Origin of the sequence: Bacillus sp. JUb11, assembly GCF_024807925.1 — a bacterium.
Taxonomy (GTDB): domain Bacteria; phylum Bacillota; class Bacilli; order Bacillales; family Bacillaceae; genus Bacillus; species Bacillus altitudinis.
In genome coordinates this window covers 56,616-101,107 of the sequence record NZ_JANUEZ010000010.1, presented here as the reverse complement: position 1 = coordinate 101,107, position 44,492 = coordinate 56,616, and the positions used below count along the sequence as shown (strand labels likewise).

47 protein-coding genes (1 of these 47 only partly in view) are annotated in these 44,492 nt (G+C 39.9%); 9 read left to right on the top strand and 38 right to left on the bottom strand.

What is annotated here, in order from left to right; translation table 11 throughout:
* Positions 1–120 precede the first annotated feature (120 nt).
* The 3 genes from M2369_RS17310 to ahpA all read right to left on the bottom strand — a co-directional run bounded on the left by M2369_RS17310 (position 121) and on the right by ahpA (position 2,462).
* On the bottom strand, positions 121–702 hold the full coding sequence (locus M2369_RS17310; RefSeq protein ID WP_110487267.1) for a Rok-like winged helix domain-containing protein: 582 nt from the start codon (positions 700–702) through the stop codon (positions 121–123).
* Between the two features lie 480 nt (positions 703–1,182).
* Positions 1,183–1,641: a TlpA disulfide reductase family protein gene (locus M2369_RS17305; protein ID WP_008345174.1), complete on the bottom strand. Its 459-nt coding sequence runs from the start codon at positions 1,639–1,641 to the stop codon at positions 1,183–1,185.
* 278 nt (positions 1,642–1,919) lie between these two features.
* A complete protein-coding gene (gene ahpA, locus M2369_RS17300; RefSeq protein ID WP_007498654.1) occupies positions 1,920–2,462 on the bottom strand; it encodes a biofilm-specific peroxidase AhpA in 543 nt (180 codons plus the stop codon).
* Positions 2,463–2,733: 271 nt separating this feature from the next.
* Here ahpA and M2369_RS17295 point away from each other — a divergent pair, with 271 nt between their 5' ends.
* Positions 2,734–3,543, top strand: coding sequence for a mechanosensitive ion channel family protein (locus tag M2369_RS17295; protein ID WP_259255232.1), 810 nt, complete (start codon positions 2,734–2,736; stop codon positions 3,541–3,543).
* Between the two features lie 22 nt (positions 3,544–3,565).
* On the opposite strand, the gene M2369_RS17290 is transcribed toward M2369_RS17295, so the two are convergent.
* The 15 genes from M2369_RS17290 to fadH all read right to left on the bottom strand — a co-directional run bounded on the left by M2369_RS17290 (position 3,566) and on the right by fadH (position 14,627).
* Positions 3,566–3,808: a YkuS family protein gene (locus M2369_RS17290; RefSeq protein ID WP_003211408.1), complete on the bottom strand. Its 243-nt coding sequence runs from the start codon at positions 3,806–3,808 to the stop codon at positions 3,566–3,568.
* 50 nt (positions 3,809–3,858) lie between these two features.
* Positions 3,859–5,037, bottom strand: coding sequence for an N-acetyldiaminopimelate deacetylase (locus M2369_RS17285; RefSeq protein WP_045034211.1), 1,179 nt, complete (start codon positions 5,035–5,037; stop codon positions 3,859–3,861).
* 34 nt (positions 5,038–5,071) lie between these two features.
* On the bottom strand, positions 5,072–5,782 hold the full coding sequence (gene dapD / locus M2369_RS17280; RefSeq protein ID WP_008347987.1) for a 2,3,4,5-tetrahydropyridine-2,6-dicarboxylate N-acetyltransferase: 711 nt from the start codon (positions 5,780–5,782) through the stop codon (positions 5,072–5,074).
* Between the two features lie 109 nt (positions 5,783–5,891).
* Positions 5,892–6,350 (bottom strand): flavodoxin, encoded by a 459-nt coding sequence (locus M2369_RS17275; RefSeq protein ID WP_008347989.1) that lies wholly within the window; start codon positions 6,348–6,350, stop codon positions 5,892–5,894.
* Between the two features lie 16 nt (positions 6,351–6,366).
* Positions 6,367–7,260: a WD40/YVTN/BNR-like repeat-containing protein gene (locus M2369_RS17270; RefSeq protein ID WP_058337404.1), complete on the bottom strand. Its 894-nt coding sequence runs from the start codon at positions 7,258–7,260 to the stop codon at positions 6,367–6,369.
* Positions 7,250–7,726, bottom strand: coding sequence for a flavodoxin (locus tag M2369_RS17265; protein ID WP_008347992.1), 477 nt, complete (start codon positions 7,724–7,726; stop codon positions 7,250–7,252). The genes M2369_RS17270 and M2369_RS17265 overlap by 11 nt, the downstream gene beginning before the upstream one ends.
* A 199-nt stretch (positions 7,727–7,925) precedes the next feature.
* Entirely contained in the window at positions 7,926–8,333 is a 408-nt protein-coding gene (locus M2369_RS17260) for a DUF4275 family protein (RefSeq protein ID WP_058337405.1), read from the bottom strand.
* Between the two features lie 95 nt (positions 8,334–8,428).
* A complete protein-coding gene (locus tag M2369_RS17255; protein ID WP_039168691.1) occupies positions 8,429–9,310 on the bottom strand; it encodes a transcriptional regulator CcpC in 882 nt (293 codons plus the stop codon).
* Positions 9,311–9,406: 96 nt separating this feature from the next.
* The gene (cbpB, locus tag M2369_RS17250; protein ID WP_007498671.1) at positions 9,407–9,850 is read right to left on the bottom strand and encodes a cyclic-di-AMP-binding protein CbpB; all 444 of its coding nucleotides are present in this window, start codon (positions 9,848–9,850) and stop codon (positions 9,407–9,409) included.
* Positions 9,851–9,996: 146 nt separating this feature from the next.
* A complete protein-coding gene (gene abbA / locus M2369_RS17245) occupies positions 9,997–10,188 on the bottom strand; it encodes an antirepressor AbbA (RefSeq protein WP_008347999.1) in 192 nt (63 codons plus the stop codon).
* A gap of 149 nt (positions 10,189–10,337) precedes the next feature.
* Complete coding sequence (locus M2369_RS17240) at positions 10,338–10,853, bottom strand: ribonuclease H-like YkuK family protein (protein ID WP_024719568.1); 516 nt, start codon at positions 10,851–10,853, stop codon at positions 10,338–10,340.
* Positions 10,854–10,992: 139 nt separating this feature from the next.
* Entirely contained in the window at positions 10,993–11,235 is a 243-nt protein-coding gene (locus tag M2369_RS17235) for a YkuJ family protein (RefSeq protein WP_003212254.1), read from the bottom strand.
* A 184-nt stretch (positions 11,236–11,419) separates the two neighbouring features.
* Positions 11,420–12,316 carry a manganese catalase family protein gene (locus M2369_RS17230; RefSeq protein WP_019743902.1) on the bottom strand — a complete coding sequence of 299 codons (897 nt, stop codon included), beginning with the start codon at positions 12,314–12,316 and terminating at the stop codon, positions 11,420–11,422.
* A 261-nt stretch (positions 12,317–12,577) separates the two neighbouring features.
* Positions 12,578–13,798 carry an EAL domain-containing protein gene (locus M2369_RS17225; RefSeq protein WP_024719569.1) on the bottom strand — a complete coding sequence of 407 codons (1,221 nt, stop codon included), beginning with the start codon at positions 13,796–13,798 and terminating at the stop codon, positions 12,578–12,580.
* Between the two features lie 64 nt (positions 13,799–13,862).
* Positions 13,863–14,627 (bottom strand): 2,4-dienoyl-CoA reductase, encoded by a 765-nt coding sequence (gene fadH, locus M2369_RS17220; protein ID WP_144678867.1) that lies wholly within the window; start codon positions 14,625–14,627, stop codon positions 13,863–13,865.
* A 139-nt stretch (positions 14,628–14,766) separates the two neighbouring features.
* On the opposite strand from fadH, the gene M2369_RS17215 reads away from it, so the two are divergent.
* The 3 genes from M2369_RS17215 (at position 14,767) to M2369_RS17205 (ending at position 17,629) form a co-directional block, all read left to right on the top strand.
* The gene (locus tag M2369_RS17215; protein ID WP_144678868.1) at positions 14,767–15,624 is read left to right on the top strand and encodes a metallophosphoesterase; all 858 of its coding nucleotides are present in this window, start codon (positions 14,767–14,769) and stop codon (positions 15,622–15,624) included.
* A 156-nt stretch (positions 15,625–15,780) separates the two neighbouring features.
* Positions 15,781–16,278: a L,D-transpeptidase family protein gene (locus M2369_RS17210; protein ID WP_259255212.1), complete on the top strand. Its 498-nt coding sequence runs from the start codon at positions 15,781–15,783 to the stop codon at positions 16,276–16,278.
* Between the two features lie 73 nt (positions 16,279–16,351).
* On the top strand, positions 16,352–17,629 hold the full coding sequence (locus M2369_RS17205; RefSeq protein WP_259255208.1) for an MFS transporter: 1,278 nt from the start codon (positions 16,352–16,354) through the stop codon (positions 17,627–17,629).
* A 64-nt stretch (positions 17,630–17,693) separates the two neighbouring features.
* Here M2369_RS17205 and M2369_RS17200 read toward each other — a convergent pair whose 3' ends face one another.
* The gene (locus tag M2369_RS17200) at positions 17,694–17,870 is read right to left on the bottom strand and encodes a hypothetical protein (protein WP_173407972.1); all 177 of its coding nucleotides are present in this window, start codon (positions 17,868–17,870) and stop codon (positions 17,694–17,696) included.
* 165 nt (positions 17,871–18,035) lie between these two features.
* On the opposite strand from M2369_RS17200, the gene M2369_RS17195 reads away from it, so the two are divergent.
* Positions 18,036–18,251 carry a hypothetical protein gene (locus tag M2369_RS17195; protein WP_058337408.1) on the top strand — a complete coding sequence of 72 codons (216 nt, stop codon included), beginning with the start codon at positions 18,036–18,038 and terminating at the stop codon, positions 18,249–18,251.
* A 165-nt stretch (positions 18,252–18,416) separates the two neighbouring features.
* On the opposite strand, the gene M2369_RS17190 is transcribed toward M2369_RS17195, so the two are convergent.
* Complete coding sequence (locus M2369_RS17190; protein WP_259255191.1) at positions 18,417–18,848, bottom strand: hypothetical protein; 432 nt, start codon at positions 18,846–18,848, stop codon at positions 18,417–18,419.
* A gap of 314 nt (positions 18,849–19,162) precedes the next feature.
* Here M2369_RS17190 and M2369_RS17185 point away from each other — a divergent pair, with 314 nt between their 5' ends.
* Positions 19,163–19,624 (top strand): YkyB family protein, encoded by a 462-nt coding sequence (locus tag M2369_RS17185; protein WP_007498684.1) that lies wholly within the window; start codon positions 19,163–19,165, stop codon positions 19,622–19,624.
* A gap of 34 nt (positions 19,625–19,658) precedes the next feature.
* On the opposite strand, the gene M2369_RS17180 is transcribed toward M2369_RS17185, so the two are convergent.
* The 3 genes from M2369_RS17180 to M2369_RS17170 form a co-directional block, all read right to left on the bottom strand.
* Positions 19,659–20,567, bottom strand: coding sequence for a chemotaxis protein (locus tag M2369_RS17180; protein ID WP_024719666.1), 909 nt, complete (start codon positions 20,565–20,567; stop codon positions 19,659–19,661).
* Positions 20,568–20,640: 73 nt separating this feature from the next.
* Positions 20,641–21,951 carry an MFS transporter gene (locus M2369_RS17175; protein WP_259255162.1) on the bottom strand — a complete coding sequence of 437 codons (1,311 nt, stop codon included), beginning with the start codon at positions 21,949–21,951 and terminating at the stop codon, positions 20,641–20,643.
* A gap of 124 nt (positions 21,952–22,075) precedes the next feature.
* Positions 22,076–22,615, bottom strand: a complete 540-nt coding sequence (locus M2369_RS17170) for an RDD family protein (protein WP_058337409.1) — start codon at positions 22,613–22,615, stop codon at positions 22,076–22,078.
* Positions 22,616–22,915: 300 nt separating this feature from the next.
* Between M2369_RS17170 and M2369_RS17165 the strand changes: the two genes are divergently transcribed.
* Positions 22,916–23,068 carry a hypothetical protein gene (locus M2369_RS17165; RefSeq protein WP_017367142.1) on the top strand — a complete coding sequence of 51 codons (153 nt, stop codon included), beginning with the start codon at positions 22,916–22,918 and terminating at the stop codon, positions 23,066–23,068.
* A gap of 64 nt (positions 23,069–23,132) precedes the next feature.
* Here the strand turns inward: M2369_RS17165 and M2369_RS17160 are convergent, their stop codons facing one another.
* Positions 23,133–24,017, bottom strand: a complete 885-nt coding sequence (locus M2369_RS17160; RefSeq protein ID WP_259255160.1) for a cation diffusion facilitator family transporter — start codon at positions 24,015–24,017, stop codon at positions 23,133–23,135.
* Between the two features lie 294 nt (positions 24,018–24,311).
* On the opposite strand from M2369_RS17160, the gene M2369_RS17155 reads away from it, so the two are divergent.
* A complete protein-coding gene (locus M2369_RS17155) occupies positions 24,312–25,484 on the top strand; it encodes an aminotransferase A (RefSeq protein WP_259255159.1) in 1,173 nt (390 codons plus the stop codon).
* 25 nt (positions 25,485–25,509) lie between these two features.
* Here M2369_RS17155 and M2369_RS17150 read toward each other — a convergent pair whose 3' ends face one another.
* Both M2369_RS17150 and M2369_RS17145 read right to left on the bottom strand, forming a co-directional pair.
* On the bottom strand, positions 25,510–27,336 hold the full coding sequence (locus tag M2369_RS17150; protein WP_041507383.1) for a PAS domain-containing sensor histidine kinase: 1,827 nt from the start codon (positions 27,334–27,336) through the stop codon (positions 25,510–25,512).
* Positions 27,337–27,492: 156 nt separating this feature from the next.
* The gene (locus tag M2369_RS17145; protein ID WP_259255158.1) at positions 27,493–29,616 is read right to left on the bottom strand and encodes a peptidoglycan D,D-transpeptidase FtsI family protein; all 2,124 of its coding nucleotides are present in this window, start codon (positions 29,614–29,616) and stop codon (positions 27,493–27,495) included.
* A gap of 336 nt (positions 29,617–29,952) precedes the next feature.
* On the opposite strand from M2369_RS17145, the gene M2369_RS17140 reads away from it, so the two are divergent.
* The gene (locus M2369_RS17140) at positions 29,953–30,750 is read left to right on the top strand and encodes a CAP domain-containing protein (protein WP_007498701.1); all 798 of its coding nucleotides are present in this window, start codon (positions 29,953–29,955) and stop codon (positions 30,748–30,750) included.
* A gap of 115 nt (positions 30,751–30,865) precedes the next feature.
* Here the strand turns inward: M2369_RS17140 and M2369_RS17135 are convergent, their stop codons facing one another.
* From M2369_RS17135 to M2369_RS17080, 12 genes are all read right to left on the bottom strand, one after another.
* On the bottom strand, positions 30,866–31,738 hold the full coding sequence (locus tag M2369_RS17135; RefSeq protein ID WP_259255155.1) for an NAD(P)-dependent oxidoreductase: 873 nt from the start codon (positions 31,736–31,738) through the stop codon (positions 30,866–30,868).
* A gap of 13 nt (positions 31,739–31,751) precedes the next feature.
* Positions 31,752–32,537, bottom strand: coding sequence for an SDR family oxidoreductase (locus M2369_RS17130; protein ID WP_065460261.1), 786 nt, complete (start codon positions 32,535–32,537; stop codon positions 31,752–31,754).
* A gap of 76 nt (positions 32,538–32,613) precedes the next feature.
* Complete coding sequence (locus M2369_RS19490; RefSeq protein ID WP_035392234.1) at positions 32,614–34,575, bottom strand: methyl-accepting chemotaxis protein; 1,962 nt, start codon at positions 34,573–34,575, stop codon at positions 32,614–32,616.
* A gap of 115 nt (positions 34,576–34,690) precedes the next feature.
* Complete coding sequence (gene splB, locus M2369_RS17120) at positions 34,691–35,719, bottom strand: spore photoproduct lyase (RefSeq protein WP_007498710.1); 1,029 nt, start codon at positions 35,717–35,719, stop codon at positions 34,691–34,693.
* Between the two features lie 80 nt (positions 35,720–35,799).
* Complete coding sequence (locus M2369_RS17115) at positions 35,800–36,042, bottom strand: transcriptional regulator SplA domain-containing protein (RefSeq protein ID WP_034646394.1); 243 nt, start codon at positions 36,040–36,042, stop codon at positions 35,800–35,802.
* Positions 36,043–36,140: 98 nt separating this feature from the next.
* Complete coding sequence (gene ptsP, locus M2369_RS17110; RefSeq protein ID WP_008348058.1) at positions 36,141–37,859, bottom strand: phosphoenolpyruvate--protein phosphotransferase; 1,719 nt, start codon at positions 37,857–37,859, stop codon at positions 36,141–36,143.
* Positions 37,859–38,125, bottom strand: coding sequence for a phosphocarrier protein HPr (locus M2369_RS17105; protein ID WP_003211078.1), 267 nt, complete (start codon positions 38,123–38,125; stop codon positions 37,859–37,861). The genes ptsP and M2369_RS17105 overlap by 1 nt, the downstream gene beginning before the upstream one ends.
* A 93-nt stretch (positions 38,126–38,218) precedes the next feature.
* Complete coding sequence (gene ptsG / locus M2369_RS17100; RefSeq protein WP_024719659.1) at positions 38,219–40,318, bottom strand: glucose-specific PTS transporter subunit IIBC; 2,100 nt, start codon at positions 40,316–40,318, stop codon at positions 38,219–38,221.
* A gap of 202 nt (positions 40,319–40,520) precedes the next feature.
* Positions 40,521–41,375: a glucose PTS transporter transcription antiterminator GlcT gene (glcT, locus tag M2369_RS17095; protein WP_017359435.1), complete on the bottom strand. Its 855-nt coding sequence runs from the start codon at positions 41,373–41,375 to the stop codon at positions 40,521–40,523.
* Positions 41,376–41,430: 55 nt separating this feature from the next.
* Positions 41,431–42,420 (bottom strand): LacI family DNA-binding transcriptional regulator, encoded by a 990-nt coding sequence (locus tag M2369_RS17090; protein WP_041507388.1) that lies wholly within the window; start codon positions 42,418–42,420, stop codon positions 41,431–41,433.
* Positions 42,421–42,712: 292 nt separating this feature from the next.
* Complete coding sequence (locus M2369_RS17085) at positions 42,713–43,807, bottom strand: M24 family metallopeptidase (protein ID WP_041507389.1); 1,095 nt, start codon at positions 43,805–43,807, stop codon at positions 42,713–42,715.
* Positions 43,808–43,911: 104 nt separating this feature from the next.
* Positions 43,912–44,492: the final stretch of a heavy metal translocating P-type ATPase gene (locus M2369_RS17080; protein ID WP_259255150.1), read on the bottom strand. It continues 1,339 nt past the right edge of the window; only the last 581 of its 1,920 coding nucleotides appear in the window; its start codon lies off the right edge, out of view; the stop codon is at positions 43,912–43,914.

The following is a 44,492-nucleotide window of genomic DNA, read 5'->3' as shown; positions in this document are numbered from 1 at the left end:
AAACGAAACTAAACAACCAATCACCGATAAACTATCGGCAATTGGCTGTATAAAGGTGTTTTGATCCCTGTCTCAAAAACGGGGGTCAGTCCCATTTACGCCCAGCAGTTTCTTTTTTATTTATTCGTCTTCTGTTTGAATGTCGCCTTCTAAAATATACTGTCCGCGATAAGGTTTCTTCACTTCTGGGTACATTTTAATTAAGCTTTGCATAAACGTTGTCATATTTGGAATTTCAAGACCGCTTTCTTTTTCAATCTCTTTTTGAAGTTCAGAGCTTTTAATCGCCGCATTATGACGCTTTAATGTTTTGATTGCAGCTTCACGAAGCTTAGCTGCCTTTGATCCAGGTCTAGCTGTGCCTCTTCTGCGTCTTGTAGATCCTTCAGGAATACCTACAGGTGCACCATTTAGCTGACCTGTTCCTAAAGTTGATGTAACGTTTGACTGCGTTTGCGCAGGCTGATTGTAGCTTCTCATTTCTTGTGCAGCCAGCTCAGCTAATACAGGCAGTGAATCTGTTTTTCTCTCTGTACGCACTTCTTTTTTTGTATCTGTGACGAGACCTGTACCTTGACGGTCTAATTCTCTTAGTTTTGCGTAAATCGCATCTCGTTCAATTTGATATTCACGGATGACCTTTACTTCTGCTTCATTTAATTGTTCCAATCGTAAACGTAACGCTTCCCTCTCATTAAACAATGGATTTCCCCCTCATCATATAAAAAATATTCTATAGTAAATATTAGATTAGAAAACTAATTTTATCAACTATTTTTTTATCATTTTACAGTTTGCTATCAGATAGGTATTTCCAACTAAAATTTTGCCAAAGAAGAAAAATCGGCACCCATTTCATTGCCACTATAGGCTTTTGACCACCTTTAAAATATTGTAAAAATTTTGAATAAATGCTTATACTACTTGATTTATATAGTTATTTACCAAACTGAAATTTCTTTTGTGCAAAAACGTTCTGAATAGTAAAAAGTTAAAATCTTTACATTTTCATTTCAAATTAAAAATGTAAATAGGTCATATTACCTTTTTGTTTCAGGAAATTTTTTTAATGAAATCCCTCATTTTCTCTTTTCTTAGGCATTCCACCTACAATCATATTCATCCAGTGCAATATATCTCCTATTTTTCCCCATGAAAAAACCCCCATGAATGGGGGAAAGCCTATTCTGCAGCCTTTTCAGACTCAGAAAGAACTCGATTGACACGTTTTTCAAGCATTTTCATACCGCTTCCGCCAGCTTGGAAGTGGCGTAAAGCACCTGTTTTATCGAATACATAGTAAGCTGGTACATATTCGTTCTCAAATGCTTCTGTTAATTTATGGTCGCTGTCTACAAAGATTGGCTGTGTGATTTCATGCTCATTTGCAACCTCTTTGATTTTTTCTAGATCTAGGTCATCCTCTGAACGTGGCATATGAACTGCGATCACGTTTAGTTGATCCTTGTATTCATCACGGAATTGGTTCACTTGCGGCATCGCCTCTTTACAAAGGTGACAGCTAACTGACCAGAAGTGGATCAATGTTGGTTTATCACCAATTAATTCTTCTCTTGTTACTTCTCCATTTAACCATTCTTTTGCACCAGTTAGTTCTGGCATTGGTTGACGTAATTTCATTTTGAAGCGCCTCCATCCATTGTATGTCTCGAAACAAAAAGGTCTAACATCAGTTAGACCCCAGCATGTAGACAAACCCTCGCATTCTTTGTCAGTCCTGCGTACTGGTGCTCACGAATGTCACATTCGCTTCGCGCCAGTACTCGTCCTTCCTAGGGGGCTGCAAAGGTTTTCTATCACGCTGAAAAGAAGACAAAGGGCTAAAATAAACAACATTTTAGCCCTTTGTCAACAATCTGAAGGTCTAACATCAGTTAGACTGTTTCTTCAACTATCAATTAAAGTGTTTTTTGACCAGGCTTCCAGTTCGCTGGGCAAAGTCCACCAGTTTGTAATGCTTGAAGAACACGTAGTGTCTCATCTACATCACGACCGATATTGTTGTGGAATACTGTTTGATATTGAAGTTCGCCTTCTGGGTTAATGATGAATAGACCACGAAGTGCAATTCCTTCTTCTTCAATTAAAACACCGTATTCTCTAGATACTGTGTGGTTTGTGTCAGCAGCTAGTGGGTATTTTAATTCTCCAAGACCATTGTCTTTACGATCTGTGTTGATCCAAGCAAGATGCGTATGGATTGTATCAGTAGATACACCGATGATTTCTGCATCTAAATCTTCAAACTCATCATAACGATCGCTCATTGCTGTAATTTCAGTTGGACAAACAAAAGTGAAATCCATTGGATAGAAGAAAAGAACTGTCCATTTGTCATTCTTGATGTTTTCCTCTAAACTCACTTTACCAAATTCCTTATTAGCAAGTACTGCTTCCATTTCAAAACGTGGAGCTTGTTTTCCTACAAAACGCTCTGCCATATGTAAATCCCTCCAAAAATAATATCTTTATACAGACTTCTTAGCTGTATATAAAATGAGAATCAATAGGTTAAATTCTCATTTAGTTAATAACTTCACAAATATAATTATAATACTTAAGCGATTTTTAGTCAATATTAATTAATAATAAATTTAATTAACGATTTGTCACAATCTCTCGCTCCAACTATTAAAAGTTTAACATGACTTGCATAAGGGAACAAATGATTAGCTTCTCATTTCGCACATACATAGAAAGGTTTTGAAGATCATGAAAGCACTTGAACAAGTAGATTGGGTTTCCATCATCATGAACAGCAGTATAATTTTGTTAAAATTAATCGCTATTTTTGTGATTTATTTTATCATCAGAGCGATTGGAAACAAGATGATTAAGCGTGCCTATTCAGCATTCTCTGAGAAGCACGATGTCTCTTTATCACGAGCTCAAACGCTGCAAAGTCTTACCTTAAATATTTTCGCCTACTTGCTGATTTTTATTCTAGTTGTGATGATCCTCGACTTATTTCATTATAACCCAACCGCCTTGCTGGCTGGTGCAGGTGTTGTAGGACTTGCCATTGGATTTGGCGCTCAAGGATTAGTGAGTGATATTGTGACAGGCTTCTTCATACTGCTGGAAAAACAATTTGATGTCGGCGAGTATATAACGGTTGCTGGTTTCGATGGGATCGTTGAACAAATTGGACTGAGAACAACACAGCTTAGAAGCTTTGATGGCACTCTTCATTTCATTCCAAACCGAAGTATACTTAATGTAAGCAATCATTCACGAGGGACGATGCAGGCACTCGTTGATATCGAATTATCCCCAGATGAAAATGTGGATCAGATGATCACCACTTTGCAAGCAGCCTGTGATGAAGTTCGTGAGAGCATGCCGCAAATCATCGAAGGTCCTCAAGTCGTTGGAGTGGAATCATTTGACTCCTCATCCCTCGTCCTTCGTATCATTGCAAAAACTGAAACGATGGAGCAGTGGCGTGTCGAACGAATTCTGCGCAAAAAAATGAAAGCAGCACTCGATCTAGCCAAAGAGCAAAAAGAACCAGGATCATAATATCCTGGTTCTTTTGTTTGTTTTATTGAACACGCTGTTCTACTTCTTGACAAATTTCATCAGCCGTCATACCTGACGCTGTAATGACAGATGCCTTTGTCGTTGTGTCTGAAATGCCAAGAACATTTGAATCTAGTCCTGTGACCACATAGCAGTCACACTGATCCATTTGCTGTTCATTTTGAATACGTACGACATCATACCCTTTTTGCTTCAAAAGCTCTTCTACATCGGATAAAGATGGTTCTACACCAATTCTTGTCATAATCAAGAACACCTCCTGTACATAAGGTGTACAGGAGGTCATTTGATTATTCATTCACCTGCTTGCTTTTTAAAATAAGCCGTCATGACGTTCACAGCTGTTTCAATCGCATTTTCGTCAGGAGTCAGCTTGGCATGGTGCAGTCCATATTCTGAATCTACCCCTAACCAAAACATGAACCCAGGGTATTTTTTCAGCATGTAGCCGAAATCTTCTCCTGTCATCGCTTCTCTGCATTCAATGACATTCGCAAGCCCTTCTTCGGCTACATATGACATAAATTCCTCTGTCAAATCCTTTGAATTGTCCACTTCGTAATAAGCTGAAGGGTATCGAACTGTCGCCTTGCATTCGTAGCCAATTTCAATTCCCTTTGCCAGTGCTTCAATTCGTTTTCTCACCTTTTCCATAGACTCTGGCGAGAGCGTGCGAATGGTTCCATCCAGCTTTGCGTGCTGCGCAATGATATTTTGAGCAGTGCCACCTGTAATCGTGCCAACTGTAATGACGGCACTATCAAGAGGGTCCACATTTCGTGAAATCACCGATTGCAGCTGCCCTACTAGTGCACTTGCAGCCACCACCATATCATTTGCTAAATGAGGGTATGCGGCATGCCCGCCTTTTCCTTCAAGATCGATCACAAGCTCACTCGTATTAGCAAATAATAGGCCCGGCTTTGTTGCAATCGTGCCGACTGGATATTCAGGTGCAATATGCAGCGCTGTAATAAAGTCTGGCGTCCACTTTTTTAGAACATCACTTGCAAGCATTGGTTCAGCTCCGCCTGGCCCTTCTTCTGCCGGTTGGAAAATAAATAGCAGATCTTCTTTGATTGGCTGATGCACGAAATGATCAATGATACCAAGAGCAATGGTCATATGAAGATCATGTCCACATGCATGCATGTGGCCTTCATGTACCGATTGAAATGGGTAGCCCGTTTCTTCAGGGATAGATAATCCGTCCATATCTGCACGATACGCAAAGACGCGCGTAGGATTTGTCCCTTTTACTTTCACAAAAAGTCCAGTCCGCCATGTTTCCATCTCGATTCGATCTGTTGGGTACGATTCGAGATGCTTGATGAGGTAAGCTTGTGTTTTAAATTCCTTAAAACCAAGCTCAGGAATTTGGTGCAAATCTCTTCGAATGGATATTAATTGCTCACGATTTAACAAGTGAACTCGCTTCCTTTCCTCTATACGAATAAGACGTGGATATATCATCCACGTCTATGTCTTCAGCTGCGAATTGTGTCAATTAAAGCTGACGCAGTTCTTGTTTGATTTCAGTTTTACCTTTTGTTTTTTCATCAATGTCTTTGATTTTCTTTGCAGGTGTACCTGCTACAACCGTGTAAGGCTCGACATCGTTCACAACGATCGCTCCAGCTGCTACAACTGCACCTTTTCCAATTGTCACACCTTCTAAAACAACAGCGTTTGCACCGATGACAACATCATCTTCTACTACAACTGGCTTAGCAGAAGGCGGCTCAATAACACCTGCAAGAACAGATCCCGCACCGATATGACAGTTCTTACCTACTGTCGCACGGCCGCCAAGAACAACGTTCATATCAATCATCGTACCTTCACCGATGACTGAACCGATATTAATAGAAGCACCCATCATGATGACTGCATTATCGCCAATTTCCACTTGATCACGAATGATTGCACCTGGCTCAATACGTGCTTTGATGTTTTTCAAATCCAACATAGGAATCGCAGAGTTACGACGGTCATTTTCCACGACAACATCTTCAATTTTGTCTTTGTTTGATGCTAGAGCTTCTTGAATTTCGCTCCACTCACCGAAGACAACACCAGTGTTACCTGTGATAAATGTTTTTGCATGTTCACCAAATTCAATACCTTCTAAGTCCCCTTTAATGTAGACTTTAACAGGTGTTGATTTTGTACTATTTTGAATAAATGAAATAATTTCATTAGCGTCCATTTGTTTCATGTATGTATGTCCTCCTCTTAATTTATACTTCATTACTGTACCAAAGGAGAGTTTTAATGACAAGTGAAAGAATTGTCTGCGCCTTGGCAAATAAAACAAGCGGGCCTCTTTATCCCGCTTCTTGCTGGTGAAGATGAACAAATTGTCTCCCAAAAGAAATCAATTCCTCTTCCTCGTTTCCTTCTGGATTCAGCTCTATTTTGATGGATGGTAGGACGATATCACCGCCCAGCTCCTTCACTTTTTCTTCAATTAAATCCACAGCTCCACAAAAATGTTCATAAGATGTATCTCCAGAACCGAATACAGCAAATGCTTTACCCGTCAAATCAAGCTCTTCCATTTCTTCATATAGATCAATAAAATCATCTGGAAGATCACCATCTCCCCAAGTATATGCACCTAACAGAATGTGCGAGTAATCATGAAGAAGTTCAGCATCAATATCCATCGCTTCATGCCGGTCCACGCTAGCACCAGCTTCCTTTAATCCTTTTTCGATTAAATCAGCCATTGCTTCTGTATTTCCTGACATTGTGGCATACACCAATAAAACTTTTTTCGTCACTTTTTCTTCCTCCTTATTAATGAATCAGTGCAGGTTCCTCATAAGGCCTGACAAACTTACTTTCATATAAACCCGCACAGAAAAAATTCTCCTTTTGATTGGCGACACGAAAACCGTGCCCTTTGATCGTATCAAACCATTTGAGCTCTTTTTGCTCTATATCAAGCTGATACACTTTAGAAAATCCATACTCATCCTGTGAAGTGGTCACGTACACAATGCCGTTATCCTCTGACACATCCAAAAATGATTCCTCTTGCGCAAAAGCTTGTGATTGAATATCATGCAGCATATTTGTATGTAAGTCTAAAATTTGAACAGACCCTCTTTTCCCTTTTTTAGAGCCCAACGCACAGACAAGGAGGTGTTCCCTGCAAAGCAGCATAGAAGCAGTCATTCGGTGCTCTTCTCTGTTTAGGAGAAAAATCTGTTCACTTTGCAAGTCATACACCCATATTCCTCCATGCACCTCATGAATCTGCGTTCCAATATAAAGATAATCACCGGCTACACATAATGAACGAATCACAGGGGGCTGATTCACATGAGCAAACGGCTTCATAATTTCCCAGGAAATTCCGAAATCGGTTGACACATAAATACTATGCTTTCCATGTGCGCATACAAACCCATCTTTGCGTCCTGTAATAGACCAAACAACTGCATTTGTTGGAAAAGATGATAGCGCCCATGTGTGGCCCTCATCTCCTGATCGTATGACAGTTCCATTTTCACCAACTCCGAACAAATACGGACCAATATAACTGATAGCGTGGATTTTATGCTTGAGCTTAAAAAGCTGCTGCCATCCGCCCTCCACACTGTAATGAAAAATACCTTCTCGTTTGACGGCAACAAAGTAGCCGCCACTTTTAGACGCAGCAACAGCTGTCGCACCTTTATGAAACATGATTTTCAACTCTTTTCTCAGACAATGATGCCCACGTTAAAAAGCTCGTTGCAAACTCCTCACAGCACGCCACATCTTCATCTGTATCTGGTGCAAGTTCCATTTTCAATGTTTCAGGAAATACGGATGCACCTGTCGATTTCAGCATGTCATGAAAGGTATGAACAGCCTCGCAAAACTTCGGATAACTGTAATCGCCTGATCCAAATACCGCCGCTTTGATGTGACTAAGTTCAAGAGCTGAGACCTCTTCATAAAAATCTTCAGCTTCATAAGGGAGATCACCGTCACCCCATGTGTAAGAGCCGATCATGACATAATCGTATGAAGAAAGATCTTCTGCACTTGTGTCGTCAAATTCCATCATCTCTGTCTCTATCCCTTTTCCTTCAAGCGTTTGTTTTAAGATCGCTGCCATGTCTTCCGTATTGCCAGACATACTCGCAAATGCAATTAGTGCTTTCATCTATTGGTCACCTCATCTAAATGATAATCATTTTCAATTATTATATGTACACTTTAAATGATAATGATTTTCATTGTCAAATGTTTTATGAAAAGGTGCTGTTCAAAATAAACATGACGTACATCAAAAAACCGCTCATTCCAATTGGAAGGCGGCTATAATTGATTATCACTCTATCTCTTTGTGATTTACTCTTTTTTTATTTCTGAATAAAATATGGACCGCAATCGGATTCGTGCGTCATCACAAATGTCCAATTTTCTTCCCAATCCATGACATACAGATCGCTATAGTCCATGTGTCCGTCTGTATATGGCAATTCCTTCACTGACAGTTCCTTGGCGTTTTCAAACAGATACGCTTCTTGAGTAAATTGATAAAAAATAGTACATGTATGCTTTGATTGCTGATGAAAGGCGTTTATCGCTGCCTCTTTTTCAAGGCATTCAACTTTTCCCCAGCTGCATAAGTGCCATAGGAAACCATCCATCCCAATCTCTTTTTGTTCTTCTAAAGAAAGATGACTTGCAAAACGTCCACGCCATCTCTCGCGTAAATAAGTTCCCCACTTCGGTATATCCATCTTCTTTTTTTGTTGATTTCTCATCATTTCTTCCAGCTTTCTGCTTTTTCAGTAGATAAATCTATTAGAAACCTAATCAAACCACTTATCCTAAAAAGCACCTCCTCTTCCAGAAGTACTTACACTGCCTCACTTTCAAGCATTTCTTTCACCACACCAACAAATGCTTGAACTTGTTTTAACTGAAAAGAGGCTTCATATCCTAACAGCCATGTGTCACGTCCGATTTGCTCTCCATTTGCGTCTACGAGCGGGGTTTTGTGTACACTTTTCTCATGATCATATAAGGTGACCGAAGGCAAAATGGCGTAGCCGATACCGTGATAGGCCATTTGTTTACATGTCTCAATCTGGTCCACAAGAATCGTCTGTTTTGGCGACACTTTAAACTTTTGATGCCACCAGTGCTGAATTTCTTGATAATAGGTGCTATCACTTTTAAATTGAATAAACGGGCGTTCTGTCTCAATTAACTCATCCACGTCCTTGATGACAGAATCGACTAAATATAAATGATCGGTCATTAAGTATTCCTTTGTGCCCTTCCAATCAGGATTCCCGCGAATGATGCCAATGTGGACATGGTCTTCATACAGACTTTTAAGCATCTCACTGCTCCAGCCTGTCACAAGAGATACTTTGGCATTTGGGTATTTCTCGACATACCGCTTCAGCACCTTTGGCAGCCAGTGCTGACCAATAATGGACGCAACTGCAAGCTTGAGTGTACCGTGAATTTCTCCTTCAAGCTCGTCAATTCTCTCTCGCACTCGATCCTGCTCAGTCGTGACCTCTTTGGCGAATTGAATAATCTGTTCGCCAGCTGAAGTGACTGTCAAGCCTTTTTGTGAACGAAAAAAGATTTTGGTTCCCCACTCTTTTTCAATCGTTTGCAGTCTTTGAGATAAGGCAGGCTGAGAGACAAAGAGCCGCTCTGAAGCCTTTCTCATATTCAATTCCTCACTAAGTACAACAAGCATATGTAACTCTTGAAGCTGCATGAACGCCCTCCTTCTCTTGATAAGTTTTTCTTATTTTATATAGTCATTATATAAATAATAGCTTATGAAGGCAAAAAAAATAAGCTGGGCTGCAGCTCATTTTTTTGCGGAATGAATGACTTCATTTAAGCGCTTTAATACAACACGCCGAGTGAAAATTCCTTCGAATACTTGCTCTTCATTTTCCACACAAACAAATCCATTATTCGTCACAGCGTGAACGCCTTTTAAAACAGGATCCGTCGTTTTCAGTCTTGGAATATCTGATAGCATGACCTCTTCTACCTTCAATTGGTCGAGCTTTTCAAATTCAATTCGTTCTAAGCCAAAGATTTTATCCATGATCATATTTGTTCCAATTAACCCATGAAGGTGATAAGAAGCATCCAGAACAGGTATGGCTGTATATCCTGTTTTTGTCAGGACCAATAGGGCGTGCTCAAGATTATTTCCAATTTGAACGTGTGCCACTTTATCTGCATCAATCATATGCTCAGCTACTGTTGACTCAAGTAATTGAGCCGGTTCTATCTCTATCATGTTTCTTCGACCCCTTTTCTCTCAATCATCAATCATACATTCCCCTTTAACATTAAGCATAAACTAAAACGAATTTTGTCGAAAGATTTTTTTCTGCATAAAAAAGATACTCAGCGTAGAGTATCTAATAGAATGTTCAATCGATATTAATTCTCAAACCTTACTCTGTCATACAATGTGATCAATTTCTTATACGTATTGTCGTCGACATTTTTTGTTCCACATTCTATATCATTGATCTCACTGCTTAGTAATTCGACAGCATATTCCTGATTCAGTAATACGTTTAATAATAGCTTTTTCTCTTCTTCATTAAAACGATTTTCGATGACGCTCATTCAACATCAGGCCCCCTGTTTCATATATGCTTTTATATTGATTAGCAGGCGTTTGAATGTCTGCTTCCTCTCTATACAGCTAGAATAAGGAACTAGAATCGAATCGTCAACCGCACGTTTCGACAACGTTTGGAGAAAAATGACGGAATTTATTTTGTGTATCGATTGGCGTAGCAAAATGCTGCGTATGAGTCGGGTTTTATTTTTGCTTCAATTCCCATGGCTGTGATCATTCCGGTCATTTCCTGGATCAGCTCTTTTGTACTTCCTTTTTTGCCAATATCTAGATGGACTTCAAAACGAAGGTCTGCCCCTTCCTCAGCAAACGGAAGAAGCAAATCCATCAGTTCTGTTAAAGGTCCCTCAAGGATGTCTGCACATACCTTTTGGCTAAACGCTGTCTCTAATGAAATTTTTTCTCTAAGACTTTGTACAGGCCGATTCAACACTTGCTGCGTGAGACAGCCCCAAGCTCCTTTGCCGATCCGGTGAAGATGAATTGCAGTCATAAATCTTGTGACATTCTGATTGACCTGAGAGTCCGTACCAATTGATAGTACATAAACAGATCTCGGGTCTTTCTGAATAAAGTCTTTCATTCTCATGACAACATCAGAAAACGCTAAATGCTCTTCAGAAAGATTAAAAAAAAAAGAATCACTCACAGAAAGGAACTCCTTTTCAATGGTCTCTTATCCGAATATTGCACTGAATGATCATCTTCTATTTGTTCATCACTTATGAAGTGTATGCTTCCGCAATCAACGAAGGAATTCTTAGAAAAAACATTTCATACGATTCAGCTTAGGATTGTAGAAGCTCAAAAATCTCAATCGAAATCATATCAATGTTGTCAAATGGGAAAGTGTTTGGCTTATCCCCTTGTTGAAAAACAGTCAATTCAAACGTTTGATTCTTTTCGAAATACTTAACACTACAGATTTTCTCACCGTTCACTTCGAAATAACGCTGTGCCGGCTCGTTTGCAGCTTCTGCTGTCTCTTGAAGACTTTGCAGCCTTGTAATGATACCCATTAATTGTGACATTCTAAAAAAAGACTCCTTTCAAAAAAACAACTCAAGATGAACCCGTATTGATTATACACAAGTCCTACAAAGCATCATACCATAAAGTGTTCTCAGATGATATTTTTCCTCTTGAATTCAAAAAAAGAAAAAGAATCTGTTTTTTTATTTTGAGTCTTTTTTCTTTTCTCATGCATCTTGTTTTTTATAAACCGGCCGATCTCATCAGGCGTTTCGCAATTTCGTCAAAATCTTCTTTTGAAATACCTGGAGCAAACTCTTCCGGCAAATCTCTATAATCTGGCACGGGTGCACCTTTTGGCGTGCCCTCAATAACTGTCAGCGGCTTTCCATCAATCGGATGGTTTCCTTTCCAAATTTGATTGATATCCTTATAATCCGTATCACTAAATGTATACAGTTTTGTATGAATATTCTGATCTTCAAACTTTCTTGCAGAGTCAAAGTATTTATTGTCGAGATTTGGAATTGGTAGCATCTTCCCAACATCTACCCCTGTCGCTACCTCAAGGGCTTTTGCATACGCCACAACATGTACGCCGCCTCTGACAAGTAAATAACCGATCATTTCTCTTGCCGTAGGGTGATCCGTCATTTCATATACGCGCATTTTATGCGTGCGAGCTCCGCACTCTAGGAAGAAGTTATGAAGAAGATCCAGAATCAGATTACCACTTGAGAACACATTCTCACCTGTCCATGGCTTTGCCATGGAGTCAAACGGATAGCCTGTTTGTGCCGTTTGGATAAAATGCTGCGTATTTCGTTTATCAACAGCCGCTTTCATTGGGGTCGTATCTGGATCGCCCCCATGGGTGGTTCCCGTAATCATGAGATTGACTGCAGTTGTCACAAGCTCTACATGACCGAATTCTTCAGCTGTAATACTTGATACAAGATCATAAAATGGTTTGAGCTTTCGTTTCCCTCTAAAGTTAAACGATTGAAACATGTAGTTATTTAATGTGGACATTTCACCAAATTTTCCGCCGAGTAATTCTTGCACAGCCGCTGCACCATTTGCATCTGGGTGATCTGGCATTGGTAAATCAATCAGCAGCCGCTTGTCACGTTTGATCATGACTTTTCCCTCCTACTGTCTAACTATCATCATTTAAGGTGTATGGATGAATTGGGATGTCCTATGCATGAAGGGAATGATTGGCGCACAAAAAAAACTTGACGGGGGTAGCGCCAAGTTTTTTGGATCTTGATCTGATAGAGGGGTTGGGGAACAGAGAGTAGCTTCTCTCTATAACTAAATGATAATGATTATCAGTTTCATTGTCAACCATTTTTTCTATCTTTTTTCTAATAAAAAAAACAGCCTTGACGGCTGCTTTTAAATTAATCCTTCCTGCTCATATAGATAAGCATACGGAAGATCTACAAACAAATACACGTCTCCCTCTAACGGATAAGAAAACGTACGTATTCGTTCTCCGGTTTCTAAATCACTGTAGATATCGCTGAAAAATCCTTTTCCGCTAATTCTCATTTGAAGAATATTTGCTAGAAAATAAGGGCGCCAGCTCCAGTTTTTCTCTATATACTCTGGCTGAAACAGCCATTCTTTCTCTTTCTTAAACACATTTCCAGTGATTTGAAACCCTTCTTCATTACACATATAAATGCGAAAGCTGCAATCGGTTAGTTCAAGTGCCAGTTTTTGTATAAGTTCATCATTTGTGCTGCATGATTTTTTTAACGTACTGACGGCTTGATGAATTCGCTTATAAAAGGTTTCAGAATGTTCATAGACAGCTTGGAGTTTCTTTTTCTCATGGGCAATGAATTGTTGAAATTCTTCTTTAAGCTGCTCTTTTCGTTTGTTACGGTCAATTAATTGTGCGGCAGGCTCGTGAAGGTAGAAGCCTTGAAAATATCTTCCGCCATTTCTCCATGCATATTGCAGCTGAAAATTCGCTTCAATGTCTTCATAGATTAAAGCCGCTCCTATTTTTCTTGCAAGAAGTGAAATGCTGTATAACACATATTCATAGGAAGGAGATGGAGACGAAGCTCTTAAAGCCTGAAGATCTATTTTTAATAGATCAGGTGAAAGCAGAGCAATCCGGTCAAGATTGCTGCTTTCTTTTCCTATATTAGATACGGCGATTTTGATCCCATATGTACGATAATACGTTAACGTATGGTAAAGCTGTTCAATGTCGCCGCTAAACGTATGTTCAGTAATTTCAATGACAAACCGGTTAAGCTGAATACCCCTTGCTTCATATTCTTTTAAAAGTTCTAAAAAACTTTCGCCATGATCAAGCATGAGGACATTCGCATCATGATTAATAAAGATGAGCAAATCTTCATCTGCGGTCGTGAAGAGATCAAGCGCTTGACTTAATACTTTGTGATCTACTTCCAATTTATATTCGTCAGGAATAGATGAATCCGTAAAGAAGGAGCCTAGACTAACTGTTCCCGACTCAAGCTTCATTCTTCCAAGAATCTCATAGCCTATCACTTTTTGTTCCTCCGCACTGAAGATCGCTTGATAGTGCGGGAAAACATCTTCAATATTCGTTAAAATATCCAATGGATCGACCATTTTCATCACCTGCTTCTCTCTTTGTGTGATTATACCATATCAAAAGCAGGTCTTACACGGTCATTCAAAATGGTGATTGGTTGAGCCATTGCCCCCCATCCATCGTGATACAATCTCCATTAATATAAGATGCATGCTCAGATAATAAGAAACTCGCAAGTTCTGCAATTTCTTCTGGTGTGCCAAGTCTACCGAGCGGAACACTATCTAATGTTCTTTGGGCAGCCTCTTCTGATTCCCACAGTTTATCTGCACCACCTGTTCTTTCAATGGGCCCCGGCGCAATGGCATTTACGCGAATCCGATATTGCTTTCCCCATTCGACTGCAAGCGTTCGGGTAAGTGATAGTACGCCTGCTTTTGCGGCTGCTGAATGCGCTACACCAACACCAGCCCCCCATGCATATGTGGCGACCATGTTGATCATACTTCCGCTTTTCTTTTGACGAATCCAATAGTTGCCCACTGCATGGCTGCAAAAAAAGGTGCCATTTAGCACAATATCAATGACCGCTTTCCAACCGTTAGGAGACAGTTTTTCTGCTGGAACTAAAAAGTTGCCTGCCGCGTTATTAATAAGTGCATCCACATCACCAAATGTATCTACCGCAAACTTCACCATTTGATCAGCATCTTCTGGATGTCGCACGTCCATTGGAAAATAAGCGATCGAACCACCTTGCTGTTTGATTTCATTTGCCGTTGTTTCAAGGGTCTCTTCTGTTCTTCCAGTAATCACAACATTCCAGCCCCCGAGTGCCAAATGAGTCGCCATCGCCTTTCCCATTCCGCTTGATCCTCCTGTGACAATCACTGTTTGCTTCGCCATTTGTTCTCCCCCTTTGTGCATTTTGAATGACTATTCATTCATTATCCATCTATCATATCATGATTTCCCCTCCATACACCATATGGGAGATTCATCAAAAATCATGCTATACTTAATTTTATTTTTAAAGGAGTCTTATATGAAGCAACTTTCCCGTAGGCAGTTTTTAAAAGGAGCAGCTGGTGCGAGTATTCTCGGACTTTTGGCGACCACATCCGGTTATGGCTATGCTCGGTACATTGAGCCGCGCATGATCGACACCGTATCACTCACCATTCATGATGCTCAGCTACCGGCTTCTTTTGACCAATTTAAAATTGCGCAATTTAGTGACGTTCATTTAAGTGATACATTTTCGGCAAAAGATTTAGAGACTGTTGTCCAAAAGATCAACGCTGCATCTCCAGATCTCATTGTGTTTACAGGTGACCTTGTTGATTTTGAAGCATCGATTGAAGAACATGAAAAAGCCAAAGCCTCTTTGTCTAAGCTTGATGCTCCGTTTGGAAAGTTTGCCATATGCGGAAATCATGACTACGGACCCTTTGGCATTGATGTATATGAAGAAACGATGAAAGCTTGCGGTTTTACATTATGTAAAAATGAAGTGTTTCACTTAGAAAAAGAAGGCGGACGCATACAGATCGCTACACTCGATGATCTCATGATGAGTATGCCTGATTACCATTTCATCAAACGAGAAGTCTCTTCTGATCTCTTTACGTTATTGCTTGTGCATGAGCCTGATGCCGCACTAGAACTTGAAACAACCCCTATTAACTTGCAGCTTTCTGGGCATACGCATGGCGGTCAAATACAGCTTCCTTTCTATGGACCGATTCTCACAGCACCTTTTGGGCGTATATATGTCGAAGGCTTATACGGTAGCTATCAGCACCGTATCTATGTCAACCGCGGGCTTGGGACAACTAGACTGCCGCTTCGGTTTTTAGCCAAACCTGAAATCACTTTTTTCACCTTAACATCTCACGTGTAAAGAGAAGCCAAATCACCTTTTCCTGCATATGTATAAACAAAGATCCTTCTCATAACAAATGTTAGGAGAAACCTTACTGGGCCTGATTCCGTCCATATAGTATATGTGAGGCGGGGATCATGGCTTCTTTTATTTGAGTAAAAGGAGTGTGCTTTCGTGCTGCGATACATGGTAAAAAGTGGAGAAACACTTGCTTCTATAGCACTTGATTTTCGAACAACGACAGATGATTTAAAGGCTGCAAATCCGTCACTTCAAGCCCGCGAGCCAGAACAAAATGAAGTCATCATCATCCCTGGATTACCGGATCCTAACACGATCCCTTACCGCATATCTGTGTCAATTTCAGCGAAACGTCTCGTGCTGTTTTCTGGATCACAGCTCTTGCGCTCATACCCGATTGCAACCGGCAGAATATTAAACATGACACCGACAGGTTCTTATTATATTGTCAACAGACAGCCAAACCCAGGAGGTCCCTTTGGCGCCTATTGGCTGAGCCTTTCAAAAGTTCATTACGGCATCCATGGAACGAATAACCCGTCTTCAATTGGTAAAGCTGTGTCTAGAGGGTGCATTCGCATGTATAATCAGAATGTCATCGAACTTGCTTCAATTGTTCCAAATGGAACACCTGTGACCATTAGCCAGTAGGAGAAATCAATTGTACGAATGGTTAAAATTTTATATGATAGAAAGTGGGATCTTCAGGTTAAGGAGCGTATTTATGGATATTTTTAAAAACAGAAATTTTGTTCGTCTCTTTTTTGCAGCACTTGCCTCGCAAATGGGGACAACAGTAGGCAATATGGCGTTTGCCTTTTATTTGCTCGATCATTTTAGTCATCAGCCCGCTTACGCCACTTTAGCAGAGCTAATGTATTCACTGCCTACGATCTTTGTCTTTTTTATGGTCGGTGTGGTCGCAGACCGTTTTGATCGTAAAAAAGTCGCAGAGAATTGTGATTGGATACGAGCTGGGCTGACGATCGTTTTATTTATCGTCATTTATTTTAATTCACTGCCGCTTATTTTCTTGATCTTGTTTATACGAAGTGCCATTACGAAGTTCTTCTATCCAGCTGAAGCCTCTCTCGTTCAGGCCATTTTAAATAAAGATCAATATGCAAAAGCTGCAGGTTTAAATCAGATGCTGTTTAGTTTGTTTATGGTATTTGGTGTTGGAATTGGTGCCATTATGTATAAAACGATTGGACTTCACGGTGCCATTACCATTGATTTGGTCAGTTTTATTATTTCCGGTATTCTCATTCGATCATGCAATATTCCAATTGAAGCACGTCAGCCAAATGGACAAGCAGGCTGGAAAGGCATGACCGTTAAAACATCTCTAAAAGATTTTAAAGAAGGTATTCTCTATATTTTAAAAAATAAATTATTGGCTTCTTTAATTTTTGGCTTTTTTGTTTTCGGTCTTGTGAATGGCGCATTTGCCGTTCTTCCGATGTTTACAATGAAATACGGTCTTTCACCGGACCATTTTGAACTGCATACATCCTTTTTTACGATCGCAATCGGTGCCGGACTTCTAGTTGGAAGCTTACTTGGCTCTATTCTTGCGAAAAAGGTAAAGATGCAATATCTCATGTCGATTCCAATTCTAGTTGCAGGTATTTTAATTTTTGTCCTTGGTTCTACCCATACATTATGGTTATTTTATGTCACATCATTTGTCATTGGTACATGTATTGGTCCAGTCAACATTGTCATTGGAGGCTGGCTCCCAAGAATTGTTCACCCTCGTCTGATGGGACGCGTATCAGGGTGGGTTGATCCGCTCACCATGTTTGCACAATCATTGACGCTAGGTTTAATTGCCGTGTTATTTCCAAAGCTCATCACCAATGTTTCTTACATTTATTACGGAATGGGTATTATTATTTTACTCGTCTTCCTTTTTTACTTCATTACACTGCCAAAGTTCAGCAGAGAAGCTGCTGACTTAGATGTACAGCGTGAATTAAAAGGTCAGGGAGTACAATAGATGAAGCAAAAAGGACTTTCTTCTATAGAAAGTCCTTTTTTCATGGCAGTAACATAAACGACGCTTATTTTTTCTGCTCATCGAAATGAATTGAAGCAAAATGAACGATTCTATCGACTGTATAAATGCTAATAAATAAGATGAGAAAAAGAAGAAAAGGATGAATCGGCTGATCATCTATCACGTACACAATGCCTCCAACGACAAAAGCGACCAATAAAGGCGTTAAAATATCTTTCAATCTAAACCGTCCTTTCTGTTCTCATTGACTTTACTCTTCTTATTTTATAACAAATTTTTCTTTTTATAAAATAAAAGGGATGTGTATAAATGCAACATTGTCAATAAAAATTCTTTACAATATTGGAAGTTTTATAGTAATATAGTCAGGTTGGAGGTGAGGGGTATGCTAAAAAGCTATTATTTTATTCATTCAAAAAATGAACAAGGACAATATGTTGTACATACAGAAGACTGCGCATTTTTAGGTGATGCAGCAAGCCGTACGTTGATTGGTCTGCACATGAACAGTGAAAGCGCCATGGATGAAGCCAAAAAAATGACGAGTGAAACTGATTTTAACGGCTGTTTTTACTGTGCTTATTCTAGCCATACGAAATAGTCCATGTTTTTAAGCCATATGTTCGACTTTGATTGTCTTGCATATGGTAGATCTGCAATCATCAAAAACTTATTTAATTTTGATCTGTACAATAAAAATCCCCTATTAAAAGGGGATTAAGTTATATCTATTTGCTATTAACTTTTAGACATGTTTATGAATTTTCTAACGTTTTTTTATATTAATTGTTTTAGAATTTACATACCCTAGATCTTTACCATTCTTACTAGATAAATCGACATGTACAACAGCTTCATATCCTCTATGTTTGTATTCTGGTAGATTTAAACTTAATTTTTTCAGCGGGGTTTTATATTTAAAACTCCCTCTTTCAAATTTTGCGGTATATGTATAGAGTCCGATTGGAGACAAATGAGCATCATATCTTAGTTCACCACATTTACCATTTTGTTCAATTGTAAAATCAACAGTTTTAGCTTTTTTAGAATAATTGGTAGCATCTGTCCATACTCTTACCTTACATGTAGATTTAGCAAAATACGGGGTTTGCCAATTGCTAGTAGCAGCTGATGCATCGATAGAAAAAAAGATTGATACACATAAAAATACAAACGAAATTACTAGTCTTAACTTCATAAAATCACCCTTTTTTAAAAATATATAGAAATTATACAATATTATTACATTTTACTCAACAATTCCTTCTGAATCACAATATACGAAAACGTTTCCAAAATTATTTTTTCAATTTTCATATTATAAATAATTTTTTGCGTATTTAATCCATTTTGTTTCTATAATAAACATCAAGTCATGTGCACAATTAAAAAAAAATGCCGATCAAGTCCAATACATATATCACTTTTAACAATAACTCTATTTGCAATTTACTAATAAAATCGTATAATTTATACTAAGCACAGGAAGACGAAAGACAAAGGAGAGAAAAAATGGACGATTATGCTCATACTAAAGACATAGAACCTACAGCAGAAAACATCGCAAAAGCCATTTATACTGTTAACCGCCATGCTAAAACCGCACCAAATCCCAAGTTTCTTTATCTTTTGAAAAAACGTGCGCTGCAAAAACTATTGCAAGAAGGTAAAGGAAGAAAAGTGGGCCTACATTTCTCTAACAATCCCAGATATAGTCAACAACAGTCCGACGTGCTGATTGAAATCGGAGATTATTATTTTCATCTGCCACCAACTAAAGAAGACTTCGAATTTTTGCCACACTTAGGAAATTTAAATCAATCATATCGCAATCCGAAAGCGAATATGTCATTAAATCGAGCGAAACAAATACTTCAAACGTATGTCGGTTTAAAAGAAAAACCTGCCGCCACAAAACAAAAATCACATTATACAAAACCCGTCTTCAAACGGCTCGGGGAAAGTTATTTTTAAACAGAAAAACCACTCAAAGCGAGTGGTTTTTTCTTTAGATAATAAAATGATCTACCTTTTCAATCAACTGATGAATTTCTGGTTTACTAATTTGATCATCTGCACCGATGGTTTCCCCTTTATGACGCAGATCGTCCGTAATTAATGAAGAGAAAATGAGAATTGGAATGGACTGTGTTAAAGGATTGTCCTTCAGCAGCTTTGTTAATCGATGTCCATCCATTTTTGGCATTTCTATATCTGTAATAATCATATCAATTTCTTCTGTCACACTAATGCCTTTACTGACAAGATCCATGACATGGTCATATGCTTGTTTCCCATCTTCAAAGGTTACAATGTTTTTATAGCCTGCCTCGGTTAATTCGTTTGTTAATAAGCGCATGAGAAGCGGAGAATCTTCAACAACATACAGCTTCTTCCCTGTTCTTCTCTCGTCTTTCTCACCGTCAAACATATGATATGTGTCTACGCCAGATGCGGATTCAATATCATAAATGATTTTTTCGTAATCTGGAAGGAAAATCATTTTCTCGTCAAGCTTGATGATCCCGGTTAAATGACGGTCCATTCCTTGATTCAGTGCAGTTGGTTTTTCAATCTCTTCCCAGCTGACGCGGTGAATTTGTGATACCGTTCCTGTATGGAACACAAATTTCCGTTGGTTGAATTCAGTCACAATGTATTTCTCTTGTTCTGACTGATCTGACTCGACATTAAAAAAGGAAAATAGATTGATGACTGGTAAAATCTCGCCTCGTAAACTAATCATCCCTTCTACATCTTGGTGAGAGTGCGGTATAACTGTCACCTCAACTGGCTGAATAATTTCTCTTACTTTCATGACGTTAATGCCGAATTGATTTGAACCAATTTCAAACTTCACAATTTCCAATTCATTAGTACCAGAGTCAAGTAAAATTTCTTGTTTGTTTAAAGCCACGGAAATCCCTCTATTCTTCAATATAAGATTGTACTTTTTATATCGGCAGCATGGGTAAAAAGTTGACGTTTCTTTACGCTTTCTCTCGTACGAATTGATGAATCACAAGCCCTATGGCTGCAAGGATGAGCAAAGATCCTAATGCAAGACGGCTTGCGAGATTCCCATGTGTTGCAAATAGCAGTGTGACGGAGCCATAAATGATGGGACCGACAATTGAAGACACTTTTCCCGAAAACGCAAAGAGACCAAAAAATTGTCCTCGTTTTTCTTTAGGCGTCAGCTCAATAATGAGGATTCGTGATGATCCCCAGCTTGCGCCAAGTGAAATTCCGAATAGACTGCCTGCTACCCAGAAGACCCATTCAGTTGTCGCTGTCACAGCTAGAATGAGCGCCACAATTAAAATGACATACACGACTGTAATCGAGCGCTTTGCCCCGATGTCCTTTGTGACATACCCGAATAGAAACGAGCCAATGATACTTGAAATCGTGGACACAAGATACAGCAAAATAAATTGACCTGCCGTAAAGCCAATGATAATTTTTGCATAAACCGCCATCATCGCAATCGCTGTCTGCAACGCATCATTCATAAAAAAGAAAGCGATCATAAAAATAAAGGCCGGTTTGTACTGCTTCATCTCTTTAAATGTACGAATAATCTCTTTATATCCGCTGAAAAAAGACGCCTTTTTCTCTTGCTGCGGCAGAGGGTGGGGGTCCTTTATAATAAAAAGAAAGGGAAGAAAAAAGAGAAAGAATAAAAGGGCTGTCGGAATAAATGCTTCATGAAACTGGTCATTTCCTACAAGTAAATAAACAGAAAGGCCGACAAGTGTACCTAAATAGCCGACAGCAATACCGAATCCAGAAATGAGGGGGATTTCATCCTTTGTCCCAAGATCGGGCAAAATGGTGTCATAAAAAACAAGACTAGAGTGATAGAAAAATTTGGCGATGACGAACAAAGTAACCACCACCAATAAGGAGACAGGAAGACCAAACCATTCGCTTGAGAAATCAATCCCAGCAAAGATCCCCATCATAAAGGTACAGGCAATACAAATCAGGGTAAACACCGTGATATACCGCTTCTTTTTCCCTGTACGATCAATCAGCACACCGTATAAAGGCGTAAAAATGACGAGGAAAAAGCTTGCAAGTGCGTTCGCATAAGAAATAAATGTACTGGCGATTTGATCCATCCTCGCACTGTCACCTATCGTCTCCTGCAAGTAAAATGGGAAGAAAATGGTGATCATATTCGATGAAAATATCGTATTTGCAAAATCATACAATGCCCAGGCCAAAACAGGTGCGGTGAAAAAGAGCCCGAAGCTTGCCCCTTCTTTTTGAACGGTCATTTTCCCTCTTTTCAATAGATTGACTCCCTTCTCTGCTTTATTTTCACTATCATTCTACTTTATGTGACGTTTCCCTCTTCCATACAAGCAATCTATACAAAAAGCACCCCTAACTATTTAGCAGAGGTGCTTCTTTTCATTATTTCTTTACGACAATGGTACTTGCAATCAAATCGTGAAGTGCTTGTTTTTTTTCTGTGAAAAACGCAATGATGTAGCCAATACATAAGATTGGAGACAAAAAGCCTTTTGCAAAAAAGCGGCCTGTCGCGCGCCCGAATGTTATTTTTCCACCCGTTACTTTTGTCACTTTGATTCCAAGAGCCATTTTACCAAGAGTTCCTTGCAGCTTTGATGATTCCATGATCGCATAATACAGCCAAGTCACCGCGATACCGACTAAAATCGTTGCGCCATAGAAAAAGATAAAGCCCATTATGACTGCCCATTCTTCATCCGTGATCACCGTAGAAGAATAGTAATAGCTATCATCATACATTAAAAATGCCGCCTCAGGGCTTGAGACAAAAAAGAGTGTTGCGAGAATAAATACAATGAATGAAAATGGTACACTAATAATGACACCGTCTAAAAGATGAGCAAGAAAACGATAACCTACTCCAGCTAGTTCAGGATGTTTTTCTTCTTGAATAGGTGCTTCTGACATGTTTGTTTCCATCCTATTTCTCCTTTATTATGTATGTTTTCTATAAATTTCTTATAATCATTCGTTATTATATCTTATGAATATCGCAAGATCAATGGAGCTTTTCATTTTTACATGAATTTTAGATCATTTTGCAATGATGATTTATGTGAATAAATACTGAAAATTCACGAAAATTATGGCACATCTAGTTCTTTCAACGCCTGATTTTTTAACATTTTGTGATATTTTTGTCTCATTTCGATTCTTCTGTTGACAATCACATTTCACATGATACAATATTCAAGGATTTTTTAAAGAAAGGTGTTCATGATGGGAACTGTCGTACTATTAAAGAACAACGAAATGACTGTGATTGAAGATATTTGCGAAGCTGATTTTTTAGATATGAAACATGGTTTATCTAATGAAGATGCTGCTTATATCTCTTGGTATGAAGATTACGATACTGCTTATGGATATTGATTTCATTTCATAGATGAAGCGTAAAAAAAGGCGATACAACCTTCAAAGAGGTGGTATCGCCTTTTTACGTTTGTGTGCTTCTTTCACTTTCAGGTTCTACATGAATAAAGATTTGTGCATGCGGAAACGCCTGCTGAATGTTCTCTTCAATTCGATCACATAATTGGTGGACATCTTCAATGGTTGTTTTTCCATGAACAATCAAATGAAAATCAATATATTCTTCAGCACCGGATCGTCTTGTTCGAAAGTCATGATATTCAATGAATTCTTGACTGAATGTTTGAATGATGCCCTCTATCGCTTGTTCTTCTTCCGGAGTTAACCGGGCGTCGACAAGCGGCGGGAAGGCTTCCTTCATGAGTTTAAACGCTTCACGCATAATATAGAGCGCTAGCATCATTCCAATAATCGGATCGAGGAAATACCAGTCCGTTAATGCAACAAGCAATAAACTAATGGCGACCCCTAGTGACGTAAACACATCTGTTAAAAGATGCAGTGCATTCGATTTCATGGCAACAGAATGTACTCGCTCTGCCTCTTTGTTCACAACTCTCGACACAACAAAATTGATAAGTGCCCCGATCAGCATGACCACAATACCAAGTACCGGCAGTTTAACAGGCTCTGGATGCATTAATTTATGAACACATTCATAAATGATCCAAATCCCAGCAACAAAAATCAACAAAGTTTCAATCGTTCCAGAAATATTTTCAACTTTCCCATGTCCATAAGGATGTTTTGAATCTGCCGGCTTTCTTGAAATACGAACAGAGATAAATGCAATAAAAGAGGCCATTAAATCGAGAAAAGAGTGAATGGCTTCTGATAAAACCGCAACAGATCCAGTTAACACCCCTACAATGATTTTAAGGACCACAACAAACGTATTACTCATGACGGATAAAAAGGCTATTTTCGATGTCTTTGCTGATTGATCCATCTATTATCGTCCTCCTTCAGGAGATCGTATGCCTGTGAAAGCAATTCCCATGACTTGATTCTCTCGTTCTTTCAGTTTATACCGTTTTGCCTTATTCTAATCATCTTAAGCAGAGCTGTATTTTCCGAGCAGGTTACGCTATAATAAATGTTGCTCTTTCTTCATATATCACTCATGCTGTGATGGATAGGAGAATAGACTACATATAACGATATCCGAAGCCTTTCCGCAGGTGACATTTATGCAGTGAATGGTAAAATAGGATAAAAACATAAATTTTTAAGGTGATGAGAAATGGAGCATTTGCTGAATCCAAGAGTTAAGGATATTGAAATTTCAGGCATTCGAACATTTTCAAATCTCGTATCTTCATATGAGGATGTCGTTTCATTGACCATAGGTCAGCCCGATTTTTATACGCCGCATCATGTCAAAACAGCTGCCAAAACAGCCATTGACGAGAATTTCACCTCGTATACTCATAATGCTGGATTTTTAGAGCTAAGACAAGCGATCCAGCAATACATCAAAAAGAAAGTCCATCTTGATTATGATGCAGAGACAGAAATCATTGTGACAACAGGTGCGAGTCAAGCAATTGATGCTGCGTTTCGAACCATTTTGACTGAAGGCGATGAGGTCATCCTGCCCGGCCCTGTGTACCCTGGCTATGAACCGATCATTCGGATGTGCGGTGCGGTGCCCGTGCATATCGACACAACAAATGCCGGTTTTAAATTAAACGCCAAGCTGATTGAAGATGCATTAACGGAAAAGACAAAGTGTGTTGTCCTTCCATACCCTTCAAATCCAACTGGGGTCACGCTATTAGAAGAAGAATTGAAAGAAATTGCACAGCTTCTTGAAGGAAAGGATATTTTTATTCTATCTGATGAAATTTATAGTGAGCTGACATTTGATCGTCCACATCATTCCATTGCTTCTTTCTTAAAGGAACAGACGATTGTCATCAATGGACTGTCAAAATCTCATAGCATGACCGGATGGAGAATCGGCTTTTTATTAGCTTCCGCTCCTATTGCTAAACATGTATTAAAAGTACATCAATATAACGTGTCTTGTGCCTCGGCTATCTCACAAAAGGCGGCACTTGAAGCAGTGACAAATGGTGTGGATGATGCACTGATCATGAGAGAGCAATATAAGAAAAGACTCGACTATGTATATGATCGACTCATTTCTATGGGGCTTCCGGTCATTAAGCCTTCCGGCGCTTTTTATATTTTCCCTTCCATTGAATCGTTTGGGATGAGTTCATTTGATTTTTGCATGGAGTTGTTAGAAAGTACAAGACTTGCGGTCGTACCTGGTTCTGCTTTCTCTTCACTCGGAGAAGGATATGTGCGCCTTTCCTATGCATATTCACTTGAAACGTTAAAAGAAGGACTTGACCGTCTCGAACAATTTGTTCTTGAAAAGCGTTCCATACAATCAACAGACGGATGAAACAACGGCTCTCTTGCCGTTGTTTTTATTTTGCGGGAAACATGATGTGAAACACAGTCCCTTTCTCTGGGTCGCTATCTACCCGGATGGTTCCGTTGTGATTTTCTAAAATATTAAATGTCACCATGAGCCCAAGTCCTGTTCCCTTTTCTTTTGTTGTTAAAAAAGGTTCACCGATCCGCTTCATGACCGATTCAGGAATACCAATTCCTTCATCTCTAATCGTGACAAGTATCCCTTCTTTTTCGGCTTTGGCGGTAATGTCTACCTTCCCTCCGTCCGGCATGGATTCGACGGCATTTTTGATTAAATTGATAAACACCTGCTTCAGCTGGTTTTGATCCCCATTCATCAGAAGATCCTCCTCGATATCACTTGTGTTCATCAAAATTCCATTTAAGTTGGCCTGTGTCTCTAACAGAGCGGTGACTTCGCTAATGATTTTTTTCAAATCAAGCGTCTGCATGGATGCTGTTTGCTGCGGCTTCGCAAGCATTAGTAGCTCACTTAAGATGATTTCAATCCGGCTCAGCTCAGAGAAGACAATTTCAAAATATTGATCACGGTCTTTTGTTTTTGGTTTAATGAGCTGTAAAAAGCCCTTAATCGCCGTCAGTGGATTCCTTATTTCGTGTGCAATACCTGCTGCCAATTGACCTGCGATTGATAATTTTTCAGAGCGCAGCATGAGTTCTTCTGTCTGTTTTCGTTCAGATATATCTCTTAAAATAATTTGAACGGCTGTTTCACCAAAAAATGTGGTAGGGATACAAACCATTTCTGTATAAATCAACCGGTGTTTAAACGTATGGCAGCTCATCGTCACAATCTCAGAATCTGATGCTCTTTCGATTATACGTGATAAGCTCTTTTTGACTTTTTGTTGATCACATGAATGGATTTGATGAAAGATATCTTTTCCGATTAATTTATCGTAATGTTCGGCTTCAAATAATTTAATACCTGATTCATTCATAAATACCCATTTATGATCGTGGATGACGGCAATGGTATCAATAGAATTTTGGATAAGCAGCTGATACCGCTCTCTACTTTTTTGAAGAACGGTTTGAAATTTTTTACGGGAAGAGATGTCCACTAATAGTAAAAGTTCTGCCCGTTGATTTTGATAAATTGCCGGAGATGACTTCACTTCAATATGAATCATGCTCCCGTCTTTCCTTTTCCATATTTGTTCAATCATTCCGACTGGAAGGCCTTGCTGCAGTCTTTTGATTCGGCTTCTCACAATGTCATGGTACTCCTCGGCAATAAAATCAAACGCAGACTTGCCGATCATTTCATCTTTTGTACATACACCCATTAATTGCAGCATCGCATCGTTGGCATACACAATTTTCCCAAGCGCCGTAATACATAACGGATTTGGCAGCATGGCAATCAGATTTTCAGCTTCACTGACATCTTGGAAAGCCGGTAGACTGCCTAACGACTGTTCTGACACTTCTGTTGGTTGAAATGCTGCTTTTTGAGGCTCTGTATTCATTACCCTCATTTTCAGGATCATTTCTCTACTTAAATCGTTGTCTAACCCATCACAAGCAACAAAATCAATGCTTGCTTCTACCCATACAGCTGTAAGATCACTTCTAAGCAGTCTAAAGTGGCAAATCTCTAGCATGTGCTGATTATAGAAATAACTTTCGACGAGAAATTGATCTTCGGTATGAACAAAGTCTTTCAAAAAACACCCTAGTAAATCCTTTTGTTCATAGAGCAAAAGCTGCTTACAATTGGAAGAAATGTAGAGAAAGCGGCCATTAGAAGAAAGAACGGCATGTAAATCAATATTCGAGTACAGCTGATTCGAATCTTTCATTTTTTGTTCCATCGTCGTCCGACCCTCCTTTAATTTTTTTAGGGTTGTCCTTAGTTTGATGTATAAAAAGGATTCGCTAGAAAAACCGTATTTTCCTCCCAATCTCTTGTGAAACGTCCATATTTTCAGCAAAAAGGGAGCACTTTCTCTTGCTGTGCTCCCTGCTGTTTATTGCTTTTCATATTTCTTTTGTAATTCAACGTACTTATCAACAATTTTACTTGGAATGGTTTTAATGACAGGATCTTTATCTGATACATACGGTGTGACGACACTAAATGCCACTTTCGGATTGGAAGAAGGATAATATCCTCCAAAGGTTAAATTGTACGTGGCATTCCCCCACCAGCTCCGGTTGGCACCATAGTAGAAGGTTTGGGCTGTACCCGTTTTCCCTGCGACATCATGCTGACCGAACCGGCCAGCTGCAGTCCCGCCTGTTGATGTGACCATTTTTAGTCCCATTTTGACGCGGTCGATATCTGCTTTCGAGTTGTTAATGGTGTTCAGCACCTTCGGCTCATATTTCTTCACAACAGGACCTACTTCTTCCTTATTTGTTGGGAAGTGAACACTTTTCACCACTCTTGGCTGAATACGGTTACCTCCATTTGCGATGGTCGACATGTATTGTGCAACTTGAAGTGGTGTATACGTGTCATACTGGCCAATCGCTTCATCAAGTAAGAGTCCGCCGACTGTCTTAGGATGCGTCTGCATTCCGCTTGATTCCTGCGGCAAATCGATGCCTGTTTTTACGCCAAGACCGAATTGAGCATAGTAGTTTCTCATTTTTTGTAAGTGTTCAGGTCTTGCTGGTAACGGGCCATCCTTTTGATAGGTGATCCCTGCCATTCTCATCGCTACTTGGAACATATAAACGTTGGAACTCTTTTGGAGTGCCTGAAGGTCATTAACCCACCCAAGATCTTTGTAAGACCTCTTCGGTTTTCCACTTCCCGCAAAATACAGCGGTGTATCCGTATAGGATTGGTTGTGTGACATGCCATCTTGATAACCAGAGAGGACAGTAGCTCCTTTGACAACAGAGCCCATTTCATACTGAGTCGTAAATGTTCCGATCGCATAATCTGTGACGTCTCTTCCGTCCATTTTCTTACCTGACATTGCGAGAACATCACCTGTGTTAGGGTCCATCATCACAACAAAGGCACGGTCCATCATATAGTTTCTTGCACTAGCAGATCTTAGCTCTGACTCAACGATTTTGTCGACTTCCTTTTGCAGCTCCATATCAAATGTGAGTGCAAGGTCAAGTCCTCTTCGTCCTTCTGTCCGCTTGATTTCATCAAGCAGTTTGCCGCCGACCTGTGTATATTGAACAGTTGCTTTTTCTGGATTGAGAAAATCTTCATATTGATATTCTAAATAACTTTTTCCTACTCGGTCATTTCTCGAGTAACCTCTTGCCATATAGTAATCTTCACGCTCTTTTATAATGCCTTGCTCTGGGGTGGTGACACCGCCAAGGACATTATAGAGGGTTTTTTCATACGGATATTTCCTTGTCCAGTCATTGATGACATTTACACCAGGCAGTTCATCAAGATGCTCTGATACTAGTGAGATCTCTTCGTATGTCAAACTTACGGATGATGTCTGTTTTGATTCTTTTGTTTCATCAAGCAACGCAACTTTTTCGTCCCCTTTTTTCTCTTCGTTCGGGTCCATTGCTTTCACGATTTGAGGTTCAAAGGCATATCCGCCTGTAAACCTGCGATAGATCGCTGCAACTGCTTTTTCCTCTGCATCTTTTTCGATCGCCTTGATTTCTTTCTTAGGCACACGCTCTACTTGAAGAGGATAGACATCTTTTGCTTTAAGATTCTTTTGCTCTGCTTTTGAAATGAGCTTATCCGCTTCTTTCGGATGGCTTGCCAGCCAAAAATCTCGAATGTCACGCTCTCTCAAAAAATCTGTATCCATTTTTATATAAGTCGCAAGTTTTCTTGCTACTTTAATCTTATCCTCCGCTTTCACACCGCTTTCTGATGTATAAACGATGGCAGGTACACTTTCGTTATCAACAACGACTCTTCCTCTCGCGTCATACATTTTTCCTCTTGGAGACGGGTATGATGCTGTTTTGACCTCAGTTCGGTTGGCTTGCTTTTTATAATCCTCACCATTGACGATTTGCAGCACACCGAGCTTGATGACAAGTCCAGCAAATAAACTAAATACAGCGAAGAAAAAGAGATTAATTCTCCAGGCGTTCCGGCGCTTCATTTTTTTCTGCTCGGCAGCACCTTGATGCTGTTTCTCTCCCACTTATGTAGCTCCTCTCATCCTTTCAATCTTTTACAATTACCACTCATTATTGTAACACTTTTGTAATAGTTGTTACAGCGAAACAAGTGAAAAAAAGCTGTCAATCCCTATTCTGCAAAAAAATATACTAACACTTTAAAATATTGGTATGTTTATGTCGTTTTCTTTAAATAGAAAGATTCTCCATTCATTGATATGAGGAGATTCTTTCTATGACTTTAACAAAAATGACAAATGGGCGTTGTCAATGGAGGATGCTGGTACGTTTATAACAAAAAGTCCATGTTATGATTTTCTGTGAGAAAACAAAACAAAGATTTTAGGAGGAGTTACAAAATGAAAAAGAAATCATTCATTTTTTCAGCGCTGACAGCTGCTGCATTGATCACGTTCACTGGAGGGCATTCAGCTGATGCGAAAGAGCTTAACCTGAAACAAGTCATAAACGTACAGCATCAAGCCATTGATCTTCATACATTAGCTGCAAAATTACATATCTCTTCAGATGTAAACAAGCTAAGCACTTCAAATCAAAAAGAGATCGAAGCTCTATTAAACAAGCTGATCAAAAGTGGTCAACCTGTTACTGGAACAAAAGTGGTGAAAGAAGTAAACAAAGCAAAAAATGAGCAAAAACAAGAATCAGTGAAAAAACCAGCTGCTTCTAAACCAAGCACACCAGCAAAAGAAAACACAACGAACAACAGCTCAAAATCTGATCAAAAAGACACAACTGCAACAAAAGCAGACAGCAGCTTAAATGCATTTGAACAAGAAGTGGTTGAGCTGACAAATAAAGAGCGTGCAAAACAAGGCTTAAAAGCTCTTTCTGTTGATTCTAAATTAAGCAAATCTGCTCGCGCTAAATCACAAGATATGAAAGATAAAAACTATTTCTCTCATACAAGCCCAACTTACGGATCTCCATTTGATCAAATGAAGCAATTTGGTATCACGTACAAAACAGCAGGTGAAAACATTGCGCAAGGTCAAAGATCACCTCAAGAAGTAGTAACAGCTTGGATGAACAGTGAAGGTCACAGAGCGAACATTTTAAACAAAAACTATACACATATTGGTGTAGGTTATGTGAAATCTGGTAACTACTGGACGCAGCAATTCATCGGAAAATAAGATCAAAAAAACCTGTCTCTATTTGGGACAGGTTTTTAGTTTGTCTTCTTTTTTCAGCAATGTGAGGGCTTGTTTACACGCTACAAACTGTTCCACCTAGGCGGAGCAGTTTTTTTTATTTCACCCATAATTTATAGATGCTTTGTGTTCCGCTGTTTTCTTCGCCCTGTTCGCTGAGCTTTTCATATAATGACTTCGCTAGTGACAGGCCTGGCATCTCTTCTCTCATCAGCTCTGCTTCTTCAAGTGCAATGCCCATATCCTTAATAAAATGCTTCACATAAAATCCTGGCTCGAAATCACCTTTCAGCATTCTTGGTGCAAGGTTTGACAAAGACCAGCTGCCGGCTGCTCCTGTTGTGATGCTTTTAAGTACCTGCTCTGGATCAAGTCCTGATTTTTCCGCATAGGCCATTGCCTCAGCGACACCTACCATCCCTGCTGCGATAGCAATTTGGTTACACATTTTTGTATGCTGACCACTTCCTGCAGGTCCTTGATATTGAATGTTTTCGCCCATTTGCTGAAATAGCGGCAGGCATGCTTCATAGGCTGCTTTTTCTCCGCCAATCATAATTGCAAGCGTGCCGTTTTGGGCTCCAACGTCTCCGCCAGAGACCGGCGCATCTAATGCAAATAGTCCTTTTTCCTTCGCTTTCGCTTCAATTTCTTTTGCCAGCTGAGGTTTCGATGTGGTCATATCAATGAGGTATGTACCAGGCGCAGCATGTGTCACGAGTCCATCTTCTCCTAAATAGACTTCTTCTACATCTGATGGATACCCGACCATTGTGATGACGGCATCTGCCTCCTTTGCGATCTCCTTTACGGTCGATTTCCAAAGAGCACCTTTTTGAACCAATGTGTCTGCCTTTGCTTTTGTTCTTGTATAAACGAGAACTTCGTAGCCAGCATCCATTAAATGCCCTGCCATACTACGTCCCATTACACCGATTCCAATAAAACCAACTGTTTTGATTTGTGCCATCAAGAACTCCTCCTTATAGAGACTTTGTCAATCCACCATCAATGATGAGGGTTTGACCTGTCATATATGTATTGGCTTCAGATAAAAGAAAAGCTGCATATGCTGCAAATTCCTCTGGCTGTCCGTAACGGCCCAGCGGAATCATACGTTCAGCTTGTGCTTTGATCTCTTCAACCGATTGTTGCTCCTCATGTGCACGGTGTTTGTCCAACTGTTTCACACGCTCTGTTTCAATTTTCCCCGGGGCTAAGGTATTGATCAAAATGCCATCTTTGGCAAGCTCCTGGGCAGCTGTTTTTGTCCAGCCGGTAATGGCCGGTCTAAATGTATTCGACAGCATCAAGCCTGGGATCGGTTCTTTGACCGACATAGATGCAATATTTAACACTCGTGCACCTTGTTTTTTTAAATACGGCAAGGCTTCTTTTAATAACCGAATATAGCTGAGTAAATGAAGCTGAAATGATTCCATCCAATCTTCATCCGTTAAGGTTTCAAGTGTTCCTGTTTGAGGACCGCCTGTATTGTTCACTAGTATATCAAGACGTTTTTCATCACCTGCTGCTGCGACGACAAGCGCTTTAATTTGCTCGGCATCAGATACATCACATACTTGATACGTCAGCTTCCCTTTTACAAGCGGGGATAATTCTTTGACCGCTTCTTGCAGCGTGTGCTCATGTCTTCCCGAGAGCATCACATCTGCTCCCTCTTTTGCAAGATGAAAGGCAATGGCTTTACCGATACCTTGACTGCTTGCAGCGACCAATGCTTTTTTTCCAGATAGATTAACATGCATGTTGGCACCCTCCTCTGTTCATATTTTATCATACAAAAAGAACCTTGCTCACATGGCAAGGTTCTTTTCTGCAAGATTATAGTTTAAACCGATTGACTGCCTGACGCAGTGCCTGACTTGATTCGTTCAACATTTCTGTTGAAGTTTTCGTTCTTTCTAAAGCTTGTACTTGTTCGTCTGTGGAAGCATGTACTTCCTCAGCTGAAGCGGCGGATTCTTGTGAAATGGCCGCTATACTTTGAATGGAATCATTCATTTTCTGTTGTTCTTCAGTCATTTCATTGATTTGTGTATGAATGCTGTCAATGGAGCCGACAAGTGCCTGCATTTCCATTGTGATACTGCTGAGTGCCTCTCCTGTTGAATTGATGGCATCACCTTGTTCTTCATTCATTTTGCTTGCTGCTGTCATCGCTTCAGCTGCCTTTTTCGATTCATCTTGAATGAGTTTTACGGTTTCACTAATATGTTTCGTTGATTCTGCAGATTGTTCAGCCAGCTTTCTGACTTCTTCTGCAACAACAGCAAATCCTCTTCCACTTTCTCCTGCTCTCGCTGCTTCAATACTTGCATTCAGTGCGAGTAAATTCGTTTGATCTGAGATTTCAGAGATCGCTGTTACGACGTTTTCAATATTTTTCGTTTTATGCTCAAGGTCAAGCAGCATTTGCTCTACCTTCTTCGATTCTTCATTCGCTTGTGTTGATTTTTGGACGAGCAGACCAAGAGCATCAAGTCCTCTATAGCTTGCATCTTCCGATGATTTTGAGTTGGTTTGCATTTGCGTGGCAAGCTCACCCATATGACGAACTTTTTCATACAAATGCTCTGATTTTTCATTAATGGTTTCCGCTTCTGATGCTTGTTTCGTCGCTCCTACAGCGACCTCTTGAATAGCCGTTGCAATCTGTTCACTAGACAGCAAGGTCTCGTTTGAAATTTGTGTCACTTCATCCGTTGATTTCACAACCTGATCTGAAGACTCTTTCACTTTTTCAATTAAATCCCTGATGCCTTCAGTCATTTGATTAAAGCTTTTCGTCAGGAAACCTATCTCATCCTGAGACTTCGACTCAAGCGAGCTGGTTAAATCGCCTTCAGACACTTTACGAACATGCTCGATGAGGCGTTTAATTGGTGTTGTAATGCTTCTAGCCAATAAGTAGCTTAGAATCATGGCAAGTATAATGGCAATGACAGAAATAATGATACTTGTCTGATTCATTTGTTCAGTGATCCAAAGAAGTTTCTTTTTCTCGAAGCTCACACCGATCGTCCAGTTTGCCTCTTTAATTTTTGAGATGACGGTCAGCTGTTTGTCATCATCAATACCCGAGTTGTCGATCGCTTTTTTCACAGAAGCGACTTTTGAGATATTTTTTCCTTGCTCTGTTGGATGTGCCAAAATGGTCCCTGTGCCGTCAACTAAGAAAGCCGTTCCCATATAAGGAATCTTTTGTTCTTTTATATAAGACTGAATGGAAGCCAGTTTCAAGTCAAGTCCAGCGACACCGACTACTTTCCCGTTTCGTACGATCGCCTTCGTGGCTGAAACGACCATTTCATTTGTTGCTTTATCAATGTACGGATCTGTCCATAGGACTTCGTCAGGCTTTTCAGCTGCTTGAATATACCAGTCTCGTTTAGACGGATCATACCCTTCACCAAAATCGGACTCCGGGAAAGCGAACATTTTACCATCACTTGTTCCTATATAGGCAAGCGAGATGAGTTCATCCTGCTCCTGCAATCCTTTTAATTCATCGTTTTCAAATGCCAATGTCTGCTTTGTTTGTTTCTGTGCAAAATCTTCAGTAAGTGTACTTGTTGCCAATTTGTTAATCGTATCACCGTAATTCTCAAGCTTTAGTGCTATGATGTCTCTCATGCTTTCTGCCGTTGCTGCTGTCGTTGTTTTCGCATCTCGTTCAATCAATGGTCTTAATACTAAATTGGAACCCACTTGAACTGCGACAACGGTTAAAATTAAAATAACTGAGATGAAAACAGCTATTCTCACTTGAAGTTTCTTAAACATCTCATCACCCCTACATCCTACTTTCGCATCTTAATGTGTATATCGGCAAAATTGGTACCGCATTCAATAGTTGTAAGAAAATTTAAATAGAAAAAACAAGCCATAATGACTTGTTTTAAGTAAAATATTCAATTTTTGCAGACGGAAAGTACTGTTCGATATATGATTCTAATGTCTGTCTAAGTTCTTGTTCTTCATCTTTTTGATAGATATATTTTCCAATTCCATATCTACCCCACTTATATCTTCTCTTTTCTTCATCTAGTTCTAGTTTTGTTTTCGGATAGTTTTTTTGGATGACACGCTTCGCCGGTTTTGTAAAACGGTGCTGAATCATTTCAAAGGTGATATCTTGTCTCACTTCTTCAGGGAGAGCTGCATCGAGTTTTTCAAATAGGACTTTATAGCCCTCTTGCCACCCTTCATGAATGTAAATAGGGGCAATAATAAAGCCAAGTGGATAGCCTGCTTTTGCTACCTTTACAGCCGCTTCAATCCGCTGATCGAGTGGTGATGTTCCAGGTTCGAAATATTTAATGACATAATCGGCATTGATACTAAAGCGGAATCTTGTTCGCCCATTGTGTTTTGCATCTAACAAATGGTCTACATGATGAAATTTCGTAACAAAGCGCAGTTTGCCAAGATCGGTTTGACCAAAGTATTCAATCGCTCGTTTGAGTGTGTGAGTCAAATGGTCAATTCCTACGATATCGGATGTACATGAAGCTTCAAATCGCGTGATATCAGGTGCACGCTCGTTCATGTACTGTTCAGCCTGATCTAAGATCTCTTCTACATTGACGTACGTACGAATATACGGCTTACTCCCCATCGTCGTTTGCAGGTAGCAATAATGGCAATGCCCCATGCATCCTGTCGCAAACGGAATGGCATACTCTGCAGATGGTTTAGATGTATCAAATTTTAAGGTTTTTCTCACGCCGATAACGAGCGTCGACTTTGCATTACGGTACTTTTGCAAATCATTTTTCCCCGGAATATTTCTCACTTGGTTGTGTGAGGTTGTTTCTCTAATTTCAATTCCCATACCTTCAAACTTTTCTTTCAGCTCTTGTCCTAATGGGTACTCTAGCGCCCGAGGTTCAATATACACAAGCTGAGGAACGAACGGTTTGATCATATTTAGCACATCCTTACCTTATAGGTTCATACCGTTACTTTAACCTCTCAGGATGGCTTCTATCCTTTCTAAAATCTCCCTTATTCAAACAGATCTTGATAAAGGGCTTCTGCTTCTTCGTATGTTGGAAATACGGCATCATCAGGGGCTAATGGGTGATATGTTTCAAGTAGAAATAGCGCAAGCTCTTGCTCATTGTAAGGATGTGAAACGATTTCCGCTTCTTTAATTTGTGCGACATTGGCTGCATGTGGATTTCGATAAATCACATATACTTGATCACCTGGCTTATAGTTAGAGAAAGACAAACTGGTCACCTCCATTTTTTATTTTAGGATGCCCTTCTCTTCATGCGATATGACTGATTATGATAAAATTCGACAAAAAAACCAGACAGTTTGACCTGTCTGGTTTACATCACCTAGTTATGTTGAAACGTTTTTTTCACGAAATCAACCACTTCTTCAGTTGTACTAAGTGATAAGATATGCTCTTTAAATGATGCAGCTTCTTCCTTAGAAAGCTTGCTTAACTGCGTTCTTGCTGGAAGAATCGATGTTGCGCTCATTGAAAATTCATCTAATCCTAATCCAAGTAGGAGCGGGATTGCGATTTCATCTCCTGCCATCTCACCGCACATGCCAACCCATTTACCTTCTTTATGCGCTGCTTCAATCACAAGCGTTATGAGGCGTAAAATAGCTGGATTGTATGGCTGGTAAAGATAAGACACTCGTTCGTTCATTCGATCAGCAGCCATTGTGTATTGAATCAAATCATTTGTTCCAATACTGAAGAAATCTACTTCTTTTGCAAATTGATCTGCGATAACAGCTGTTGATGGAATTTCTACCATCATTCCGATTTCAATGGAATCAGATACTTCTGTACCAGCAGCAACCAATGCTTCTTTTTCTTCAAGTAAAATAGCTTTTGCTTCTCTAAATTCTGATAACGTCGCGATCATAGGGAACATGATTTTCAAGTTTCCATATGTACTTGCACGAAGTAACGCGCGTAGCTGTGTTCTGAAAATCTCCTGCTCTTCAAGGCAAAGGCGGATCGCTCTATAGCCAAGGAACGGGTTCATTTCTTTTGGAAGCTGCAAGTAAGGAAGTTCTTTATCGCCACCAATATCTAGTGTGCGGACAACCACTGCTTTGCCTTCCATCTTCTCTAAAACGGTTTTATACGCATCGAACTGCTCTTCTTCTGTTGGGAGCTGATCTCTGCCCATGTATAAAAATTCTGTACGGTACAATCCAACTGCTTCGCCGCCATTTTCAAGTACACCTTTCACATCTTCAGGTGTTCCGATATTTGCAGCTAGCTCTACGTGAACGCCGTCTTTTGTGACCGTTGGCTGGTCAACAAGTTTCGCCCATTCCGCTTTTTGAGCTAAGTAGTCTTCATGCTTTTTTTGATACGCTTTCACTTCATCTTCAGAAGGCTGAATGATGACGTCTCCGCTAATACCATCAACAATGATCAGATCATTGTTTTTCACCGTTTTTGTTGCTTCTTTTGTTCCAACAACGGCTGGAATCTCCATTGATCTTGCCATAATTGCTGAGTGAGAAGTACGACCACCGATATCTGTCGCAAAACCTTTGACGAATTGTCTGTTCAGCTGAGCTGTATCAGAAGGTGTTAAATCTTCAGCAATGATAATGACTTCTTCAGAAATCATACTTGGGTTTGGAATGTCAACGCCTAGCAAATGACCAGTGACACGTTTTGTAACGTCGCGAATATCCGCTGCACGTTCTTTCATGTATTCATTGTCCATTGCTTCAAACATTGTAACAAACATTGTTGCTGTTTCTTTTAAAGCAAATTCAGCATTTACTTTATCCGATGTGATTTTATCCTTCACTGGGTTGAGCAGCTCTGGATCACTTAACACAAGAAGGTGTGCAGAAAAAATATCCGCTTTATCTTGGCCAAGTTCTTTTAGCGCATGCTCTTTAATTGCTTCAAGTTCTTGCTTTGAAACATGAATTGCTTCTTCAAAGCGTTTCACTTCTGTCTCTGGATCATTGATGTCTTTTTGGTGAACTGTTAAATCTGGTTCTTCCAGACGATATGCTTTTGCAATCGCAACGCCTGCTGAAGCACCGATTCCTTTCAGTTGTTGCATTACTCGCCTAGGCCTTCACTTTTCATTGTGTCTTTTAGCGCAGCAAGTGCATCATTTTCATCAGAACCAGAAGCAGAGATTGTGATTGTAGCACCTTTCGCAATTCCTAGAGACATTACACCCATAATAGATTTCAGGTTCACTGTTTTACCATTATATTCTAAGTTGATATCAGCATCATATTTACTAGCAGTTTGTACAAGAACTGTTGCAGGACGTGCGTGAATTCCAGAATCTGCAGTTACTTTGAATGTTTGTTGAGCCATTTTTATCAATCTCCTTTTTATACATTTCATACATCCACAATATTATATCATACTGCCGAGCTTGTCATCTAACAAGAACGGCAGTTATGAAAATTATTTTGAAATTTTCATGATGTTTTCTTGGCCAGCTTTGATTTCACCGGATTCTTGAAGGTCAATAAATTGTCCTTCACTTAAGTTTGTAAATACAATTGGTGTCATTAAAGATGGTACTTCTGACTTAATTTTATCAATATCAACCTCTAAAAGTTTTTGACCGATTTCTACTTGGTCTCCCTCTTGTACAAATGCTTCAAATCCTTCTCCTTTGAGGCTGACTGTATCAATCCCGAAGTGAATCAAGATTTCAAGTCCACCATCAGACTGGAGGCCGATGGCGTGTTTTGTTGGGAACACATTTAAGATTTTTCCTCTTACTGGTGAAACCACTGTTCCCTCTTTTGGCAAGATAGCAAAACCGTCACCCATCATTTTCCCTGAGAATACTTGATCTGGCACATCTGTAATTGGATGCAGCTCCCCTGTAATTGGTGAAGCAAACGTTTCTTCCCCTTGTTCGTTTTGAAGCGGTTTTGCAATGACTTCTTCAACCTGCTGACTGACTTCTTCTTTTGCAGAAGGGTCTTTCGCTGGTCGAGGTGTGCGCCCTGCAATAATGTCTTGCATTTGTGTTTTTAAATTATCAGAGCGTGGTCCAAAGATGGCCTGGATGTTATTCCCTACTTCAAGGACACCTGAAGCGCCAAGCTTTTTCAAGCGGTCTTTATCCACTTTTTTCTGATCATTTACAGTGACACGTAAACGCGTAATACAAGCATCTAGGTGTTTAATGTTTTCTTGGTCACCCATTGCTTCAAGAATTTCATAAGGTAAGTCATCGCCTTTTCCAGATTGAGCGCTGCTTGCACCGTCAGCTGCTTCATCTTCTCGTCCTGGCGTTTTCAGATTAAACTTGCGAATCGCAAATCTGAATCCGAAGTAGTAAATGACAGCCAGTACGAGACCGACTGGAATAACAAGCCACCAAGCGGTTCTATTTGGCAGGATACCAAATAGGAAGAAGTCGATTAACCCTCCTGAGAAGGTCATCCCGATTTTCACGTTTAGAATATCCATTATCATAAAGGATAATCCAGCGAATACACAGTGAATCGCAAATAATATCGGTGCAACAAACAAGAATGAGAATTCAAGCGGTTCAGTGATCCCTGTTAGGAAAGAAGTAAGGGCCGCTGACCCCATAATTCCTGCTACAAGTTTTTTATTCTTAGGTTTTGCTTCATGGTAAATCGCAAGTGCTGCTGCTGGAAGTCCAAACATCATGAACGGATATTTCCCTGTCATGAATGTCCCAGCTGTCAGCTGAACACCATCTTTGATTTGCGCCATGAAAATACGCTGGTCACCACGGATAATATCTCCTGATAAGCTCTTATAGCTAAAAAATTCATACCAGAATGGTGCGTAGAATATGTGGTGCAGACCAAACGGAATTAATGAGCGTTCAATGACACCGAATACAAAGGCAGCTAGCGGCTCATTCGCTGCAAGCAGTCCAGTTGAAAATGAGTTCAATGCACCTTGGATTGGCGGCCAAATGACGAGCATCAAAAGCCCTAAAATAAGTGCTGAAATCGACGTAACGATTGGAACAAAACGCTTACCAGCAAAGAAGCCAAGATATTGCGGGAGCTCAATTTTGTAAAATTTATTAAACATATAAGCGGCTAATACCCCGACAATAATCCCGCCAAACACGCCGGTAGACAAGGTCGGTATGCCGAGCATATTCACATACGCTGGATGACTTTCCTTAAAGAACTTAGCCAATTTGATTGAATCGGATGGAATGGAACCGTTGGCCATTAATACGGCACTCATCGTTACGTTCATGACAAGGTAACCGATGATCGCGGCAATCCCTGCCACACCGTCTCCATTGGCAAGACCGATGGCAACCCCTACAGCAAATAGGAGTGGAAGATTCGAGAAGACAATATTCCCCGCATTCTCCATAACACTAGCAACAAGCTGAATTGTATCATTGCTTAAAAATTGAGCGACATCAATCAGCTGCGGATTTTGCATCGCATTTCCGAGTGCTAGTAAAATACCAGCAGCAGGAAGGATCGCAACTGGAAGCATAAGTGCTCGTCCAATTTTTTGCAACACACCAAAAAGTGATTTAAACACTGGTTGAACCTCCTTTTGTTTTCGCTTACAACATGCATTTCAATTACACACTGACGTACATTTCATAATTAACCGTTTACATTTCACTTTCAGAACACAAAAAAGGCATGGTGATATAAGGTTGCGCAAATAACAGGATCTTATCCTGTATTTACCTTAAGTCACTCATGCCTGATCGAATCAGTTACACGTTTCAAGGAAACTATGAAATTTTATTCGTCAATCTGTACAGGTGAAGTGTCAAATAGACAGCTTCGGCATCTTGTACAGGCTTTTTCAATGCATGTTGCAAAATTTTGATCATTTTCCAAGCAGTATTGTAGCATAAAGGATATTCATTTTTCAATAGATGAAGCAACTTTTCTGGCTCCTCTAATGATTCTTCCCGTTTAATACGCTCAATCGAAAACGTAATATGGCGCAGTAAGCGTAAATAATGAATACTTTCTCTATCTACTTTCATATGAAATGCATCTTCTATGACTTGGACCATTTGTGTCATGAGCTGCGAATGACGGTTGACCTCGGATAAAGGCCGGTTCGTTAAAGCAGAGTGAATGTGGAGCGCAATAAACCCAATCTCTCCTTCGGGCAGCTTTGTTTCAACATCTGGCCGCGCATTTATCAGTTCCACGACTTCCTTTGCGACCTCATATTCTTTCGGGTATAAGGATTTCGTTTCAAGCATAAAAGGATTGGTGATATCATAGCCTTGCTTAACTCGTTTAAAACTAAAGGCAATATGATCTGTCAGTGCAATATGAATATGCTCATTTAAACGATGCCCCATTTTTTCTCGTATATGATAAATGACGTCATTGGCAAGCTCAATCATGTCCTCATTAATGTGGTGCAGCAATTGTTTGTATTCTGTTTGCTCTTTTGTATTCTTTAACACAAACATTTTCTCAAATGCCGCTTGATCGAGAACGTCACCCGATTTTTTCCCAAAGCCGATCCCTTTATCAATCAGGACCACTTCGCCTAAAGAAGGGTGTTTTGCGATGATGACATTATTATTTAACGCTTTATCAACGGTGAAGGATTCCATGAACATCCCCACCTCCTTCTTATTCAATCCTTCTTATCGTACAAAACAGATGAAACGTGCGTCAACGATTGTTTTTCAAAATAGTCGTTGTGCGCTCAACGAGTCGATATGACAGCACCCTTTTTTCTGGTGCCTCACCTTGTAATACTCGATTAAACAAGTCAAATGCTTCCTGCCCCATTTGTTTGAGAGGAATATCTATACTAGAAATCCCCAATGCTTCACTCAATTGATCGTTTTGAAAGCCAAGTATGGCTGGTGATTCTCCAACGTTTATTTGGTGACGCTGTGCCTCTAGTAAAAAACCTGCTGAGACATCATCGTTTGTAATCAGTAAGGCTGTCGGACGATTTTTCATCTCTTTCCATTCTGTAAATAATTGCTTGCCATCAAAAATGGTCAGTTTTCCTTCAATGACCCATTCTTCATCAATGTCCTGCCCAAGCGACTGCATCATTTCTTGATAAGTCTGAATTCGAACTTGGCTGTTCTCCCCTTCTGTTCTAGCAAGAACGATTGCGATTCGCTCATGACCGCATGCCGCTAAGTGTTCAAGCCCTTCCTTAAAAGCCTGATCATGCGCAATCGATACCGATGAACATGTATCATGCGGAGTAGGATGACAAAAGATAATAGGACCAGATTCCTGCCACTTTAAAATTTCTCGATCAATTAATGCATTTGAGCAAAAGATTAAACCATCCACACGCTGCTCTTTTAAGCTCATTAATGCTTCTTTTTCCTTTAATGGGTCATATCCTGTTTGAAACAAGGCAAAATGCATTCCGCACTCCTGTGCTTTCTCTGCAATCCCTGTGACAATTCCGCTGAAATAGGAGTGATCAATTGTCGGAAGTACAATTCCAAGCATATTGGAATAGCCCTTTGCTAAATGCACTGCCTGAATATTCCGTGTATATTTGAGCTCTTTCATCGCACTAAGTACGCGCTCTCGCTTTTCTTCTTTGACATAAGGATGATCATTCATCACTCGTGATACGGTGGTAACAGATACACCCGCTCTTTTCGCAATATCCCTTATGTTAGGCATTTTTTCTCCTACTTTCTCTTGATATGGTAAGCGTTTCATACTTTAAGATGTATGTGAGCTGAACAAATCACTGGGTGGAAAGGGGAATTCAAGATGGGTATTATCATATGGATCATATTATGTTTGACTATTTTGTTTTCTGCTCGATTCGCACTACATCCTTTAGGAAAAGAACATAAAATCAAGCCGTTTCAATCAATTGATGATTTTTTTGTTGATAAGGATCGCAAAGAGTGACAAAAAAATCACGATGACGCTCCCAATACTTGGACGTTCATCGTGATTTTTTTCATTACTTGATGATCGTCAACTCTTTTGGATAATTGGTTAAGGTGACTGGGCCATCTTTTGTAATGAGAACATCGTCTTCAATTCTAACCCCGCCGACTCCTGGTACATAAATACCCGGCTCGATCGTATAGACCATCCCTTCTTTTAGAAGGTCATCATTTGCTTGACTCATAGAAGGGAACTCATGAACAGAAACCCCGAGTCCATGCCCTAGACGGTGCGGGAAGTAATCGCCATATCCTGCTTCTGCGATCAGCCCTCTTGCTTTTAAGTCAAGGTCACCAATCCTCACACCCGGCTGGCTCATATCAAGTGCTGCCAATTCGGCTTTCAAGACGGTGTTGTAAATATCTTTTTGTTGTTCAGACGCTTCTTGATAGATGAAGGTTCTTGTAATATCTGAACAATAGCCATCCACAATCACGCCGAGGTCAAATAAAACAAAATCACCTTTTTTCAAGGCTGCCTGCCCCGGATTTCCATGAGGTTCTCCTGATTTTTCTCCGAATAGTACCATGGTTGAAAAGGACATGCCCTGAATGCCTTTTTTCTTCAGTTCATATTCGATGACAGCAAGAACTTCGGTTTCCGTCACCCCTTCTTTTAGGGCATGAACCCCAATTTTGACGCCTTCGTCTGCCAATTGAGCAGCTTTTTTCAATGTTTCAATTTCAGCTTCGTCTTTAATTAGTCTTAGCTGATTGAGCACATCTTCTGCCCGGACGAATGTTTCTGCCCCAGTGACAGCTTGAAGCTGCTCTGCTCTTTGCAAAGGAATGGATTCTTTTTCAATCGCTAGGCGAGTCGCTTTTACTCCTCGTTTTTCTAGTGCCTTTTGTATGAAATCAAAGGGGTTTTCATGGTCTTCATATCCAATGAGATCTCCAGCCCATCCCGCATTTTTTGCTTGCTCAACTTCCATCTTAGGCAAAATGAAAAATGGATCTGCTTCCTGAAAAACAAACAGCCCCATCACTCTTTCATGCGGCTCTGTGAAGTATCCAGATAGATAGAATACATTCTCCTTTGTATGTATAAATGCACCTTGAATGTCTTTTTTCTTAAGCCAAGAAGACAAGTTTTTCATTCGATTCATCGTGATCCTCCTCACACGTTTGACTACTGATCTATTGTATCAGTTTTCACTGTATTTCGCACAAAAGCGCACTGACCTAAAGCCAGTGCGCTTTTGTGATTTGCTTAAGAAGCACGAAGCAAACGAAGTCCGTTTAAAATAACCAAAATCGTACTGCCTTCATGTCCAATGACACCAAAAGGTAAATCAAGTACTTGTAAGAAATTCGCACAGATTAACAAACAAATAACTGTTAATGAAAAGATGATGTTTTGTTTAATGATTCGGTTCATCTTTCTTGAAAGACGGATCATCTTTGTTAGATTGTTTAAGTTATTTTTCATTAAAATGAGATCTGCTGTTTCTAAAGCAACATCTGTGCCTCCGCCCATTGCGACGCCAACATCCGCTGTGGCGAGTGCAGGTGCATCATTGATTCCATCTCCGACCATAATGATCGAATCACCTTGTTTTTTCAGTTGATTGACTTCGTGTACCTTTTCATCTGGAAGACATTCAGCGACAACGGTTTGGATGCCTGCTTCCTCTGCAATCGCTTCAGCTGTTTTTTGCTGATCCCCTGTGAGCATGACGGTTTGGATGCCTAAATCATTCAGCTCCTGAATCATTTTTTTGGCTTCAGGTCTAATTTGATCCTTCAAACCGAGACAGCCGACGACTTCTTGATTTTTTTGGACATAGACAA

Coding starts and splice junctions, on each gene's coding strand:
- M2369_RS17090 (WP_041507388.1), bottom strand. CDS start 42,420: ATGCCTAACATAAGGGATATTGCGAAAAGAGCGGGTGTATCTGTTACC.
- M2369_RS17265 (WP_008347992.1), bottom strand. CDS start 7,726: ATGAAAGCACTAATTGCATTTGCGAGTATGTCTGGCAATACGGAAGAC.
- M2369_RS17295 (WP_259255232.1), top strand. CDS start 2,734: ATGAAAGCACTTGAACAAGTAGATTGGGTTTCCATCATCATGAACAGC.
- M2369_RS17285 (WP_045034211.1), bottom strand. CDS start 5,037: ATGATATATCCACGTCTTATTCGTATAGAGGAAAGGAAGCGAGTTCAC.
- M2369_RS17115 (WP_034646394.1), bottom strand. CDS start 36,042: ATGGAGGTGACCAGTTTGTCTTTCTCTAACTATAAGCCAGGTGATCAA.
- dapD (WP_008347987.1), bottom strand. CDS start 5,782: ATGAAACAAATGGACGCTAATGAAATTATTTCATTTATTCAAAATAGT.
- glcT (WP_017359435.1), bottom strand. CDS start 41,375: ATGTTCATGGAATCCTTCACCGTTGATAAAGCGTTAAATAATAATGTC.
- M2369_RS19490 (WP_035392234.1), bottom strand. CDS start 34,575: ATGTTTAAGAAACTTCAAGTGAGAATAGCTGTTTTCATCTCAGTTATT.
- ahpA (WP_007498654.1), bottom strand. CDS start 2,462: ATGGCAGAGCGTTTTGTAGGAAAACAAGCTCCACGTTTTGAAATGGAA.
- M2369_RS17235 (WP_003212254.1), bottom strand. CDS start 11,235: ATGTCACAATTAATGGGTATCATTACAAGGCTGCAAAGTCTTCAAGAG.
- fadH (WP_144678867.1), bottom strand. CDS start 14,627: ATGGCGAAGCAAACAGTGATTGTCACAGGAGGATCAAGCGGAATGGGA.
- M2369_RS17135 (WP_259255155.1), bottom strand. CDS start 31,738: ATGGCACAAATCAAAACAGTTGGTTTTATTGGAATCGGTGTAATGGGA.
- cbpB (WP_007498671.1), bottom strand. CDS start 9,850: ATGATAGAGATAGAACCGGCTCAATTACTTGAGTCAACAGTAGCTGAG.
- M2369_RS17185 (WP_007498684.1), top strand. CDS start 19,163: ATGGACGATTATGCTCATACTAAAGACATAGAACCTACAGCAGAAAAC.
- abbA (WP_008347999.1), bottom strand. CDS start 10,188: ATGAGCGTCATCGAAAATCGTTTTAATGAAGAAGAGAAAAAGCTATTA.
- ptsP (WP_008348058.1), bottom strand. CDS start 37,859: ATGCAACAACTGAAAGGAATCGGTGCTTCAGCAGGCGTTGCGATTGCA.
- M2369_RS17085 (WP_041507389.1), bottom strand. CDS start 43,807: ATGAATCGAATGAAAAACTTGTCTTCTTGGCTTAAGAAAAAAGACATT.
- M2369_RS17205 (WP_259255208.1), top strand. CDS start 16,352: ATGGATATTTTTAAAAACAGAAATTTTGTTCGTCTCTTTTTTGCAGCA.
- M2369_RS17160 (WP_259255160.1), bottom strand. CDS start 24,017: ATGGATCAATCAGCAAAGACATCGAAAATAGCCTTTTTATCCGTCATG.
- M2369_RS17270 (WP_058337404.1), bottom strand. CDS start 7,260: ATGTTTCATAAAGGTGCGACAGCTGTTGCTGCGTCTAAAAGTGGCGGC.
- M2369_RS17165 (WP_017367142.1), top strand. CDS start 22,916: ATGGGAACTGTCGTACTATTAAAGAACAACGAAATGACTGTGATTGAA.
- M2369_RS17290 (WP_003211408.1), bottom strand. CDS start 3,808: ATGACAAGAATTGGTGTAGAACCATCTTTATCCGATGTAGAAGAGCTT.
- M2369_RS17155 (WP_259255159.1), top strand. CDS start 24,312: ATGGAGCATTTGCTGAATCCAAGAGTTAAGGATATTGAAATTTCAGGC.
- M2369_RS17255 (WP_039168691.1), bottom strand. CDS start 9,310: ATGCAGCTTCAAGAGTTACATATGCTTGTTGTACTTAGTGAGGAATTG.
- M2369_RS17105 (WP_003211078.1), bottom strand. CDS start 38,125: ATGGCTCAACAAACATTCAAAGTAACTGCAGATTCTGGAATTCACGCA.
- M2369_RS17150 (WP_041507383.1), bottom strand. CDS start 27,336: ATGGAACAAAAAATGAAAGATTCGAATCAGCTGTACTCGAATATTGAT.
- M2369_RS17140 (WP_007498701.1), top strand. CDS start 29,953: ATGAAAAAGAAATCATTCATTTTTTCAGCGCTGACAGCTGCTGCATTG.
- M2369_RS17305 (WP_008345174.1), bottom strand. CDS start 1,641: ATGAAATTACGTCAACCAATGCCAGAACTAACTGGTGCAAAAGAATGG.
- M2369_RS17195 (WP_058337408.1), top strand. CDS start 18,036: ATGCTAAAAAGCTATTATTTTATTCATTCAAAAAATGAACAAGGACAA.
- splB (WP_007498710.1), bottom strand. CDS start 35,719: ATGATCAAACCGTTCGTTCCTCAGCTTGTGTATATTGAACCTCGGGCG.
- M2369_RS17225 (WP_024719569.1), bottom strand. CDS start 13,798: ATGGTCGATCCATTGGATATTTTAACGAATATTGAAGATGTTTTCCCG.
- M2369_RS17130 (WP_065460261.1), bottom strand. CDS start 32,537: ATGCATGTTAATCTATCTGGAAAAAAAGCATTGGTCGCTGCAAGCAGT.
- M2369_RS17230 (WP_019743902.1), bottom strand. CDS start 12,316: ATGATCAAACGTGACAAGCGGCTGCTGATTGATTTACCAATGCCAGAT.
- M2369_RS17260 (WP_058337405.1), bottom strand. CDS start 8,333: ATGAGAAATCAACAAAAAAAGAAGATGGATATACCGAAGTGGGGAACT.
- M2369_RS17170 (WP_058337409.1), bottom strand. CDS start 22,615: ATGGAAACAAACATGTCAGAAGCACCTATTCAAGAAGAAAAACATCCT.
- M2369_RS17190 (WP_259255191.1), bottom strand. CDS start 18,848: ATGAAGTTAAGACTAGTAATTTCGTTTGTATTTTTATGTGTATCAATC.
- M2369_RS17215 (WP_144678868.1), top strand. CDS start 14,767: ATGAAGCAACTTTCCCGTAGGCAGTTTTTAAAAGGAGCAGCTGGTGCG.